This window comes from Chryseobacterium sp. PTM-20240506, from assembly GCF_048296755.1.
Taxonomy (GTDB): Bacteria; Bacteroidota; Bacteroidia; order Flavobacteriales; family Weeksellaceae; genus Chryseobacterium; species Chryseobacterium proteolyticum.
Genome location: NZ_CP182581.1, coordinates 1,611,972 through 1,669,642 on the forward strand (window position 1 = coordinate 1,611,972; position 57,671 = coordinate 1,669,642).

The 57,671-nt window shown below is 37.2% G+C and carries 36 protein-coding genes (2 of these 36 cut by a window edge); 9 read left to right on the forward strand and 27 right to left on the reverse strand.

The genetic code is table 11. The features are described from left to right. The 6 genes from ACNFU2_RS07165 to ribA all read right to left on the reverse strand — a co-directional run. Positions 1-5,958, reverse strand: the 5' portion of a protein-coding gene (locus tag ACNFU2_RS07165) for an amino acid adenylation domain-containing protein (protein ID WP_418124442.1). Its footprint begins 201 nt before the window's first position; 5,958 of the gene's 6,159 nt are visible here — the first part of the coding sequence; the start codon lies at positions 5,956-5,958; its stop codon lies off the left edge, out of view. Between the two features lie 14 nt (positions 5,959-5,972). After that, positions 5,973-10,298: a type I polyketide synthase gene (locus ACNFU2_RS07170; protein WP_273648453.1), complete on the reverse strand. Its 4,326-nt coding sequence runs from the start codon at positions 10,296-10,298 to the stop codon at positions 5,973-5,975. Between the two features lie 8 nt (positions 10,299-10,306). After that, positions 10,307-26,080: an amino acid adenylation domain-containing protein gene (locus ACNFU2_RS07175; RefSeq protein ID WP_418124445.1), complete on the reverse strand. Its 15,774-nt coding sequence runs from the start codon at positions 26,078-26,080 to the stop codon at positions 10,307-10,309. A gap of 188 nt (positions 26,081-26,268) precedes the next feature. Further along, complete coding sequence (gene nusG, locus ACNFU2_RS07180) at positions 26,269-26,667, reverse strand: transcription termination/antitermination protein NusG (RefSeq protein WP_273648455.1); 399 nt, start codon at positions 26,665-26,667, stop codon at positions 26,269-26,271. A gap of 576 nt (positions 26,668-27,243) precedes the next feature. Next, entirely contained in the window at positions 27,244-28,674 is a 1,431-nt protein-coding gene (locus ACNFU2_RS07185) for an SDR family oxidoreductase (protein ID WP_273648456.1), read from the reverse strand. Between the two features lie 48 nt (positions 28,675-28,722). Further along, on the reverse strand, positions 28,723-29,313 hold the full coding sequence (gene ribA / locus ACNFU2_RS07190) for a GTP cyclohydrolase II (protein WP_273648457.1): 591 nt from the start codon (positions 29,311-29,313) through the stop codon (positions 28,723-28,725). Positions 29,314-29,646: 333 nt separating this feature from the next. On the opposite strand from ribA, the gene ACNFU2_RS07195 reads away from it, so the two are divergent. The 5 genes from ACNFU2_RS07195 (at position 29,647) to ACNFU2_RS07215 (ending at position 34,540) form a co-directional block, all read left to right on the forward strand. After that, the gene (locus ACNFU2_RS07195) at positions 29,647-31,125 is read left to right on the forward strand and encodes a cryptochrome/photolyase family protein (RefSeq protein ID WP_273648458.1); all 1,479 of its coding nucleotides are present in this window, start codon (positions 29,647-29,649) and stop codon (positions 31,123-31,125) included. Positions 31,126-31,169: 44 nt separating this feature from the next. Beyond that, positions 31,170-31,406 (forward strand): TIGR03643 family protein, encoded by a 237-nt coding sequence (locus ACNFU2_RS07200; protein ID WP_273648459.1) that lies wholly within the window; start codon positions 31,170-31,172, stop codon positions 31,404-31,406. Between the two features lie 10 nt (positions 31,407-31,416). Further along, positions 31,417-32,115, forward strand: coding sequence for an SDR family NAD(P)-dependent oxidoreductase (locus tag ACNFU2_RS07205; protein ID WP_273651056.1), 699 nt, complete (start codon positions 31,417-31,419; stop codon positions 32,113-32,115). Positions 32,116-32,151: 36 nt separating this feature from the next. Continuing rightward, a complete protein-coding gene (locus ACNFU2_RS07210; protein ID WP_172279111.1) occupies positions 32,152-32,799 on the forward strand; it encodes a MarR family winged helix-turn-helix transcriptional regulator in 648 nt (215 codons plus the stop codon). A 181-nt stretch (positions 32,800-32,980) separates the two neighbouring features. Further along, positions 32,981-34,540, forward strand: a complete 1,560-nt coding sequence (locus ACNFU2_RS07215) for a sigma-54 interaction domain-containing protein (protein WP_306614608.1) — start codon at positions 32,981-32,983, stop codon at positions 34,538-34,540. Here the strand turns inward: ACNFU2_RS07215 and ACNFU2_RS07220 are convergent. The 14 genes from ACNFU2_RS07220 to ACNFU2_RS07285 form a co-directional block, all read right to left on the reverse strand. Continuing rightward, a complete protein-coding gene (locus ACNFU2_RS07220; RefSeq protein WP_306614610.1) occupies positions 34,519-35,160 on the reverse strand; it encodes a TMEM175 family protein in 642 nt (213 codons plus the stop codon). The genes ACNFU2_RS07215 and ACNFU2_RS07220 overlap by 22 nt on opposite strands. 126 nt (positions 35,161-35,286) lie before the next feature. Then, positions 35,287-36,639 carry a sigma-54-dependent transcriptional regulator gene (locus tag ACNFU2_RS07225; protein WP_418124450.1) on the reverse strand — a complete coding sequence of 451 codons (1,353 nt, stop codon included), beginning with the start codon at positions 36,637-36,639 and terminating at the stop codon, positions 35,287-35,289. Between the two features lie 12 nt (positions 36,640-36,651). After that, complete coding sequence (locus tag ACNFU2_RS07230) at positions 36,652-38,919, reverse strand: histidine kinase dimerization/phosphoacceptor domain -containing protein (RefSeq protein ID WP_418124452.1); 2,268 nt, start codon at positions 38,917-38,919, stop codon at positions 36,652-36,654. Between the two features lie 45 nt (positions 38,920-38,964). Further along, positions 38,965-39,630, reverse strand: coding sequence for a YoaK family protein (locus ACNFU2_RS07235; RefSeq protein ID WP_418124454.1), 666 nt, complete (start codon positions 39,628-39,630; stop codon positions 38,965-38,967). A gap of 4 nt (positions 39,631-39,634) precedes the next feature. Further along, entirely contained in the window at positions 39,635-40,108 is a 474-nt protein-coding gene (locus tag ACNFU2_RS07240; RefSeq protein ID WP_273648465.1) for a Dps family protein, read from the reverse strand. Between the two features lies 1 nt (position 40,109). Next, positions 40,110-40,535 carry a DoxX family protein gene (locus ACNFU2_RS07245; RefSeq protein WP_273648466.1) on the reverse strand — a complete coding sequence of 142 codons (426 nt, stop codon included), beginning with the start codon at positions 40,533-40,535 and terminating at the stop codon, positions 40,110-40,112. A 12-nt stretch (positions 40,536-40,547) separates the two neighbouring features. Beyond that, on the reverse strand, positions 40,548-42,437 hold the full coding sequence (locus tag ACNFU2_RS07250) for an amidohydrolase (protein ID WP_273648467.1): 1,890 nt from the start codon (positions 42,435-42,437) through the stop codon (positions 40,548-40,550). A 6-nt stretch (positions 42,438-42,443) separates the two neighbouring features. Next, positions 42,444-43,187, reverse strand: coding sequence for a M17 family peptidase N-terminal domain-containing protein (locus ACNFU2_RS07255; protein ID WP_306614616.1), 744 nt, complete (start codon positions 43,185-43,187; stop codon positions 42,444-42,446). 20 nt (positions 43,188-43,207) lie between these two features. Next, positions 43,208-44,551 (reverse strand): alginate export family protein, encoded by a 1,344-nt coding sequence (locus ACNFU2_RS07260; RefSeq protein ID WP_306614618.1) that lies wholly within the window; start codon positions 44,549-44,551, stop codon positions 43,208-43,210. 64 nt (positions 44,552-44,615) lie between these two features. Further along, entirely contained in the window at positions 44,616-45,248 is a 633-nt protein-coding gene (locus ACNFU2_RS07265; RefSeq protein ID WP_273648470.1) for a hydrolase, read from the reverse strand. Positions 45,249-45,280: 32 nt separating this feature from the next. Then, positions 45,281-46,192 carry an alpha/beta fold hydrolase gene (locus tag ACNFU2_RS07270; protein ID WP_273648471.1) on the reverse strand — a complete coding sequence of 304 codons (912 nt, stop codon included), beginning with the start codon at positions 46,190-46,192 and terminating at the stop codon, positions 45,281-45,283. Positions 46,193-46,319: 127 nt separating this feature from the next. Beyond that, a complete protein-coding gene (locus ACNFU2_RS07275) occupies positions 46,320-46,808 on the reverse strand; it encodes a MaoC family dehydratase (protein ID WP_172279137.1) in 489 nt (162 codons plus the stop codon). 27 nt (positions 46,809-46,835) lie between these two features. Beyond that, on the reverse strand, positions 46,836-47,657 hold the full coding sequence (locus ACNFU2_RS07280; protein ID WP_172279139.1) for an alpha/beta fold hydrolase: 822 nt from the start codon (positions 47,655-47,657) through the stop codon (positions 46,836-46,838). A gap of 260 nt (positions 47,658-47,917) precedes the next feature. After that, complete coding sequence (locus ACNFU2_RS07285) at positions 47,918-48,430, reverse strand: YceI family protein (protein ID WP_273648472.1); 513 nt, start codon at positions 48,428-48,430, stop codon at positions 47,918-47,920. Between the two features lie 197 nt (positions 48,431-48,627). Between ACNFU2_RS07285 and ACNFU2_RS07290 the strand changes: the two genes are divergently transcribed. Continuing rightward, complete coding sequence (locus ACNFU2_RS07290) at positions 48,628-49,218, forward strand: Crp/Fnr family transcriptional regulator (RefSeq protein WP_418124460.1); 591 nt, start codon at positions 48,628-48,630, stop codon at positions 49,216-49,218. A 77-nt stretch (positions 49,219-49,295) separates the two neighbouring features. Here the strand turns inward: ACNFU2_RS07290 and ACNFU2_RS07295 are convergent, their stop codons facing one another. Further along, positions 49,296-49,649 (reverse strand): winged helix-turn-helix transcriptional regulator, encoded by a 354-nt coding sequence (locus ACNFU2_RS07295; protein WP_228456963.1) that lies wholly within the window; start codon positions 49,647-49,649, stop codon positions 49,296-49,298. 144 nt (positions 49,650-49,793) lie between these two features. Here ACNFU2_RS07295 and ACNFU2_RS07300 point away from each other — a divergent pair, with 144 nt between their 5' ends. Beyond that, positions 49,794-50,588 (forward strand): SDR family oxidoreductase, encoded by a 795-nt coding sequence (locus ACNFU2_RS07300; RefSeq protein WP_172279147.1) that lies wholly within the window; start codon positions 49,794-49,796, stop codon positions 50,586-50,588. Positions 50,589-50,608: 20 nt separating this feature from the next. Next, a complete protein-coding gene (locus ACNFU2_RS07305; protein ID WP_418124462.1) occupies positions 50,609-50,926 on the forward strand; it encodes a nuclear transport factor 2 family protein in 318 nt (105 codons plus the stop codon). Between the two features lie 125 nt (positions 50,927-51,051). Here the strand turns inward: ACNFU2_RS07305 and ACNFU2_RS07310 are convergent, their stop codons facing one another. Together ACNFU2_RS07310 and ACNFU2_RS07315 are read right to left on the reverse strand one after the other, a co-directional pair. Continuing rightward, entirely contained in the window at positions 51,052-51,504 is a 453-nt protein-coding gene (locus ACNFU2_RS07310; protein ID WP_172279151.1) for an Hsp20/alpha crystallin family protein, read from the reverse strand. 188 nt (positions 51,505-51,692) lie between these two features. Beyond that, positions 51,693-52,841, reverse strand: coding sequence for a cation:proton antiporter (locus tag ACNFU2_RS07315; protein ID WP_418124465.1), 1,149 nt, complete (start codon positions 52,839-52,841; stop codon positions 51,693-51,695). A 302-nt stretch (positions 52,842-53,143) separates the two neighbouring features. Between ACNFU2_RS07315 and ACNFU2_RS07320 the strand changes: the two genes are divergently transcribed. Further along, on the forward strand, positions 53,144-54,097 hold the full coding sequence (locus ACNFU2_RS07320; protein ID WP_418124467.1) for a beta-1,6-N-acetylglucosaminyltransferase: 954 nt from the start codon (positions 53,144-53,146) through the stop codon (positions 54,095-54,097). 69 nt (positions 54,098-54,166) lie between these two features. On the opposite strand, the gene ACNFU2_RS07325 is transcribed toward ACNFU2_RS07320, so the two are convergent. The 4 genes from ACNFU2_RS07325 to ACNFU2_RS07340 form a co-directional block, all read right to left on the reverse strand. Continuing rightward, on the reverse strand, positions 54,167-54,841 hold the full coding sequence (locus tag ACNFU2_RS07325; protein ID WP_172279157.1) for a MarR family winged helix-turn-helix transcriptional regulator: 675 nt from the start codon (positions 54,839-54,841) through the stop codon (positions 54,167-54,169). Positions 54,842-54,905: 64 nt separating this feature from the next. Next, entirely contained in the window at positions 54,906-55,934 is a 1,029-nt protein-coding gene (gene hemH, locus ACNFU2_RS07330) for a ferrochelatase (protein ID WP_418124470.1), read from the reverse strand. Positions 55,935-55,944: 10 nt separating this feature from the next. Then, positions 55,945-57,228, reverse strand: a complete 1,284-nt coding sequence (locus tag ACNFU2_RS07335; protein WP_172279161.1) for a cryptochrome/photolyase family protein — start codon at positions 57,226-57,228, stop codon at positions 55,945-55,947. A 34-nt stretch (positions 57,229-57,262) separates the two neighbouring features. Next, positions 57,263-57,671, reverse strand: partial view of a lycopene cyclase domain-containing protein gene (locus ACNFU2_RS07340; protein WP_172279163.1) — the 3' portion only. The gene runs 299 nt beyond the window's last position; only the last 409 of its 708 coding nucleotides appear in the window; the start codon falls outside the window, past its right edge; its stop codon occupies positions 57,263-57,265.

Sequence of the window (57,671 nt, forward strand, 5' to 3'; positions counted from 1 at the left end):
AAATACCCTTACAATATTGACCACTGAATAGTCATCAAAAACATTTTTATTATAATCAACCAGGATCCTTAAATCTTCATCTGTAGGAAAAACCTCGAAATTAAAAGGATAAGTTGTCTGCAACTGAAACTTAGATTTTTCAATTTTTATAGAGTCAGGATCTTTATCATTTTCAGGATCAACTGAACGCTCAGCCATTAAGAAATTTTCAAAGATCAGAATATGATTAATGAGATTTCTCTTCAAAGTACTTTTGTTCTGTATTTCCGCTAAATTCAGATAATGATATTTTGTACTTCCTATAGACTCACGGTGCATTTTATCCAAAAGGATCTGCGGGGTTTCGTCTTTATTGATCGCCACACGCACCGGAACGGTATTAATAAACAACCCCACCATACTTTCAATGCCAAGTACTTCTGGCGGCCTTCCTGATACTACTGCTCCGAAAGTCACCTCTTCAAAATCATTATAAGCACTTAAAAGATAAGACCATACTGCCTGTATATAGGTATTTAATGTAATTCCTGAGTTTTTGCAAAACTGCACAATCTCTTTATATACATCTTTGTCTACAAATGAAATATGGGACGACAGATCATACTGGATGGTATCTTCGTGAAATTCTTTTGCAAAAGGAATCAGGGTCGGAGAATCTTTTCCCTGAAGATAATCTTCCCAATAAGCCAGGACTTCATCCTTATCAATATTTTTCAACCACTGGATGTATGAAGAATATTTCTCTACCTCTGGTAATGACAAAATAGTTTCCTGTTGAAGGCTTTGTAAAATGGCAGCAAAGTCATTGATCAGAATACTCAGGCACCATCCGTCCATCACGATGTGATGATGGCTCCAGATAAATTCGTAGTAATCATCCGGTAATTCTACCACAACCAAACGCATCTGGGTTGGTTTATTCAAAATAAAGCCTTGATTTATGTCTTCCTGTTTGATGTTATCCAATCCAATTTCTGATTCCAGGATCAAATGCCTGAAATCTACACGGGCTTTTTTATGAACAATCTGAAGCGGTACTTCTCCATAACGGTTTTCAAAGGAAGTGCGAAGAATCGTGTAACGGTTTAGTAACATTCCAAAAGCCTGTTCTACCAAGGATAGATCCAGATTGACAGACTTGACTCTATATGAGGTCTGGACAAAGTATGCTGAACCTTTAGTGTTCATCAGCCAGTGAAAATATAATCCCTGCTGCATTGGGGAAAGTTCATAAATATCTTCTATTTCATGACCAACACTGATCTCTGTAATGGTATTGAAGGATAATTCTTTGTAAGTAAGGTCTGATGGCGTCAGAATTACAGATGAATCTTCACTCTCTCTCACGATAGCTTCCAGATTTGTCTTATAAGCAGATGAAAGATTCTCTATGGTACCTTCTTTAAATACCTTAGTTGAGTAACGGATGCTGATATTCATTTCTCCGTTCACCGTCATCCCTGATACGTCGAATAAAATATCTGTTGATAAATTGGAAGGATCGACGGAAGAGCCTATATTTTCAGAGCTGTAACGGAATAAAGAAAATTTCTGTGTTGCATCGTCCTTTTTATCTCCTTCTTCATTGAAGTCCCCAAGGTAATTGAATAAAACAGAAGGTATTGATTGTGAATCGATCTCTTTTTTTAGATCACGTAAAATACCATAACCGATTCCTTTGTTTGGAATACTTCGTAAACCTTCTTTTACACTTACCAAAGCAGGCTGACTGTTATCGCTGATATCAAGGTTAAAAGGATATACACTGGTAAACCAACCTATCGTCCGGCTGATGTCAAGTCCTGTGCTCATCACTTCCCTACCATGTCCCTCCATTAATACCTTGGTCTTGCTAACTCCAAACTGATTCTGTAATGCTAATGCCAAACCAGTCAGCAAAACATCATTGATCTCTGCACTGTATTTTCTCCCCGCGCGAGTCTGTAGTAATTTCGTAGCATCAGTACTTAAACTAAAGCCTAAGCTTTTATCTAAAACCTGTTTGCCTTCTACAGGATAATCTGTAGCTAGAGGAGCATAGTTTTCAGATTCTACTCCTTCCCAATACAAACGTTCTTTGGACAGTTCCAAACTTCTGCTGTATTCATCCAAAGCTTTACCCCAACTCTGGAAAGAATCCGTTTTCGATGGCAGGTCAGAAGATAAGCCCTGAACTCCCGATTCGTATAGTTTTCCTAAATCTTCGAGCAAAATTCTCCACGAAACACCATCCATTACCAAATGATGAACAACTAAAATGATACGGTCCCCATCACTCATGGAAACATGACCCACATGGAATAAAACTCCGGACTCTATGTTGATTGTACTCTGAAGGTCCTCTCCTATTTGTTGTAATTGGGATAGCTCTTCTGATTCACTACCACTCTCCCGGATATCAAAATATGCTAAACGGTAATGTACACCATCAATTCCTGAATTATACTGATTCCATTTTCCCTCTTTCTTGCTATATACCATTCTCAGAGCATCATGATGTGACACCAAAGTCTTTAGAGAGGATTCAAGTATCTTTTCGGAAAGTCTTTCCCTGCTTTTTAAGATAACAGACTGGTTGTAATGGTTTTTATTAGTGATCCCTTCACTCTCAAAGAAATATCTCTGGATAGGAGTTAGAATACTTTCTCCTGTAACTTCAGACTGGTCGATTTTAGCAACATCTGTTGTCATATAGCACGCCAGCTCTTCTAATACAGGATATTGTAAGATATGTTCTACTTTTAAACTGTAACCCTGCTGACGAAGTCTGGAAACTATCTGAATGGATTTTATGGAGTCTCCTCCTAAATTATAATAGTTATCACGGATACTGATCGGACTGTGTTTCAAGACCTGCTCACAGACAGAGACTAATACCTTTTCTTCTTTACTGGTAGCTGCAACATATTCTGTGGTAATAAGATCTTCTGAACTTACTTCTGGTAAACTCTTTCTGTCAACCTTTCCATTGCTTGTTAAAGGAATCTGGTCTAGCTCTACATAAAAACCAGGAAGCATGTATTTTGGAAGCTTGCTCTCAAGGTGTCTGGTCAAATCCTGCTTGTCAATCGGGGTATCACTTATATAATACACCACCAAACTCTTATCTTCTTCATGTTCTTTTACTTCTGTGACAACAGATTTAATCGATTCACTGAAGGAAAGTACCTGGTTGTCGATCTCGCCAAGCTCTATCCTATGACCACGGATCTTCACTTGATGGTCAATCCTTCCTAAATATTCTATTGTGCCATCAGCTAACCATCTTCCCAAATCTCCTGTGCGGTACATTTTAGCACCTGGTATGAAAGGATTTTCTACAAATTTTTCTGCTGTTAAGTCTACACGGTTCAGGTAACCTCTAGCCAAACCATCTCCCGAAATGTATAATTCTCCGGTCACCCCTATTGGTACTATACCATTCGCATCATCTAAAACATACATCTGGGTATTATCAATAGGTTTACCGATGGGTATTATTGTATTTTTTATGTCTTTCTTACAATCATAGTAAGTAACATCTATGCATGCTTCTGTAGGTCCGTATAAGTTAACCAATGAAATATTTTCAGGGAACAGTCTGTAAAAAAACTCTTTCTGATAAACAGATAACGCCTCACCACTGGTAAAAACGGTCTTCAGGCTTGTCAGTTTTTGTTTTTCTTCAGGATAGGTATCTATGTGATTCAGGAAAGCGGTAAACATAGACGGAACGAAATGGATAATACTTACGTGGTCCCTTTCTATTGTCTCTATGATAAGAGACGGATCTTTTTCGGCTCCTTGTTCAGGAACAGATAACGTGGCACCATATATACACCACCAAAGAAGCTCCCACACAGAAACATCAAATGTATAAGGTGTTTTCTGAATGAGTACATCTTTATCAGCTAAAGGATAACGCGATTGCATCCACATCAACCGATTGACAAGAGAACCATGCTGTATCATCACTCCCTTTGGATTTCCCGTTGTCCCTGAAGTGTAGATGATATAAGCTAAATGATCCTGTCGTATTACGGACTCTTGATTCTCTTTTGAATATAGGTCTTTACAAGATTCGAACTCCAAAAGAAAAGATTCATTAATATTAACTTTAGCCCGGGTATCGGATAAAATATAATCGGTCCTGTCTTGTGGATAATCCTGAGAGATCGGTACATAAGCTGCACCTGATTTCAATATTCCTAAAATAGATACCAGCATTTTTTCACTGCGGGATAATTGGATACAAATCAGATCGTCTCCTTTGATAGAAAACTTTTCCCGTAAATAATATGCCAGTTGATTTGCTCTTGCATTTAATTCAGAATAACTAAGAGAAACTCCTCCATAGATAACTGCCGTGTGATCGGGAGCTATTAACACCTGTTTTTCAAATAAACTTACAATAGTTTCATCTGAGGGATAATCAACTTTTGTATGGTTGAATGAATCTAAAGCTATTTTTTCCTCAGCACTTATATAATCCAGAGATCGTAAAGGAACATCCGCTGCACTGACAAACTTCTGAAGAACCTGCCTGAAGTGATTTATAAATGAAATAATAGTTCCTTTATCATAAATGTCTGCATTAAACGCTACAATCATTTCTAAAAATGAACCTTTATTTATAAATTCAAAATTGATATCAAAAGCCCTTTTTGTGAATCCAATTTCTTCTATTTCATCGCTGTACACTTCACCTGATTCGTTATCCAGATAGTCCTGGAAAACCACCGTAATATCAAATAAAGGATTCCTCGAAGTATCTTGGGATAAGTGTAAGTCTTCAATTAAAAGATCAAAAGGGTAATCCTGATGCGTAAATGCTTTTGTAAAAGAATCCTTTACCTTTCTGAATGTATCTGTTAAGGTGTCTTTCTGGTCCAGTATATTATTTAATACAATGGTATTTACAAAAAGTCCGGGCATTTCATTAAGGCTTGGATGATTTCTTCCGGAGGTAAAAGTTCCTAATGTAATATCATTTTCTGAAGTATATTTATTTAATAAGACATAAACAGCGCTCAGTAAACTTACATTTAAAGTTCCCATGTTCTGTTTAGCAAAAGCATCAAGCTTTTGGGTAAGTTCTGATGAAATAACTGTTTTTAGCGTGTAGCTGTTGAATGTTTTAACAGAAGGCCTCTTAGCATAAGAAGGTAAATCGATCGTTGAAATTTTCTTTGATAATAGATCTGTCCAATACCGTTGCGCAGCATTGTAATTTCCATTATTAATTCCCGCAAGTTTCCAGTACGTATAGTCCAGATACTGGAGCTTTGGACCACTTATTTCTTCTGAATGCACTATTGCATGGTAATAGCTTAAAATGTTTTGCTTTACAACATTCAGAGATACTCCATCGATAATAATATGATGAAAGATAAAATAGGTGACGATCTTGTCTTTAAGTTCAAAAATTTTACATCTAAGCAAAGGACCTTTACCCAGATCGAAAGCCTGTGAATTCAGATTTTTAACAAGGTCTGCTATGGATCTAATATCAGCGAATTCTCTTTTAAGATCTATAATCTCAACATCAAGTGCGGCATTATTTTCTTCCAAAATGATTTGCCTTACTTCATCCTGGTCATTGAGATGAAATACCGTTCTGAAGATCTCAAAATTTTTGATCAATTGTAAAACAGCAAGCTTCACCACATGCGGATCATAAGAGGAAGGAAATTCAATAGGAAAATTGATATGATATGATTTGGATCCTTCTTCAGTAAGACTTTGCAGCCACAACCTTTTCTGAGCATCTGAAACAGGATGATCTTCTCCGGTAGAGGTATGTTTGGCAATACTGTTAGAATTATGTTTTAAAATATAGGATATGATTTCCTCTTTATAAACTCTAATTCTTTTAATAAGACTTTCTTCAATATCTTCTGTGGTATCAATAACAAGGTTATTATCTTTTACAGATATATGAATATTTTTATCTTTTAATTCTTCTAATAAATTTAACATATAAAGAATAGGATTTATATAATGATGGTCTTTCTATTAGGCTCACTGCTTACTTCTGTTTTTGAAACATAGGATATCATTTCTATATGCAGAGCAAGATCTTTAATAGTAGGTGAAGTATAAAGATCCTGTGGCGCTAGCTCCAGATTGAATTCTTTATTGATATTCTTCAAAATGCTCATCGCTTTTAATGAATCCCCGCCCAATTCGAAGAAATTATCGGTAGTTCCAACCTTTTTAGGTTCAAAAAAGTTATTAAATAGGCTACACAGCTTAATTTCTGTTGCAGAAACAGGGGCCACATATTCAGTACTAGATAGGATGCCTCCCGAAATTTGATCTTCCGGTTTGTTAATCGTTTTGTAATTATAGGTGAGGTATTGATTGGGATTTTTTGCCGATGCAATGATCTGATGATTTTGAACATTGGAAAGTACTGTAGCCTTAAAAATATCGACGAGTTCAGTCTCATTTATTGCACCCTCACTAACTCCATCCAGATTTACACTGACCCAATTCTGAGGTTTGGATTTTCCAATAAAATAATCTATATAAGAATTGGCTACTGAATACGCTCCAAAAGTCTGACCACCAAGGATTGCTGATAAACTGGAACTGATCCATACAAAATCAGGGGTTTTGCCGGAGAATACTTTATACAAATTAATGATTCCCTGTACCTTAGGAGACAACTGATCCTGAATCATTTCCATATCCAGATGCTCTACTAATTTTAAAGAATTACTTGAAGGGTTTCCTGTTAAATTCAGCACACCATGGATTTTTCCATATTCCTGTTCTATGAAAGCTATCGTTGATTCTAAAGATGTCAGATCTGAAATGTCAGAAGTAAAGTAAGACAATTCATTTCCTATTCTGTTTCTGAATCCTTCATCCAGTTGATCAATTAGTTTCCTACCTACAACGACAACTTTAGCTTTGTTTTCTAACAGGTAACCGGTCAAAACTTTTCCGATCTTACCTGAACCTCCAATGACAACGATAACTTTGGAATCGAGCTGAACATCACCTCTATCTTCACTCCATCTTTCATAAAACGGAACATATCTCTGATCTCCTTTATAGGTTACAAGAGGATCAGAAAAGTTGTATTCGATTTCATCAATGATCTTTCCATAAGCAATATCATTCCCTGATGGAATATCTAAAAGAAAACTGAAGATATTTTTATTTTCCTGCGCACAGACATACAGCTGACCAAATGAAGACAGCAATGTGATGTTACTGTTTTTATTGATCTCCATATTATTGAAATCCCCTACCAAAGTAATCTTTGAATTTAATGTAGGATCATTAGAGATTAAGAATTTCCCGATGATATTAAACAACCTGAAAACAGAGACCATGGAACTTAATTGATCATCCTGTATATTCCAGGTGAAAATAATCTGATAATTAGTATTGTCTGAAATATTAATTTTATCCAGATAATCTACAATACTTCCTAGCTCTATCTCCCCATTTGCTTTTAAAAATTCATTTTTTTCTAATTCAATAAAGCCTATCTCCCTGCTTCCTAGTTCGTTAATGATATTTTGCGATACAGCACTATTTTCAGAAAAAATAATAAATGTTGCCTTTTCCTCCTTCTCGCCTTTAGACAATAGGTTGCTCTTCCATTTTTTCTGATAAAAAAGGTCTAAAGACGAACGATTGTTATCTACCGTAAATCTTTTAAAAGGATTGACATGAAAATCCAGTTTATTTTTTTCAAATGCGTAGGTCGGCAATGAAATTTTCTTTCTTTTCTGATTTTGATAATATTTCTTCCAATCTATCTCAATACCCGATTGCCACAAATCACCCAAAGCTTTGTTTAAAAATTGCAGTTCCTCATTTTGACCGGATCTTTGCAATAAGCGAATAATGGTATTATCATTATAGAACTCGTTTTGTTTAATTGCATTGGTTAGTGTAGAAGGTCCTAATTCTATGAATATATAGTCTTTTGGATCCTTAAGAATATTTTTAATTCCTTTTTCAAAAAGAACAGTATTCAACATTTGTTCTTTCCAGTATTGGGGAGATTTAGCTTCGTCCCCTGAAATAAAGTTGGCTGTAAGATTTGATAGATACGGAATCTCAGGTACCGACAACTGAATATCAGAAAATAAATTTTCAAAATCTGCAGCAATACTATTCATCATTCGGGAATGAAATGCATGTGAAGTTTTTAAAAGAGTGGTTGTAATATTGCTTTCATTAAATACATTAATACATTCCTGAATATCTTCTTCTGTTCCAGACAAAACTGTTGTATGATCCGAATTGATCGCTGCTACCGAAATTCTATCCGGGATCTCATTTTTTATCTGTTCAAAAGAGGCATTTACAGCAACCATTTTTCCGGTTGGTACTTTACTCATTAATAAAGCTCTTTCTGCAACCAGCAATAGTCCATCTTCAAAAGAAAGTACTCCAGAAACGCAAGCTGCAACATATTCTCCCAAACTATGACCTATCATTAATGAAGGTTTTATTCCAAGTTCAATAAGAAATTTTGCTAATGCATATTCAATAAGGAATAATAAAGGCTGGGTATATTGAGTTTCATTAATCTTTAACGGATCAGAAGTTTGAGTATTACCATATCCCAGGACCTGAGAATAGTCTGCATTGAATTTATTCTTCAGGATTAAAAGCCCTTCATCTATATACTGTTTAAAATCTTCTTCCTGATGATAAAGATGTTTCCCCATTTTAAAGTACTGAGCTCCCTGGCCTGGAAAAACAAAAACAATATGTTGGGAAGATTTTGCTTTTTGGTAAAAATCTTTTTTAGCTTCTAACTCATTTAATAAATCTTCTCTGTCTTTGAAAACAATTGTATTTCTATAGTCAAACTGAGCTCTGCCTGTATTTAAGGAATAAGAAAGATCTGAAAGATTCATTTCCTGATTTTCGGTGATGAACTTTTTTAGTTTTATAAAATATTGTCTTACCGCTTCCGGTCTTTTGGCAGAATAGGTTATGACATTACTTACCTGTTTGTCTTTATGGTGATCGTCTGAATGATCAGCTACAAAATTTTCTAAAATCGCGTGAGCATTGGTTCCCCCAATTCCAAAACTACTTACTCCCGCAATTAATGGACGATTGTCTTTTGTCTCCCATTGTTTTGCCTGAGTATTAACATAAAATGGACCTTTGCTAAAACTTATTTCTGAGTTAGATTTTATATAATGTAAAGATGGTGGTATGACCTTTTTCTCTAAGGATAAGGCTGTTTTAATAATTCCTGTAATTCCTGCCGCATTACCGGTATGACCAAGGTTTGACTTCACAGCTCCTATGGCACATTTCAAAGATTGGTCATAGTTAAATGACTTATTCAGTGCCTCGATTTCAATAGGATCTCCCAATTTTGTTCCGGTACCATGGGTCTCGATATAAGAAATCTCATCAATAGAAACCTTTGCAAAATTATGGGCTTGCTTTATACAATCAGATTGTCCTGCTATGCTCGGTGCGGTATACCCTACTTTTCTTTTTCCATCATTGTTAACGGCAGTTGCTCTTACAATAGCATAGATATGATCATTATCATTGATAGCATCTTCCAGCCTCTTCAAGACAACTATACCACCGCCTTCTGTACCTACTGTTCCACTTGAATTTTCATCAAACGCCCTGCAATGTCCATCTTTAGAAGAGATCATTCCCTCTTCATACATATATCCTTTTTCATCTTTGGTGTTTAAAGCAATTCCTCCTGCTACCGCCATGGAACACTCTCTTAATAACAAAGCCCTGCATGCAGTATGCATTGCTACCAGCGAACTTGAGCATGCCGTATCCATAAAAATACTTGGCCCTTTTAGATTTAGATTATAAGAAATTAAAGAACTGCAAAAGTTTTTATTGTTGATTTGTGACAAATAAAAAGGATCCACCGTATCTTTTTTATTAATGGTAGTATGGGCAATCCAGTTGAAATTATCCGGAGCAGTAAGATACAAACCTACTTTATCCTGAATTTTTGATGGATCATAACATGAATCTTCAAATGCTTCCCAAACCAATTGATGTAAAATTCTGGTTTGTGGATCCATACTATTGGCTTCATCTTTTGTGTAGCCAAAAAATGTATAATCGAAAGCATCAGAATGATCAATAAATGTCTTTACTTTCACATAATTGGGATCCTGAATAAGCTTGGGTTCTACTCCGCTTTCCAATAATTCCTGATCTGTATAAAACTCAATCAGCTCATTTCCATTGGCGAGCTTTTCCCAGAATGTATGGGGATTATCGCAACCTGAAAACATACAGGCAACACCTATTATGGCTATGTCTCTTTTTAAGGATTCTCTTTGCATAGTAAAATTTAATCGAACAGGTTATCAATAAGGTTATCTACGTGATCCGACAGATTTTGATCTTCTGCTGTCGTTTCTTCAGTGTATGAGTTCATGCTTTGTATGAAGTGTGCTAACTCTGATACACTTGGGTAAGAAAAGAATTTGGCAATTTCTATTTCTAAACCAAAATCTTTACGCAATAGCTGGGAGAGCTTTACAATAGACAATGAATTTAATCCCATATCAAAGAAGTTGTCCTGAATACTGATCTCTTCTTTCTGATAATTCAAAATTTTTGCTAGTAATTCAACCAGTAGTTGCTCCGTTTCCGTTTGAGGTGCTACATATTCGTTCTTGATTAGATCCGAACTTTCCACTTCAGGTAAGCTTTTCCTGTCAATCTTGCCATTGCTGGTTAAAGGAATAAAATCCAGTTCCACATAAAAACCTGGCAGCATATACTGCGGAAGCTTTGTTTCCAGATATTGAGACAAGTCTTGTTTATCAATCGATATGTCTGAAACATAATACACTACCAAACTCTTATTGCCCTGATGTTCTTTAACGGCAGTAACTGCATTTTTGATAGAATCTCCATAAGAAAGTACCTGAGTGTCTATTTCTCCTAGCTCTATCCTATGACCGCGGATCTTAACCTGATGATCAATTCTTCCCAAATATTCGATATTACCGTCTGGTAACCATCTTCCAAGATCACCGGAACGATACATTTTACCGCCTTTTACAAAAGGATTATCAATAAATTTCTCTTCAGTTAAATCTTCAAGGTTAAGGTAACCTCTGGCCAAACCATCACCGGAAACATACATCTCTCCAATCACTCCTACAGGAAGCAAATGACCGTATGGATTCAGAATATAGCAGCCCAACGTTGGGATAGGTTTTCCTATATTAGATAAAGAACGGGTCATGTCTGCAGTGTTAAGCTTTTTATAGGTAACATGGACAGTAGTTTCCGTGATCCCGTACATATTGATCATTTGGATTTCCGGATATTTACGATGCCAATCCTGCAATAGAACAGGATTAAGAGCTTCTCCTCCAAAAATGACATAGCGTAACGACAGTTTCTCGTTATTAAATTCACTGTCAAATTCCAGAAGATTATAAAAAGCAGCAGGAGTTTGATTTAATATCGTGATCTTGTTCTCAATCAGATAGTTTAAGAAGGCTCCGGGATCCTGAGCCGTCTGCTTTGAGATTATATGCAAACTGCCTCCGTAAAGTAAGGCACCATAACATTCCCATACCGAAAAGTCAAAATTATAGGAATGGAATAAAGTCCATGAGTCATTACTGTTAAAATCATACAATGCTTCGTCATTGAACAATAAACGAACTACATTTTTATGTTCAATCATTACCCCTTTTGGATTTCCTGTGGTCCCTGAAGTATAGATAATATAAGCTAAGTGATCTGGTCTGATTACTGTCTCAGGATTCTCTGTGGAATATTTTTCTTTTAAAGAATCAAACTCTAAAAGGAAAGATTCATCAATACTAGCTTTAGCCTGGGTGTCACTCAAAATGTAATTGATCCTTTCCTTTGGATAATCAACATCTATTGGCACGTAAGCTCCTCCCGACTTCAGTATCCCTAATATTGCAACCAGCATATTCTCATTACGAGGTAACTCAATACAAATCAAATCATCTCCCTCTATAGAATATTTCTCACGTAAATAATGAGCTAACTGATTGGATCGGGCATTGAGGTCAGCATAGGTCAGCGAAATATCTTCATAAACAACTGCTGCATGATCCGGAGTCGTTAGTACCTGTTTTTCAAATAAACTTACAATAGTTTCATCAACAGGATAATTAACTTCTGTATTATTGAATGATTCTAAAACTGCCTTTTCTTCAAGGCTTACATAATCCATTGTTTTTAAAGGAGTATCTGCTGCACTTATAAACTGATGAAAAACTTCTCTAAAATGAGACAATAAAGACGTCATTGAAGATGGAGCAAATACGGAAGAATTATAGCGAAACTCAATATGCAGACTGCCATTATCAGGAACCACAACAATGGTAAAAGGATAATTCGTCTGTTCAAAAGAACCTGCTGACTCAGACGATAAGCCTGCATATGAACTTGCTTCTGCATTCCCTTGCTCATTCTTTACATAATTCTCAAAAACAATAATATGATTAATCAGCTCTTTACCTAAAGAGGATAAAGACTGGATCTCTGCCAGACTATTAAAATGATAACGGCTGCTCTGAATAGAGTCCTGATGAAGTTGGCTTAACAGACTACGTGGAGTATCCTCCTCACCAATTCGGGCACATACTGGTATTGTATTGATAAATAACCCCACCATATTCTCAATTCCAGGAATTTCAGCAGGTCTTCCTGAAACCACACTCCCAAAGACTACTTCTTCGGATGCATTATAAGAGCTTAACAAGTAAGACCACACTCCCTGGAAATACGTATTCAACGTAATACCGGAACCCTGACAGAAGTCTTCAATAGCCTCAAAATCATGTTTTCCTATGGTAAGGGTTTCAGTAAGGTAATGGTTGTGGGATGATTCATTGGTATTAATAAAAGGAATTAATGTCGGGGAATCGATTCCCTGGAGATAATTTTTCCAATAGGTTAAAGCTTCTTCTTTATCTACGCTTTCAAGCCATTTAATATATGAAGCGTATTTCTCAGTATCCGGTAATGGAATAGCAATACCATTTTGAAGACTGCCTAATATTGTAGAAAAATCACTGATCAGAATACTAAGGCACCAGCCGTCCATAATGATATGATGATGACTCCAGATGAAGTCGTAATAACCATTAGGTAATTGTACAACCAGCAAACGCATCTGTGTAGGTTCACCCAAATTAAAACCACGATCTATATCACCTTGTCTGATATTGTCTAGTTCAAGTTCTGATTCTAAGATTAAATGCTTAAAGTCAATTCGAGCTTTTTTATGAACAATCTGTAAAGGCACTTCTCCATAACGGTCTTCAAAGGAAGTGCGAAGAATCGTGTAACGGTTTAATAATATCCCAAATGCCTTTTCTACCAAAGATAAGTTAAGCTCAGAAGCTTTAATGCGGTACGAAGTCTGCATAAAATATGCTAATCCTTTAGGATCTACCAGCCAATGATAATACAAGCCCTGCTGCATCGGGGAAAGCTCATAAATATCTTCTATATCATTCCCTTTACTGATCTCCTCAATGGTGCTGAATGATAATCCTTTGTAAGTAAGGTCTGATGGAGTTAGAATCACAGATGAATCTTCACTCTCTTTCACTATAGCTTCCAGGTGAGACTGATAAGCGAATAAAAGTTTTTGTATCGTATTTTCTGTAAATAATTTATCTGAAAAACGGATATTGATACTCATCACTCCGTTCACCGTCATTCCTGAGACATCCAACAAGAGATCTGTAGATAAATTAGCAGAATCTACAGAAGAGCCTATATTTTCGGAACTGTAATCAAATAAGGAGCGCTTCCCTTCAGTTTCAGAATCTCCAATTTCATTAAAATCTCCAAGGTAATTGAACTGTATGGAAGGATTACTTGTTGAAGAAAATGCATCACCCAGATAATTCAAAATACCATAACCAATCCCTTTGTTTGGAATACCTCGTAAACCTTCTTTTACACTTACCAAAGCAGGCTGACTGTTATCGCTGATATCAAGGTTAAAAGGATATACACTGGTAAACCAACCTATCGTCCGGCTGATGTCAAGTCCTGTGTTCATCACTTCCCTACCATGTCCTTCCATTAATACCTTGGTCTTGCTAACCCCAAACTGATTCTGTAAAGCCAATGCCAAACCGGTCAGTAAAACATCATTGATCTCTGCACTGTATTTCCTCCCTGCACGAGTCTGTAATAATTTAGTAGCATCAGTACTTAAACTAAAACCTAAGCTTTTATCTAAAACCTGTTTGCCTTCTACAGGATAATCTGTAACAAGAGCTGTATAGTTTTCAGATTCTACGCCTTCCCAATATAAACGCTCTTTGGATAGTTCCAAACTTCTGCTGTATTCATCCAAGGCTTTACCCCAACTCTGGAAGGAATCCGTTTTAGAGGGCAGAGAATATTGTTGTCCTCTAATTTCTGACTCATATAAATTACCTAAATCTTCCAGCAAAATTCTCCACGAAACACCATCCATTACCAAATGATGAACAACTAAAATGATACGGTCCCCATCACTCATGGAAACATGACCCACATGGAATAAAACTCCAGACTCTATGTTGATTGTACTCTGAAGGTCCTTTCCTATTTGTTGTAATTGGAATAATTCTTCTGATTCACTGCCACTGTCCCGGATATCAAAAGACGCTAAACGGTAATGTACGCCATCAATTCCCGAATTATACTGATTCCATTTCCCGTCTTTATGACTATACATCATTCTTAAAGCATCATGATGCTCTACAAGACATTTTAAGGAAGTTTCTAAAACAGAAGCCGACAGTCTTTCACTGCTTTTTAAAATAACAGACTGATTATAATGATTTTTATTGGTGATCCCTTCACTTTCAAAGAAATACCTCTGGATAGGAGTTAGAATACTTTCTCCTGTAACTTCAGACTGGTCGATTTTAGCAACATCTGTTGTCATATAGCACGCCAGCTCTTCTAATACAGGATACTGTAAAATATGTTCTACCTTCAGACTATAACCCTGCTGACGAAGCCTGGAAACTATCTGAATGGATTTTATGGAGTCTCCTCCTAAATTATAATAGTTATCACGGATACTGATCGGACTGTGTTTCAAGACCTGCTCACAGACAGAGACTAATACCTTTTCTTCTTTACTGGTAGCTGCAACATATTCTGTGGTAATAAGATCTTCTGAACTTACTTCTGGTAAACTCTTTCTGTCAACCTTTCCATTGCTTGTTAAAGGAATCTGGTCAAGTTCCACATAAAAGCCGGGTAACATATATTGTGGAAGCTTGCTCTCCAGATGTCTCGCCAGATCCTGCTTGTCAATCGGGGTATCACTTACATAGTACACCACCAAACTCTTATCTTCTTCATGTTCTTTTACTTCTGTAACAACAGATTTAATCGATTCACTGAAAGAAAGCACCTGGCTGTCGATCTCTCCAAGCTCTATCCTATGACCACGGATCTTTACCTGATGGTCAATCCTTCCCAGATACTCTATTGTACCATCAGCTAGCCATTTTCCTAAATCTCCTGTGCGGTACATCTTCGTACCCGGAATAAATGGATTGTCTACAAACTTCTCTGCGGTAAGCTCTGGATTATTTAAATAACCCTGAGCCAATCCAGCTCCAGAGATATACATCTCCCCGCTTACTCCTGCAGGAACCAAATGTTTATTCTCATCTAAAATATAAATCTGCGTATTGGCGATAGGCTGACCGATAGGTATGGTAGAAGAAGCTAAATCACTCCCCTTTTCAAGTTTATGTACGGTAGCACAGATGCTCGTCTCTGTAGGACCATAAGCATTGTAAAAAGTTCCATACTTCAGATATTCTTTCGTCTTACCAATAATTGCTGATTCTCCTGCGGTTATTAAACCTTTCAATCCCTGAAGTCTCTCAACATTCAGTAAACTGAAAAATGCCGGTGGCAGTGTTACCAGATCAATGGAATGATTGTTTACATACTCTTCAAAGGCATAAACATCTTTTCTCACTGAATCACTCAAAATATGAAGACTCTTACCACTTAGCAACGTCATAAAAATCTCTGAAATAGAAGCATCAAATGAAAAAGAAGCAAACTGAGCAACATTCTCATAAGAGGAAACTTCAAAGAATTCTTTCTGGAATAACATTGTATTCAAAATACCGCCATGAGTATTCAAAACTCCTTTTGGTTCTCCCGTAGAACCGGAAGTGTATATGATGTATGCAATATCATCTCTTTCTAAAACTTCTGATGTAAACCCTGAGGCATCTTCTTCTGTAAATTCTAAATCTATAGAAAAAGATTCACCAGAATAGAAATCAAGGTCAAAGAAATAGTAAGATTCGGTGATCAGTAAAGATAAATCAGAAGTCATCACTTCTTTCCTGGATTCTGGAAGATTCGCATCTATAGGTACATAAACTGCTCCTAGTTTCAATATCCCAAGAATAGAAACGATCTGATTTTCTCCACGATTAAGCATTACTCCTACATAATCGCCTTTCTTGATTCCATAAGCACTTTGAAGCTGAAGAGCAAGGCTGGATGCTTTTTCATTCAATTCGATATAGCTTAAGCTAAGATCATCAAAAACAACAGCAATATTGTCAGGAGTAACATTCACCTGATCTTCAAATAAACTAAGAATTGTTGTACCTGCAGGATAAGCAACTTCTGTAGCGTTAAGCTCATTGATCAGGAACTCTCGTTCAGAGAAACTTAGATAATCTAATTCCGAAAGAGGAGTATCAATGTACGTTTTAAATTGGTTAAGAGCATTTTTCAAATGAGAAACCAGAATCTTGATAAAAGAAGAATATACTGATGCATTGTATTCAAAATCCATATTTAAATGATCCTCATATGGTTCTGCGACTAATGTAAAGTTATAGTTGGATTGATCAAAAACTTTTACTTTTTCAAAGTTTTCATTCGGTTCATTCTTTACGTAGTTTTCAAATATAATAATGTTGCTTAGCAAATCTTTCCCTAAAGAAGATAAGGATTGAATTTCCGCCAAACTGTTGAAATGATATCCTGTATTCTGTATAGAATTCTGATGTACTTTTTTCAAAAGGCTACGCGGTGTATCATCTTTGTTAACCAAAATCCTTACAGGGATGGTATTGATAAACAATCCGACCATACGTTCTACGTCCTCAATTTCTGCCGGTCTTCCTGACACAACAGCTCCGAATATGATTTCTTCTGAGGAATTGTATTTACTTAAAAGATAAGACCACACACCCTGTATATAAGTATTGAGAGTAATTCCAAGTTTCTGACACAGCTGATCAATTTCTTTAAATTCATCTCCCACCACACTAAATTTTTCGGTAACAAAATGAGGAGGTTCTTCTTTGGAGTTCTTTTCAAAAGGTATAAGCGTTGGAGCATTAATTCCTTCTAAATAGTTTTTCCAATGCAACATTGCCGAATCTTTATCAATCCCGCTTAGCCATTTAAGATAAGCAGAATATTTCTGAGGTTCTGGTAAATTGGCTTCCAGACTTTGTTTAAGCGAGTCTAATATTGCAGAGAAATCGTTGATCAGGATACTCAGACACCATCCATCCATAATGATATGGTGATAACTCCAAATAAACTCATATGTATCATTTGATAATTCTACTATTATCAAACGTAATTGTGTAGGTTGATTCAGAGCAAAACCACGGATAATATCATTTTCTTTAATAATCTCCAGATCGTTTTCCAGGGAATCTTTAGATCCTATTGTATGATATTTAAAGTCAACTTGTGCTTTTTTGTGAACGATCTGCAAAGGAACTTCTCCATAACGATTATCAAAAGAAGTCCGTAAAACCGTATAGCGATTGACAAGGATTCCAAATGCCTTTTCTACTTCTGACAGATCAAAATCCTCGGATTTTGTCCTGTACGAAGTCTGCATGAAATACGTGGCTCCTTTGGGTTCCACAAGCCAATGGTAATACAAGCCCTGCTGCATTGGCGAAAGCTCATAAATATCTTCAATATCCCCTTTCTTATTGATCTCCTGAATCGTATTGAATGACAATCCTTTATAAGTAAGATCTGATGGTGTTAAAATCACCTCTGAGCCTTCACTCTCACCAATCATTTTCTCCAATTGATTCTGATAGCTATCCATCAGTTTCTGAACCGTAGCTTCAGTAAAGAGATCTCCTGAATAACGGATCGTGATAGTCATGGCACCACTCATCGTGATTCCTGAAACATCCAATAGAATATCGGTTCCTAGGTTTTCTTCAGATACCGGATTCCCGATAAACTCTGAGCTATAATTAAATGCTGATCCTATTGTATCATCAAAATCTCCAAGATAATTGAACTGAATAGTAGGACTTCCTGTTGAAGAAAATGAATCCCCTAAATAATTTAATACTCCGTAACCAATCCCTTTATGAGGAATACCTCTCAAATTTTCTTTGACACTCACCAAAGCCGGCTGACTCTCATTGCTGATGTCTAACGAAAAAGGATACACACTGGTGAACCATCCTACTGTTCTGCTGATATCAAGGTCAGTACTCATCACCTCTCTACCATGACCTTCCATCAGCACCTTGGTCTTGTTAATACCAAACTGATCCTGTAAGGATAAGGCCAATCCCGTCAATAAAACATCATTAATCTCTGCACTGTATTTCTTACCTGCACGCGTCTGTAATAATTTCGTAGACAATTCATTTAAGGAAAAGCTGATGCTGCTATCTAAAATATGTTTGCCTTTTGCAGGGTAATCGGTTGGAATAACCGGATAAATCTCTGATTCTATACCTTCCCAATACAAACGCTCTTGGGATAAAGAAGAACTATTGCTATACTTCTCCAATGCTGCTCCCCAACTCTGGAAAGAATCTGTTTTGGAAGGAAGTTCATAAGATACTCCTTTCATTCCCGATTCATATAAGCTTCCTAAATCTTCAAGCAAAATCCTCCAGGAAACTCCGTCAACCACAAGGTGGTGAATAACCAATATGATTCGGTCACCATCACTCATCGAAACATGTCCTATATGGAATAATATTCCGGATTCTATATTGACGGCGCTTTGGAGACGATCTCCTATTTTTTGTAAAGAACTCTGCTCGTTTTCAAAAGAGCCTTCTTCTCTGATATCAAAATATTCAAAATGATAATGATGACCTTCTGATCCTGCATTATATTGATTCCACTCACCTTCTTTCTGGCTATACACCATTCTTAAGGCATCATGGTGTTCTACAAGACGTTTGATCGAAGATTCCAAGACAGAACCTGATAGTCTTTCATTGCTCTTTAAAATAACAGACTGATTATAATGATTTTTATTGGTGATCCCTTCACTTTCAAAGAAATACCTCTGGATAGGAGTTAGAATACTTTCTCCTGTAACTTCAGACTGGTCGATTTTAGCAACATCTGTTGTCATATAGCACGCCAACTCTTCTAAAACAGGATATTGTAAAATATGTTCTACTTTTAAGCTATAGCCACGCTGACGTAATCTGGATACGATCTGGATTGACTTAATCGAATCGCCTCCAAGGTTATAATAATTATCACGGATACTGACAGGACTGTATTTTAAAACCTGCTCACAGACTTCTACCAATGCTTTTTCTTCCGTTGTTACTGGAGCCACATATTCAGTCTTGATTAAATCTGAAGTGCTTACTTCTGGCAAACTCTTTCTGTCGATCTTTCCGTTACTGGTCAGTGGAATATGCGCTAACTCAACGTAAAAACCAGGTAGCATATATTGGGGAAGCTTACTCTCTAAATAATAAGCTAGTTCTTGCTTGTCAATAACAGAATCACTGACATAATACACCACTAGCTTTTTGTCTCCTTCATGTTCTTTGACTTCCGTAACTACAGATTTAATTGATTCACTGAAAGAAAGCACCTGATGATCAATCTCTCCAAGCTCTATTCTATGCCCACGGATCTTTACCTGATCGTCAATCCTTCCCAGATACTCTATTGTACCATCTGGCAACCATCTTCCCAAATCTCCAGTACGGTACATTTTTGTACCTTCAACAAACGGATTGTCTATAAACTTCTCTTCTGTCAGATCTTCACGATTTAAATAACCTCTTGCTAAACCCGCTCCCGCTATATACAATTCTCCATGAATTCCAACTGGTAACAGATGACCATATTCATCCAATATATAAATCTGTGTATTCGAAATTGGACCTCCGATCGTGTTAACAGATAGCTCAACTTTCCGGGCAATACAGCCTACGGTTGCCTCTGTTGGGCCGTACTCATCATAGATCTCAATATCTTTATTGATAGCGTGAATAATCTGAATATGCTCATTATAAAGCTTTTCTCCTCCTAAAATAATTTTTCGGATACCCGTATTATTGATTTCTACATTCTTTAATAATGAAATATGAGAAGGCGTTAATTTTAAAATATCTATATCTGGATTTTCAAACGCATTCATAAGAACAGCTAAAATGTCTACTTCATTCTCTCCCAACCATAAAGAGCTTCCTCTCGTCAGAGAACAGAATAGTGCAGTAACTGAAAGATCAAAGGATATTGAAGTGAATAATCCCCAGTTGCCTCGGTCTCCACCATTAAAATAATATCCATTACTCCAGGAAACATAGTTCATCAAACTAGAATGGCTGATACAAACTCCTTTAGGGTTTCCTGTTGTACCCGACGTATAAATAACATAAGCCAGATCTGAACGATGAATCTCTGTAGAAAGATTTTCTATTGAATAATTTTCTTTCAATGAATCAAACTCTTTCCAGAAAGACTCATCTATACACAATTTAGACTGTGTATCTTTCACAATAAAATCTTTTCTTTCCTGAGGGTAATTCACATCAATCGGAACATACGCTCCTCCTGATTTTAGAATTCCAAGAATCGAAACAATCATCTTTTCATTACGTGGCAGTTCAATACAAACCAAGTCATTAGATCTGATATTGTAATGATTTCTCAGGTAATGAGCTAGACGGTTAGATTCTGCATTTAAATCATTGTAGCTAAGCTTTACATCATCATATATTAATGCTACACTATTCGCACAGCTATTAACCTGTTCTTCAAACAATTTTACAACAGTCTTTTCAGAAGAATATGAAGTTTCTGCACCATTGAAGTCTTCCAATAATTCCTTTACTTCCGGATTACTTAAATAGCTGAAGTTTTTGATTGCCTGATCAGGAAAAGCTGCAAACTGTCCCAATATATTCTTAAAATGCCCGGCTAAAGATGTTATTAAAGATTTATAAAATACAGATGAATTGTATTTAAAATCTATTGATAAGCTATTTTTTCCCGGAACGGCAATAATATTAAAATCATAATTCGTCTGTTCAAAAGTATCTGCTTTTTGATCAGCCATTCCCATGATCGAAAGATGATTATTAACATCTCGCTTTGCATAGTTCTCAAAAACGATAATATTGTTGATCAACTCTTTTCCTAATGAAGATAGAGACTGGATATCGGATAAACCGGTAAAATGGTATCCGGTACCCTGAATAGAATCGTGATGTAATTTTTCGAGTAAATTTCTTGGTGTTTCATCTTTACTTACATTCACACATACAGGAATAGTATTGATAAAGAGTCCGACCATATGCTCAACCTCTTCAATATCTGCAGGTCTTCCTGAAACCACACTCCCAAAAACTACTTCTTCAGATGCATTATAACAACTTAACAAATAAGACCAAACTCCCTGGACATATGTATTGAGAGTGATTCCCAGATTTTTACAAAGATTGCTAATACCAGCGAATTCCTCATTTTCTACTTTTATTATTTCGGTAATAAAGTGAGGATCCTTTTCTGATGTACTCTTTTTAAAAGGAATAAGTGTTGGAGAAACCACCCCTTTGAGATAATTTTCCCAGTAACTTAAGGCTTCTTCTTTATTTACTGTTTTCAGCCAGTTGATATAAGACGAATATTTTTTAGATTCCGGCAAATTAATCTCCACATCTTGTTTCAGGGAGTTCAAAATAACAGCGAAATCATTGATAAGGATACTTAAACACCACCCATCCATGATAATATGGTGATGACTCCAAATGAATTCATATTCTCCATTAGGAAGCGTGATAACCGTCAGGCGCATTTGGGTAGGTACACCCAGGCCAAATCCTTGGGCTATATCCTCTTCTTTTATAGTATCTAATTCAAGCTCTGATTCTAAGATTAAATGCTTAAAGTCAACTTGTGCTTTTTTGTGAACGATTTGCAAAGGAACTTCTCCATAACGATTATCAAAAGAAGTCCGTAAAACCGTATAGCGATTGACAAGGATTCCAAATGCCTTTTCTACTTCTGACAGATCAAGACCCTCGGATTTTGTCCTGTACGAAGTCTGCATGAAATACGTGGCTCCTTTGGGTTCCACAAGCCAATGGTAATACAAGCCCTGCTGCATTGGCGAAAGCTCATAAATATCTTCAATATCCCCTTTCTTATTGATCTCCTGAATCGTATTGAATGACAATCCTTTATAAGTAAGATCTGATGGTGTTAAAATCACCTCTGAGCCTTCACTCTCGCCAATCATTTTCTCCAATTGATTCTGATAGCTATCCATCAGTTTCTGAACCGTAGCTTCAATAAAGAGATCTCCTGAATAACGGATCGTGATAGTCATGGCACCACTCATCGTGATTCCTGAAACATCCAATAGAATATCGGTTCCTAGGTTTTCTTCAGATACCGGATTCCCGATAAACTCTGAGCTATAATTAAATGCTGATCCTATTGTATCATCAAAATTTCCAAGATAATTGAACTGAATAGTAGGACTTCCTGTTGAAGAAAATGAATCCCCTAAATAATTTAATACTCCGTAACCAATCCCTTTATGAGGAATACCTCTCAAATTTTCTTTGACACTCACCAAAGCCGGCTGACTCTCATTGCTGATGTCTAACGAAAAAGGATACACACTGGTGAACCATCCTACTGTTCTGCTGATATCAAGGTCAGTACTCATCACCTCTCTACCATGACCTTCCATCAGCACCTTGGTCTTGTTAATACCAAACTGATCCTGTAAGGATAAGGCCAATCCCGTCAATAAAACATCATTAATCTCTGCACTGTATTTCTTACCTGCACGCGTCTGTAATAATTTCGTAGACAATTCATTTAAGGAAAAGCTGATGCTGCTATCTAAAATATGTTTGCCTTTTGCAGGGTAATCGGTTGGAATAACCGGATAAATCTCTGATTCTATACCTTCCCAATACAAACGCTCTTGGGATAAAGAAGAACTATTGCTATACTTCTCCAATGCTGCTCCCCAACTCTGGAAAGAATCTGTTTTGGAAGGAAGTTCATAAGATACTCCTTTCATTCCCGATTCATATAAGCTTCCTAAATCTTCAAGCAAAATCCTCCAGGAAACTCCGTCAACCACAAGGTGGTGAATAACCAATATGATTCGGTCACCATCACTCATCGAAACATGTCCTATATGGAATAATATTCCGGATTCTATATTGACGGCGCTTTGGAGACGATCTCCTATTTTTTGTAAAGAACTCTGCTCGTTTTCAAAAGAGCCTTCTTCTCTGATATCAAAATATTCAAAATGATAATGATGACCTTCTGATCCTGCATTATATTGATTCCACTCACCTTCTTTCTGGCTATACACCATTCTTAAGGCATCATGGTGTTCTACAAGACGTTTGATCGAAGATTCCAAGACAGAACCTGATAGTCTTTCATTGCTCTTTAAAATAACAGACTGATTATAATGATTTTTATTGGTGATCCCTTCACTTTCAAAGAAATACCTCTGGATAGGAGTTAGAATACTTTCTCCTGTAACTTCAGACTGGTCGATTTTAGCAACATCTGTTGTCATATAGCACGCCAACTCTTCTAAAACAGGATATTGTAAAATATGTTCTACTTTTAAGCTATAGCCACGCTGACGTAATCTGGATACGATCTGGATTGACTTAATCGAATCGCCTCCAAGGTTATAATAATTATCACGGATACTGACAGGACTGTATTTTAAAACCTGCTCACAGACTTCTACCAATGCTTTTTCTTCCGTTGTTACTGGAGCCACATATTCAGTCTTGATTAAATCTGAAGTGCTTACTTCTGGCAAACTCTTTCTGTCGATCTTTCCGTTACTGGTCAGTGGAATATGCGCTAACTCAACGTAAAAACCAGGTAGCATATATTGGGGAAGCTTACTCTCTAAATAATAAGCTAGTTCTTGCTTGTCAATAACAGAATCACTGACATAATACACCACTAGCTTTTTGTCTCCTTCATGTTCTTTGACTTCCGTAACTACAGATTTAATTGATTCACTGAAAGAAAGCACCTGATGATCAATCTCTCCAAGCTCTATTCTATGCCCACGGATCTTTACCTGATCGTCAATCCTTCCCAGATACTCTATTGTACCATCTGGCAACCATCTTCCCAAATCTCCGGTACGGTACATTTTTGTACCTTCAACAAACGGATTGTCTATAAACTTCTCTTCTGTCAGATCTTCACGGTTTAAATAACCTCTTGCTAAACCTGCTCCCGCGATATACAATTCTCCATGAACTCCAACTGGTAACAAATGTCCATATTCATCCAATATATAAATCTGTGTATTCGAAATAGACTTTCCAATATTTACATTTGGATCATTGACAATGGAAACAGATGACCATACTGCACACTCTGTAGGACCATATTCATTATACAGAATAGCATCGCTATGTTTTTGATGATTTAATACTAAATTTTTACTTAATTCCTCTCCTGCAACAATGACATGTTTCAGCGTATTTTCTCCTGAAATGTTTTCATTGAGATAAGGAAGCAAACTGGAGTAATAATTGGGAACACATAATATTCCCTCAATTTTATTTTTTATAATCCGATGCGAAATATATTCAACATCTTTAATATTCATATTGCTTTCAATAAATAATCTTCCGCCACTGCACAGTGTTCCAAAGATTACGGCTACCGAAGAGTCAAAAGAGAAAGAAGGGACAAGTAACATACTTTCAATATCATAGAAAGCAATTCTGTTGATCGTAGAATGAAATACATTCTGATGCTCAATCATTACCCCTTTAGGTTTTCCGGTAGTTCCTGATGTATAAATAACGTATGCCAGATGATTTCCTTTTATTGCACAACCACAGCTTTCCGCTGAATATGCATGTTTAACTTCATTAAACTTGGCCAGGAATACTTCATCTATATTCACTTTAGCTTTAGTATCAGATAGAATGTAGTCAATCCGTTCTTTTGGATAATCTCTATCGATAGGAACGTATGCTCCTCCAGATTTTAATATACCCAGTATGGATATGATCATCATTTCATTCCGGGGAAGTTGAATACAGATCAGGTCATCAGCCTTTATATCATATTGATTTTTAATATAATGAGCCAACCTATTGGATTCCATATCAAGATCAGCATAACTCAATGCTACATCTCCATAGATTACTGCAAGCCCGTCGGGATTTTTCCTTACCTGAGAATCAAATAAATCAATAATTGTCTGATCAGAAGGGTAATCAGTTGTCAAGTTAAACCTGCTAAGCATTTCTACTCCCTCCTCTTCTGAAACAAGGGCATAATCGGTGAGACTTGTATCTAGTAATTGATCATAATTGGAAAGAATATGCACTAAACTCTTCAATAAATTCTCAATTAAATATCCTCTATAAATATCTTTATAACAAATACTTAAAACAACCTTTTCTTCAGATTCGTTATACAAAAGAGAAAGATTATCCTGTACGGATTCAGATCCCTTCCCATACTGAATCGAAAAATTAGAGTATTTCGTTAAATCAAGATCATTGTTATTGTAATCAGAATGAGAAACAGCTTCTTTAATATTGCTGGCAAAACTCTTCAAAAGGTCTTTAAATGTTATCTCTGTATTTTTCTCAACATCCAATAATATTTTATTTTTTAATGGAATATGATCAGATGCAAACACCTTAATAACACCTTGAAAATCTTCACAATATCTATCAAGTAAAAAAGAAAAAACAGATGAAAGAATGGTTAATTTGGATAAAGAACTGTTTTTTGAAATTTTCAGAAAACTATCCAGATCACACTTCAAAATCTCGATTTCCAAAGATGCAGTGTTATCTTCAGATAAGACAACAATTTCTTTATTTTTTGTCTTATTTAGCCAAAAAATATTTGATAAAGAGGATGTGTTTAGCATTATATTAAATGATAAGGTTGGATTTCAGCGATCAGACTTTGTTGTAAAGAATCTATTCTTACACAAATCTTTTGATTGTTATTTATTATAGAATTTTACATGGATAAGACTCGAAAGGGCCGGATATTATAACTTTCTTTTTCTTCTATATTCAGTTCATGTATCCCTTTACACTCATAATAATGGTTCAGACATACTTTAATGCGATTTATTTCTTCATCTAAAATCCGGACTAATTTGCCTCCAGATCTGATAAATAATACAATCTCATCCATTATAAATGCTTTGAAATAATCTTTTATTATTTCCAGATAAATAAAGACATACAAATTAAAAAGAGGCTTTTCTACTTTCTTTTTACGGTCACTCCATTGTGACATTATTATATTGAGAGATAGATATATCGTGAAATCTCGCTCAGCTAAATTCTGAGCTATTTTTCTTTGGAGATGGGATTTGGTATAGATTACATACCAACCTTTGATAAAGTTCATAATGTTAAGCAATCACGGTTATTACAGCTTCGCCACTTAAGTCACAGTTTCTTGTGACAAAAGAGATATTAAAGAACTAAAAAAAAGAGAGATTATTAAAGAGACTTTAGATGATAATATTTTTAATCTTTGATTTTTCCGATTCTTAGTGTTTAGTTTTTCTGAGTTGCTAATGTAAAAAAAAAACATTTAAATTATGTCACTAAATTTTGAATTTAACAAAAAATTAATTTCTCATTAGCAGACAACACCTCTTATTATTCACTTTTTTACAGTAAGTTAGGTAAAATAGTTAAAATATTAATGTACAATATATCAACAAGTAATGAAATGAACAATCGAAAATTCGCCCCTAAATTAAATCAAAAACTAGTGACATAATAAGATTTAAGTAGACTTTATAAATTTCAACAAATTAACAAGATTAACAAAAAATTATTTGATAACAATCTCATCAAGGCCACAAGACCTCATGCGAAGATTACATTCTTCGATGCCGTTTTTCAATTTTAAAATTCGTTACTGTAATGACAGATTAAGCGACAATATTCATTTTGAGTTGATAACTTAAAAAAGTCACTTTTTTGCTAATCTCCTTACCATACCTTTAAAAATAATCCCATGAAATGGTAAAACAGAATACCAGTATAATCTCCCGGTCAGTCCATGCGGCCGGAAAACCGCTTTTTGCCAAAGCTTTCCTTTATAAGTTTTAAACATGAGCCATGCCTCACCGGGAAGTTTCATTTCTGCGAAGAGAATAAGTTTTCCTTCTTCTTTGTTTGCATATAAAACACGCCAAAAATCCAAAGCATCACCTTCGTGAAGTTGATCGGGATGTGTTCTCCCACGCCGCAATCCCGGTCCGCCAATCAATAGATCCAAAAACCCCCGTATTTTCCATAGGCTTTGCCCGTACCAACCGTTTGTTCCTCCTAAAGAAAAAACCCGGTTCAGACATTTTTCACGATCATCGTATTCTGCAGTTCTTAGATCCGTAAAGCATCCATATTTTGGGACATCAAGATAATTTTTCAGATTGGAATCACTTCTGCTGCTGATAAAGCTATCCTTCCAGCTTGATATAATTTCCTTATCCTGAATTTTAGCGAGAGTTCTTCTTAAGGCTGTATCATATGAAAATGGCTGAACACCCGTAATCTGTTTTATTTCCAGTAAGCTTTCTGGTCTGCATACCACCTCAATTTTCATACTTCCAACCAGTGCGGAAGCCAAATTATAGGATGTCGAAGTAATAAAATACAACCAATACGAGGACAGTTTGGGTGTCATTACGGGAACTGTAAAAATCTTTCTTTTCAGCCCTCTGATTTTAGCAAATTCCAAGAGCATTTCTTTATAAGTCAAAACATTATCACAACCTATATCAAAATTTCTGCGATAGGCCTTTTCTTTAAATAATGTAAAAATCAGAAAATCAAGAACATTGGCAATTCCTATCGGCTGACATTTTGTGTGAAGCCACCTTGGAGCGATCATTATGGGTAATTTTTCTACCAGATCTCTTATAATTTCAAAAGAAGCACTTCCTGATCCAATAATAATTCCGGCTCTTAAGACCGTGGCAGGAATTTTACATTGCATAAGAATCTTTTCAACCTCAAACCGGGAACTTAAATGTTGGGATAATTCTTTTTCGTTGACCAGACCCGAAAGATAAATGATGTGTTTGCATTCCGTGTTCTCAATAAAATTGGAAAAGTTAACAGCGCATTCTTTTTCTTTTTCAGCATAATCATTGCTATTGCTCATCGAATGCATAAGATAATACGCTCCTGAAATATCTTTCGGAATATTTTCCAGGGTTTCAGGTTTTAAAAAATCTACTTCCACTACTTCCACCTGACTATCGTTAATATCGACACTTTTGGAAAAACGATTTTTATCTCTGCAACAACAGATAACCCGATAACCCTGAGCAGCGATAACGTCGATCATTCTTTTTCCGATGTATCCGGTTGCGCCGGTGAGCAGAATTTTTTTCATAGGATTAGGCTTTGGTGGTTTGACAATGTTTGCCGGTGAAAGAAAAAATTATACCTTTTCTAAAAGATGTCCGAAATAATCTTTCTTTTTTGCCAGGTAACTTTCATTGACCTCATTCGACTCTATTTCCAGCGGAATTCTATTCTTTAGCTTAATTCCACTGTTATCAAGAGATTTCAGCTTTTCAGGATTGTTGGTCAGCAGATTAATTTCATTTACTTTTAAAATCTTCAGCACTTCTATCGCGATATCAAAATTTCTGCCATCAGCCGGTAATCCCAGTTTCAGATTAGCTTCTACCGTGTCAAAGCCTTTTTCCTGAAGTGCATAAGCTCTCAATTTGTTGATGATTCCGATATTCCGACCTTCCTGACGCAGATAAATAATCATTCCGCCGTTCTCATGCACATATTTCATAGCAGCATCCAGCTGTTGCCCGCACTCGCATTTTTTAGAATGAAAAACTTCGCCGGTGATACACTCCGAATGAAAACGCACATTCACCGCAGTACTAAAATCTGTATTTTCCGCCACCCAAACCAGATTCGGATTCCAATCATCTTCGAACTCTGAAAATGCATAAACAGTAAACATTCCAAAATCAGTTGGAATATTCGATTGCGCTTGTATTGTCAACATAATTTAAAAATTAAAAAATCATATAGTACAAATTTATACTTTATTTTAAATAAAAATAAAATTATTTACTAAATTTGTAGATAAATACATTTTCTTATGCAGGAAAATCCAATATCACACAGGAAAAAAAACTGAATTATATATTGAATACCAAAAAGTTATAATAAATGAAAGAGAAGTCCCGGATCAATGTTTCACTAATTACAACCTTTCGAAATTAATTTTTTTGACAAGGTGAAATAAAATAAAATTGAGCACTGATAAATAACAACCGGCCTTTTAATCCAGAGAACAGGCAAAACTTTACAACCCTAAGCAAGAATTCAGACGATTATGGCTAAAATAATAAAACATACCGCTCAACTGATTTTTCCGCATCAGCTTTTTGAGGATACTGATTACCTTATCCAAGATCAGCCGGTATTTTTGATAGAGGAATTCTTATTTTTCAGGCAATATGCGTTTCATAAACAGAAGATAGCTTTTCATCGTGCGACAATGAAGTTCTATGAACATACATTGAAAAAATCCGGTTTTGAGGTTGAATATATCGAAAGTTCATCAAAATACTCAGACATCAGAAACTTAATTCTGAAACTGGAAAACGACCATTTTAAAACTATAAAAACGACAGATGTTTGTGATAATTGGCTGGAAAAAAGATTAAGACAAACCAAATTAGATCTTGAAATTCATGACAGCTCTCTTTTTTTGAATACCAAAGAAGAGCTGAAAGATTACTTTGAAGGGAAGAAATCATACCATCAGACTGATTTTTACAAGCAGCAGAGAATCACCCGGAATATCCTGATGAAGGCAGGAAAACCGCTGGGAGGAAAATGGACCTATGATACGGAAAACCGAAGAAAATATCCTAAAAATAAAAAAGCACCTTTCATATATTTCCCGACAAACAATCAATATTATGAGGAGGCGAAAGAATATACCGAAAAACATTTTTCAAAAAATTACGGAATTCTTACAGATGAACAGCTTTATCCTACAACTTTCAAAGAAGCTGAAAAATGGCTTGAGCAATTCCTGGAAATGCGTTTTCCGGAATTTGGCATTTATGAAGACAGCATCGTGGAGAAAGAAAATTTTCTGCATCACAGTGTTCTTTCTCCATTAATGAATGTAGGACTTTTAACTGCGGAAAATGTTTTGGAAAAAGCCATTTCCTTTGCAAAGGAAAATGATATTCCGGTAAACTCACTGGAAGGTTTTGTTAGACAAATTTTAGGATGGAGAGAATTTGTCCGGGGTGTTTATCTTTATCAGGGTGTGCATCAGCGGAATAAAAATTACTGGAAACACAAGCAAAAACTTCCGGCATCTTTTTATACCGCTAAAACGGGAATCCAGCCAGTTGACAGCTCAATTCAGAAAATTCTAAAAACCGGCTATGCACACCACATCGAAAGGCTGATGATTTTTGCCAATTTAATGAACCTCTGCCAATTCGATCCTGATGAAGTATATCAGTGGTTTATGGAAATGTTCATTGATTCTTATGACTGGGTAATGGTTCCGAATGTATATGGAATGAGCACCTTTTCGGATGGTGGCAAAATGAGTACGAAACCCTACATCAGTGGCAGCAATTACATCAAAAAAATGAGCGATTATCCTAACGGAGAATGGGCAGAACAATGGGATGCACTTTTCTGGAACTTCATCAATGATAACAAGGATTTTTTCGCCAAAAATCCAAGGTTGGGAATGATGTTGAGAACGCTTGAAAAAATGCCGGAAGAGCAACGGAAACAGCATATAAAAAGAGCAAAAGAATTTATTGAAAATCTGAAATAATAAATAAAAATTTCAACATACGGGAAAGGGACCGGATTATCGAGATGGCCTGGGAAGACCGTACTCCATTTGAAGCTATAGCATTTCAGTTTGGGATCAGAGAATCTGAAGTGATTGAAATAATGCGTGCTGAATTAAAAGAATCGAGTTTTAAACTTTGGAGAACGAGGGTGAATTCCGGCGTGAGTCAAAAACATTTAAAAAAGCGAAATGAAGATATCATTCGCTTTAAATGCAGTAGACAAAGAACCATTAGCAACAATAAAATTTCTAAAAGATAATAGAGTAATCATGAAAAATATTGTCATCGTCGGATGTGGAAAAGGAATTGGACATGCAACAGCAGAAATCCTTTCCGAACAAAATAAAATCATAGGAATTTCAAGAACAATAAATCCCGGGGTAAATCATGCTAATATAACATTCCATCAAATGGATATTCTTTCCGGAAATTTAGATGAAATTACTTTTCCTGAAGTTGTAGACGGACTGGTATACTCTCCCGGAAGCATTAATCTGAAACCGTTTAACAGGCTTACCATAGATGAGTTCAAGAATGATTTTGAAATTAATGTGATAGGAGCAGTGAAAGTTATTCAAAAGCTTTTACCGAATCTTAAAAAATCTGAAAGTGCCTCTATTGTACTTTTCAGTTCTGTAGCGGCAAAACTGGGAATGCCGTTTCACTCTTCAATTGCTGCCAGCAAAAACGCTGTGGAAGGTCTTACCAAAAGTTTAGCGGCTGAATTTTCGGCACATAAAATCAGGGTAAATGCCATTGCCCCTTCTTTGACAGATACTGAGCTCGCCTCAAGCCTCTTATCAACTCCTGAAAAAAAGGAAGCATCCGCTAAAAGGCATCCTCTGCAAAGAATTGGAAATGCCGAAGAAATCGCGGAAATGACAGCTTTTTTAATTTCCGATAAATCTTCCTGGATTACGGGCCAGATTTTTGGAATCGACGGTGGAATGGGAAGTGTGAAACTTTAACGTAAAAAAGATATATTTTTAGATTAAATTTGTGCCATGAATACCGATTTTTTCATTGATTTGCTTCATCAGGTAAAAGAATTTGAAAACTCCGAAGCTTGTAAACCTCATTCTACCACTGAGGATTTCCGTCTTTGGCTCAATGATCAGAAATACAGAAAAGAAAGCCCTACAAAGCTTTTTAAAAATGAAGAGCATCAGGTTGCTTTTACCGAAAATGAAATCTGCAAACAGGTTCTGCTTTTGGCAAGATATTCCAAGCAACTTATTAGAAAGGGGCTGAATGACTTTCCTGAATTAGCCAATGAAGAATTCACCTATCTGTATAGACTGAAAGACGAACCAAACCTGACTAAAATTCAGCTCATTGAAAGAAACGGACATGAGAAACAGACGGGGACTCAAATTATCAAGCGTTTATTGGAATACGGTTTAATTGAAGAAAAAAACGACAGCGAAGACAAAAGAAGCAAACGTCTGAACATCACTAAAAAAGGAGAAGATTATTTCCACCGTTCTGTTAAAAAAGTAAATATCACTTCAAGAATTCTTGCCGGAAAGCTTGAAAATAATGAAAAAAATGAATTTCTGGAATTACTCAGAAAGCTTAATGATTTTCATTCTAATCTTTACTTTCAATATAAAAATTCTAATATTGACGAGATTACTGAAGCATTCGACTAGATCCAGAATTACGTGAAGTTTAAACCATGATCTCCTTAAATCGTCTATTCCCGGACCGACACCGGTTGTAAAGGCTAAACCACCAAATAAAGATTCTCTCTTCGAGGTTGCTTTTTTGTTTCTTTAAATGAGATCTTTTTCTCAATTTTCCTATCTTTAAATTTTCAAGTAAGAATTTTCTATGAGCAAGCCTTCTGATCCTAATGCAGAAATGATGAAACGCCTGCAGGACATGCAGAAAGAACAGCTTATCATTGCCCGTTTAGCCAAAGACTTTTCTACCGTTTTAAACAAAAAACAACTTCTTTCTGTTCTCAATACCTCTTTCAAAACTGAACTGGGCTTTAATGATTGTATGATTGTCAGGGATTACAGAGGGATTATTGAAATGCTCATCAGTGGGATTGAAAATCAAAATTACACTATAGATCATGCACTTGATACGTATTTAAAAAAATGCTTTGATTCCGCGGAACCCCTGTTTTTTGATCTTAAAGAATTGTCATCACTTCCTTCCTGTTTTACCGAAGTTAGAAATTCGGGAATGCGAATGGCTGTGGGATTAGGTCTGCCTGCTGTTAATGAAAATAAAAATGTGCTTTTCCTTTTCTACAGAAATTTTATCTCAAGAGATGCTATTCCGGAAAGGATTTTAAACGGCGTTTCTACCCAGGTTTCCATTACTCTTCATAATATTGATGTTCAGGAACAATTGAAAGCGTTTCAAAGAAATATCCAGAACTTTCCTAAAGAAACTGAAGAAGAAAAGAAAAGTGAGTATGGCTTTCATGGAATTGTAGGACAAAGTGAAGTAATGCAGACTATTTTTGAACAGATCTCGCAGGCAGCTCCATCACAATCCAATGTCATCATCTTTGGAGAAACGGGTACAGGAAAGGAGCTTATAGCAAAGGCTATTCATAAACTTTCAGAATTTTCGGGAAAGAAGATGGTCAGGATAAACTGTGCGGCCATTCCTGCCAATCTGATAGAATCCGAACTTTTCGGGCACGAAAAAGGAAGCTTTACCGGAGCAACCGAACAGCGGAAAGGAAAGTTTGAACAGGCGCACAACAGCACCATTTTTCTGGATGAAATAGGTGAACTTCCCCTGGAATTGCAAGCCATACTTCTGAGGGTTCTTCAGGAAAAAGAAATCGAAAGGATCGGGGGAAACAAAAGAATAAAAGTGAATGTAAGGATCATTACGGCCACCAACAGGAATCTTGAAAAAGAAGTCGCGGAAGGACGGTTCAGAAGTGATCTTTTTTACAGGCTGAATGTATTTCCTATCCATCTTCCTGCCTTGCGGGAAAGAAAAGAGGATATTCCTTTACTGGCAAACTACTTCCTTAAGAAACTCTATCCTAAGACAGGTAAAAAGATTACCGGTTTTTCTCAGAACGTGGCAAAAATGATGATTGCCAATCCATGGCTCGGTAATATCCGTGAACTAGAAAATATGGTTGAAAGAAGCATGCTGACGGCAAAAGGAAATATGATCAGGGAAATGGATTTTCCGAAAGTTATTAACTCTCAAAATACGGATCAGGATTTCCGGATCAAAACGCTCCAGGAATTCGAAAAGGAATATATTCTAAAAATAATCAAAAAATGTAACGGCCGTATTTTTGGTGAAACAGGTGCTGCAAAGCTGCTGGGATTACCGCCAACCACGCTGATTTCCAAAATGCAGAAACTCGGAATAGAAAAAAAACACTATTTCAAGGGATCTGAATAATGTTTGTCAAGCTCCATTTCTATTTTCCCGGAAGACAAAGCCCAGAAAATCCAAAGGCCTAAAATGATCAGCAGCGACAAGACCGGGATCCAGAACGACAGGATTAATGCAATCACATAAATCGGAAGCCCGTAAAAGTAATTATTATGGATCTTTTTTATAGCAGCATCGGTAATACCGGGACGCAAAAGTTTTTTATTCTGGGTGGCCAGAAACCATAATAAATTATAAGCAAGATTGATCAGAACAAAAATACCGGTATAAATTGCCACAACAACAGAGGAAGCTTCACCGTCAAAATACCTTGCCAGCAAAGCGGTAGGATAAGAAACTGCTGAAACCAGAAAAAGGATCAGTCCATTCGCAAACATAATTGCGGAATTCCGACTATAGATCTGTTTGAAGATCTTATGATGGTTTACCCACATGATGAAAATGCTGAAAAATGAAAGGATAAATGCCAGAAATGCCGGCCATTGATTCTTCAGAAAGACCAGCAGATCGTTCTCGTTCTGTATTGAATGCTCTTCAGGGAAATGAAGATCCAATACCAAAAGCGTAACGGCTATTGCAAAAATGCCATCACTGAATCCTTCTATTCTGAGTGTTTCTTTTTCCATAATTACCTGATTGATTTATTATTTGATACTCTGCGTAAAGGCATAATGATTTTGTCCTCAATTATTTGAAGAATTATGATTAAAAAAATGAATGAAAATATGGTCTCCGGTTAGCTTTGCCCGGGATTATTTATAGCCTTTGTCAATTCCTAATTTTTTCATTTTGGAATATAAAGTCTGAGCTTGTATTTTCAGCAGCTCTGCAGCACCGCCAGGTCCGGAAACTTTTCCGTTAGAAGTCTGAAGCGCACTTATAATATGATCTCTTTCCATATCTTCCAATGATTTCAGCTGGCCTGGCATTTCAGAAGATTTTTCAATGATTTTGGGCAGATCAAAGCTTTCTATTTCTGCGGTTTTGGCCAACAGAACACTTCGTTCGATCAAATGCTCCAGCTCACGAATGTTTCCCGGCCAGTGATAATTCAGCAACTGTTCTAATGCTTTTTCACTGATAGAAGTGATATTTCTTCTCGAAGCAGCGGCATATTTATTCAGGAAAAAATGGGCCAGCAATACGATATCTTCCTTTCTTTCTCTCAGCGGAGGCAGTTCTATAGGGAAAACATTCAAACGGTAATACAGATCCAGCCTGAATCTTCCTTCCGCCACTTCTTTTTCCAGGGAGCGGTTGGTCGCTGCAACAATTCTTACATTTACTTTAACTGTATTATGTCCACCAAGCCGTTCAATTTCCTTTTCCTGTAAAACTCTCAGTAATTTAATTTGTGAATCCAGTGGCAGCTCTCCTATTTCATCCAGGAAGACGGTTCCTCCGTTGGCTTGTTCAAATTTTCCGATCCTCAATGTATTGGCTCCGGTAAAGCTTCCTTTTTCATGTCCGAAGAGCTCGGATTCGATAAGCGCATGCGGCAGTGCGGCACAGTTGACTACAACAATAGGATGAGCGCTGCGGTCTGAAAGCTCATGAACGGAATGAGCCACTTTTTCCTTACCCGTTCCGCTTTCCCCGACCACCAGAACAGAGGTATCTGTAGGAGCGACTATTCTTATTTTTTCAACAACATCCTGAAGTACCTTACTTTTCCCGATAATTCCTTCAATCACTTCACGATTTCCGTTATCTGTACACAGTTCACAGCCTCTTTCCATATCATAACGGTATCTGGCAATGTCAAGCATAACAATCATATCACGCTCCCGGAAAGGTTTTACCATAAATCCGTAGGGCTGCGTTTCTTTCACTGCTTCCAGGGTAGACTGGTTGGTATTGGCTGAAATATAAAGAAAAGGCAGATTCATTTCACGCAGTTCCCAGGCAAGATCGATTCCTGTGAGGTCTCCTTTTAAGATGATATCAAGAAGTACCCAATCCGGCTTGCTGTCTGCAATCAGTTTTCTGGCCTGAACCACCGAAGATGCGATTCCTGTGATCTGGTAACCGGCTTTCATCAGCATCAGCTTCAGATCATTGGCTACAATAAATTCATCTTCTACAATTAATATTTTTTCTTTCATGATAGTCAGCCTTTAGTTGGAAGGAGTTATTTCTGTATTTCTTCTGAATGTAATTGTAATTTTTAATCCACTTTTATTTTCGAGATGGAAGGTCCCGTCTAACTGGTCAGTAAGCCCCCGCATCAGGTTCATTCCCAGAGATTCCGTTTCTTCAATATTGAAATCATTGGGAAGCCCTACTCCATTATCTGATATAATCAGTTCACAAAGATGGTCATCCGTATTTTTGAATGAGACGGAAACTTCACCTTTCCGGTCATCCGGAAACGCGTATTTTACCGTATTATTGACTGCTTCATTAACAATTAATCCCATAGGAACCGCCTGGGCGACGTCAAGTAACACTTTATCAGTATCCACTGTGAAATTAATTTTTTTGTCATATGAATAACATTCTTTGATATAAGTGATCAACTCATAAATATACCATGACATATCAATCATCGAAAGATTATCGGACTGATAAAGTTTCTGATGGATAATGGACATAGCATGCATTCTGTGCTGGCTGTTCTGGATGGCCATCAGGGCATCTTCATTATCCAGGTAAGCAGACTGCGTATTCAGCAGGCTGATCACAATCTGCAGATTGTTTTTGACCCTATGATGGATCTCTTTTAAGAGCCATTCTTTTTCGGCAAGTAATTTTTTCAGCTGTTCGTTCTGTTCATCAATCTGCTTACGTTTCAGTTCCAGGTTTTTATTGGCATTGCTTTTTAATCTTGATCGGTTATACAACAAGGCAGCAAAAAGGATCAGTGCGAGAATACTTCCAATGAAAACATATCTGATAAAGGTATCATTCGCAATCTTAATATCCTGTAGTTTTGCTTTCTGGGTCAGCAGCTGAATGTTTTTATCTTTCTGTTCTGTCTCAAACTGAATTTTAAGGCTGTTGATCTGCTTGCTTTTTTCGCCGTTAAAAACAGAATCTGAAAGTTTCTTGTACAGCTGATAATGCTGTATGGCATCCAGGTATTTTCCCTGTACAGAATCTGCTTTGAACCACATTAAATGGTTTTCCGAACGAAGCATATCATTTCCGTTATTTTTAGCTATCGAATCAAAAAGCCTCGCTTCGCGGTACATTTTATCAAAGTTACGGGTCTGGTAATGATAAAAAACAAAGCTTCGCAGCAATGAAGCCTGCTGATTGTTCTTTTCTGCATTTTCACCGTAATAGGCGACCAGTTTTTTGTAGTAGGCTTCGGCTTTATTAAACTGCTTTAAAATGGTATAGGTGCTGAACAGGATATAATTTTCTGACATTTCAAAATCCTGGTCTACGATAGGGTAACGTTCTCTATATTCTTCTATCATGGTAATAGCCTGCTTAAACTTTTTCTGCCTGATCAGCATCGTAGAAATATTATTGGCAACGGTTCTGATGTAGCTGTTATCTTTATTTTTTTTAGCAGTAGCTAAGGATTTTTCCCAATATCTCATGGCATCGTCGTTCTGGCGGAGATAGTAATACACCATTCCGATATTGCTGTAAATAGAACACATCTGCAAAGAATAATCATTTACGCTTTCTGCTGTTTTTTCTGCCAGAAGACCATAACGGAGTGCTTCCCCATAATCCGCCTTCTGAATTTCAACCTGGGAAATAAGGTTATAAACACTCTGTAATTCTCTGAATTTCACCGACTGATAAACAGAAAGGGATTGCCTGAGCAAACCGAGCGCTTTATCAGGATTTTCTTTGATATAATATAGTTCTCCAAGATCTTTTAAAACGCCTGCCTGATTCAGTTTTGATCCTGAATTTTTAAAAAGTTCCAATGCTTTTTCTTTCAATCTAATTTTAGTATCAAAATACTCGGGTTTATTGTCATACATATACGATAACTCGTTATATGCCTCTCCGGTCTGTTCCTTAAATTGATGGGTTTCAAAATAAGCAAGTGCTTCTTTCATTTTGGATAAAGCAATGTTTTTACTGCCTCTTTCTTTATCTAGTTTAGCATCCAGAAATATGAGCTTTCCGGCAGACATCGGATCTCCGGATTTTATATTCAGTGCTTTTGCCTGTCTGTTCAGAATAGCGGCACTGTCGAGATCAGCCTTCAACTCTCCTTTTTTACTAATATAATAGTTACTCAGCCGCAACAATAAAGTGGTTTTCTGAGTAGTATTGGGGGAAGAGGAAATCTGTTTTCTCAACAGTGCAGGATTTTCTTGGATTTGTGCTTTTATACTCCATGAAAACATAAAAACCAATGAAAAATATACTACCTTAAATAGATTTTTTGATAAAAAATAAAGCCTGAAATTCATTTTTTAAAGGTAATATTTTATACCGTATTTTGCCATAGTCCCGTACTAGTTTTTACGGTGATAAAAATAGCAGATGATCATGGCCAGCCCCGGTAAAATCAATGTTTCGAGTCCAAATTGTTTTCCCGCATATGCTCCTAAAAAACAGCCTATCAGAAATCCAAGTATGGTAACCAACTGCTTCTTCAGGCTTGCCCAGGCTTCAGGGTGTTGAAAGCCACTTGACAGAAGCGTTCCAAAATCCAGGGAAGCCTGGGTTACATTTCCTGTCATCATGGTAGTAGGACCATGGGTTTCCTTTGCATAGAGTTTCCCGAAAGCATTCTGAAGCCCCATCGCAAAAACGGTCATTATAGCCACAGTATACATCATAACTTCTGAAAACGTTCCGTAGTAACTGAGAACGGCAACAATAATTCCGGCTAAAAAAAGCAATGTTCCTTCCCAGAATAGCAGCGTGTAATGATTGATAACTTTCCCGGCAATCTTCCCTCCTGCCATAACCGCGAGAATAAAGACCGGAAAAGTAAGCAGCTTTACCCAGGCATGAATATCCGATCCCTTCACAAACTGATAGGCAAATACAATAAAGTTCCCTGTAACATGTGCCGAAAAAAGGGCATCTGCCGCTACAAATGTCACGGTATCACAGTATCCGGCAATCATGGTTAACAATAAGGTGACAAAACCGATATTATGTTTTACTTCCATTTTTCTATTTTAAATGTGAACGGAGCATCCAGGCCATTTTCTCATGGGCTTCCAGTAATCCTGTAATGTAGTCGCTTGTCCCTGAATCACGGAATTCCACAGCGAAGTTTTCAATATTTTCACGAAGATGAATGATGATACTTTCGTGGTCGGAAAGAAGCGCTCTGATGTAAGTTAGGCTGTCGTTCGATTCAAGATGGTGCTCAGACAAATGGGTTAATTCAAGATATTCCCTTAAAGTAGCCGGTGCATAATGTCCCAGCGTCCTGATTCTTTCAGCCAGATCATCAATGATGTCGTCCAGCTGCCCGTATTGTGCTTCAAAAAACAGGTGTTTATTGTAAAAATCCGGTCCTTCGACATTCCAATGTGCTTTTCTAGTTTTGGTATACAATACAAATTCGTCTGCTAAAGTGGTAACCAGTACCTCAGCAACTTTTGCTAAATTTTCGTTTTTAATTCCGATTGAAGTTTTCATTTTATAAAATATTTAATAAGTAATAATCAAGTGAATATCTTCCTGCACCCAATGCAAGAATCAGTAACAGGGAAAGGGTGTACATAAAAGGAACATCCCGCACTTCCAATGAATCCTTTCTATGAACCACAAAATATCCGATAGCCGTCACGCCGATTGTCGGTAAAACCGCAAGCCTGGTTCCCAGTCCTAAAATAATCAGAAACGGAACTACCAGATCAGCAAATGAAGCAACTATGGCATTGAGTTGATCAGGCAATCCCAGAGGGTTTGGAATGACTTCCCTTTGCCCGTTTTCCAGTCTGAATTTCTTTAAGCCATGCACTCTGAACAATTGAATCGCAAGGAGTACCCGGAAAACCAAGAATGAAGCATCATTACATGGTGAACCTAAATCCGATGAAAGGATCTGTTTTAAAATTTCCATATGTATTGATAGTTAAAAAGCAAAGCACGAACAGCCTAGAGCTCCCCAGAATGTGTGGTAATTATTAACGGGCACATTGCTCATTCTTGCCTGGTTATGGTTATGATGGTGAATATCGCAGCTTCCTGCACAGCTGTGAATTTGTGAGGTCAGCGGGGCTTTTAAATCCTGTTTCGCATTTTTCTCAATTTCTTTCTGAAAATGTCCGCCTGCAGGGTAATATCCGTTGTAAAGATTGGTGGGAGACCAGTCCGGAAGCACAGGAATAGATGGTGGTGCATAAGATGAGAATGTTCCTTTGGCATAGACTATTTTCCCGTCTACAATGGTCATTTCCGCTTCAATATTTTTGATATCTTCATCATCAACCGTAAAATAATCCTGATCAAGAACTGCCAGATCGGCAAACATTCCTACCCTGATATCACCTTTTTTCTGCTGTTCCTGAGAAAACCATGCGCTGCCTTTTGTGTACAGTTCCAATGCGGTTGATCTGTCCAGCTTTGATTCATGATACAATTGAAGTCCGCCAACAGTTTTACCTGCGGTCAGCCAATACATGGAAACCCACGGATTGTAGCTGCTTACCCTTGTGGCATCTGAGCCTCCACCTACAGGAACTCCCATTTCCAGCATTTTTTTTACGGGTGGTGTACTTTCTGCGGCGCCGGAACCATAACGGTCTGCAAAATATTCTCCCTGATAAGCCATTCTGCTCTGGATGGCGATTCCTCCGCCAAGCATTTTTACACGTTCTATATTTTTTTCATCAATGGTTTCTGCATGATCAAAAATCCATGGAAGACCATTAAAAGGAATATCCCGGTTTACTTTTTCAAAAACATTTAAAAAACGGGTGATGCTTTCATTATAGGTTGCATGAAGTCTGAATGGCCAGCGGTTTTCTACCAGTAAACGGACTACTTTTTCGAGATCTGCTTCCATGTTTTCAGGCAGGTCAGGTCTTGGCTGAAGAAAATCTTCAAAATCGGCTGCAGAAAATACCAGCATCTCTCCTGCCCCGTTGTGACGGTACATATCGTCCCCCTGATATAATTTTACCGTGTCGATCCAATCGCTGAAATCTTCAAATTCATGCTTAGGTTTCTGGGTAAAAAGATTATAGGCGATCCTTACGGTAAGCTGTTTTTTCTCATTCAGTTCGTTCACCACCTGATAATCATCCGGAAAATTCTGGAATCCTCCGCCGGCATCAATGACACTGGTAATTCCGAAGCGGTTCAGTTCTGTCATAAAATGCCTTGTGGAATTCAGCTGGTGTTCGTAAGAAAGCTTCGGGCCTTTTGCCAGTGTTGAGTATAAGATCATGGCATTGGGTGTGGCAATAATCAACCCTGTGGGTTCACCGTTAGCATCTCTTTCAATATGTCCGCCTGCCGGAGCCGGAGTATCTTTGGTAAATCCTACTGCTTTTAATGCAGCTCTGTTCATCAATGCCCTGTCGTATAAATGCAGAATAAAAACTGGTGTTTCGGGGGCGATAGCATTAATCTCTTCCAGGGTTGGCATCCTTCTTTCTGCAAATTGGAATTCGGACCATCCTCCTACGACACGAACCCATTGCGGAGAAGGCGTACGGTCTACCTGGTCTTTTAACATTCTGAGCGCGTCGGCCAGTGACGGAACCCCGTCCCATCTTAATTCCAGGTTGTAATTCAATCCGCCACGAATCAGGTGAATGTGAGAATCATTGATTCCCGGTACTACTCTTTTCTTTCTGAGATCAATAAGTTCTGTAGATTCATCTACAAACTGGTCTGCCAGTCCGTAATTTCCAACCGCGATAATTTTCCCGTCTTTAATGGCCACTGCAGAAACGTCCGGAGTTTCTTTATTGAAAGTGTGTATTTTTCCGTTGTATATGATAAGATCTGCTTTCATCTTTAATTATTTGGTGTTCAACTTTGAAATAGCTTCCTGAATTCCTCCTCCGGCAACGGTGAAAAAAGACGGTCCGGCCAGCAGAATCAGTTTTTTTAGCTTCATTGTATCGGATAAATGCTGAGCTTTTAAATAAGACTGTGTACGGTAGGCATCAAAAGCGCCCAAAACCACATTTTCTGCCACTAAGGCGGTTGGAGAATCAATTCCGGCATCTTTGATATCACTGGCAAAGGATACGGTATGTACCTGTAGTTTCAAAGCTTCTCTCATGGCAACACCTCCTACTTCTTTCATCAGTTCGGCATCGAAAGAGTTTCTGTTACCCAAGCCTATCAACAGCAATTTTCCGGAGGCAAGGCTTCCTTTCGGAGGATTAATTAATAAGGTTTCTAAAGCGTGTCCCTTGAACTGTCCTTTTTTACGGACTTCTGTAATAATTCCTTTTAATGCTTCATCCAGATGAACCATGCCGTTCAGTTCTTTGGGAAGCGCAGGAGGATTGAAAATATCTCCTTCCGTATACTCGAAAACACAGGCGATCTGTAAATCTGCTTTGGCCGCAGATGGCCCCTGTACCATACCTATGACAGAAATCCCGTCAACAGTTCCCCATGTTTTTGAGGTCCCGATAGCTGTTTTTCCTGCAACAGCCTGTGCTGAAACGAATTGGGTTCCCGCAGTTGCCAACACCAATACTGTAAAGATTGTTTTTGACCAATTGATGTATTTTGAAATTGAATTTTGCATAATAAATGATTTAGTAATGATTAAAATTTGAATCCCAGCCTTATATTCCAGAAAACACCGCTTTTTGCATCCTGAATGATATCTTCGATAAAAGGTCCTTTGTGGAAATACTGAAGTCCGCTCACCAAAGAAAAATGTTTGTTGAAATTATAGGTAAAGCTGGTTAAATAAGCCGTTCCGATATACCTTTTATCTGAGCTGCTTCCGGGACGGTTCAATGCTCCGCTTGGCCGGTAAACTCCGTCGTTCAGGGAATATCGCCAGTTGAAGACAACATCCATCTGCATTTTGAGTTTGGAAGTCAGATCAAGGGTCATATACGGATGAATATCAATTAAATTGACAGGACCCACCTGCGGACTGAAGCCGAAATACCCTCCTTTTGGATATAAAGGATTAAATGTACCGAGCTTTCCATCGTTTTTAGAATGATCTCCTGATATATAATCGTTTCTCAGATTGATGCTTGGGCTGAATCTAACGTTTTCAAAGAGATATCCTACATCCACAGAGCCCGTCCAGGCACTGATATTGTCGTTTCCAAAACGTCCGAACTGATAGGCCGCTTCCAGGTTATAGATAAATCCGCCGCCATATTTCCAGAGCCTTCCGCCAATTGTGTGACGCTTTTCTCTGGCTGTTCCGGCTTCAAAAACAGATTCATCTCTACGGATTCCGAGGTAATATAGATCCAGATTTCCGGTTTCAGGAATAATAATTTTGGAATAAAGTCCCCAAAGGTTAAGCTGCTTTGAAATGGTATTATCAAAAACGCCGGTCTTGATAGAGTCTGCCATCATCGCAAAAGCATCTACGGAAATATTTTTATAGGAATACATGATTTTGGCTCCTGTAAAAGACAACCTTGCATTCGGCCCTTCCCTCACAGAAATTAATCTTCCGGAACCGTAGTCCAGCTCCTGTCTTCCCAGTCTCACTATCAGCTTCTGATCTTCCATATTCACCAAACCTGCATCCAGAAAGAGGTTCTGAATATTCATCTGGTCTTCATCAATGCCTCTTGAACCGTTTTTTCTTCCGTTTTGCAAAGCACTTCTGATCTGTGAAAATATTCTGAAGTTTTTCCCGAAATGCCAGTCTGCATGAAGATCATAGCGTTGGAGAAAAAAGTCGTTGTGTCCTATGTTAAGCCTTCCCCAATCTTCGTTGTTGAAATCCACATATTCATACCTTGCCTCACCACCCAATGAGAGATAGATATCTTTCTTTTCATTGAGAGGGAGATATTTAATTTTATCATAAAAGCTTTTGGTGGAATCTTTCAGATATTCATAATTTTCATCATACCGCAGAAGTTTAAAGCTCTGGGAGGAGAAAGTTTCAGAACATAAAAGAACTGTCATGATAAAAGCTTTTAAAAACAGTATTGAAGGTGCAGATTTCAACATTGAAAATGGTATATGGATTTTAGTGATTCAGCATATGGTGAGCATAGTGGATTCCCAATCCGTAAGAAGCACCATATTTTTTCATAAGGTCAGTTACAGGACCATATGTTTCCTGACGTGCCCAGTCTCTCTGAAGTTCCAGGATATACTGAATGGAAGTCATAGGCTTTACTCCTGAATGGATCATTCTCTGTACAGCTCTTTCGTGTGCCTCATCGCTTACATCGCCACAGGCATCGGTAATGACGTACACGTCATAGCCTTCCTCAAGTGCAGATAATGCCGGCCCCACAATACAAACGCCTGTCCATAATCCTGCGAGAACCAGTTTTTGCTTCTTGGTTCCTGTAATGGCTTTATAAGCGGCTTCATCTTCCCATGTATTCATCGTTGTTCTGTCTATATAGCCTGAGGTTGCCATAGGATATGCTTCCTCGATTTCCGGGAAAACAGGACCTGAAAAGCTTTGTTCTGCAACTGTAGTAATGATGGTCGGAACATTGAATATTTTGGATGCCCCACACAGTACTGCTACATTGTTACGCAGTTCGTTCATAGAGATACTTTTGGTTGCAAATGCCATTTGTCCTTCAAAATCAATCAGTACCAGTGCATGATTTTCAGGAGAAAGTAGTTTTGATGATGGTTTCATAAAGTTTATTTAGATGTTATTGAGTTTGAATTTTATTGCTTAAGAAATTTTAATAATTCTTCATTGAATTTGTCTTTTTCTTCGAGGAACAGTGCATGTCCGCTGTTTTCAAAAGGAATAAGCTTAGATCCTTTAATAGCTTTGTTCATTTGCTCTGCTAAAGCATAAGCCACTATCCTGTCCTGTTTTGCCTGCATGATAAGGGTCGGAATCTTGATTTTCGGTAAATCTCCACGAAGATCTTCGTCTCTTAAAGCGATTAAAGCCTGCTCCATTGCATAAGCAGATGACTGCATTTCAATCCCTCCCAGCCAGGTACCTACCCCTGGTGAAACAGAAGTTGCGGATAAAACAAATCTTTCACCTATCGTATTCAGTAATCCCGGTCTGTCTACGCTTACAAGGTCTATCCATTTGGTAATATCTTCTTTTGTAAATAGCGGATAAGGATAATCAGGTTTTTTGGTATGAACAGGTGCCGCAGCAGCGAATAATGCCAATTTACTGACATGAGCACTGTTGTATTTCGCCACGTAATGCAAAGCAATCGCACCACCCATAGAATGGCCGCCCAACGTAGCATCTTTGATATCCAATTTGTCTAAAACAGTTTTGATATCAGAAGCAAACTGGTCATAATCATATTTTCCATAAGGCTTGTCCGACTGTCCGAACCCTCTCAGAGTGATTCCTATAACCCGATAACCCGCTTTAATTAAAGGAAGATACTGGTACTCCCATGAAGCATCACTTACCGGATAACCGTGGATTAAAACAACCGGCTTACCTTCTCCAAGGTCGGAAACATGAAGCCTTACATTAGGTTCCACTTCGATATATTCTGCTCTGGCTTTCGTAGATTTTGCCGTATTTTGTGTATTAATATTGGTAAGGAATACCGCTGACAATAAAACGGCAGTACCAAAAATTGTTTTTAGTTTCATAATGATGATATTTTTAATGGCTGATTTTTGACAGATTTATTGTAAACATGTCAAAGTGGTATTGAATCAGCTGCCTTCCCTAAAAGGATCTCCATTTAAAAAGAAGACAGCAGATTTGAAAAAGAAATTATCTTTTTAGTAAATATTTATGCTGCCCTTCCAGAACGAGTTCAGATTTTTGGTTATAGACTCTCACTTTTGTGGTCACTATACCTCTGTCTTCCTGTGGCGTTAAATCGGTGATTTCCAACGAAGAATACAACGTATCTCCTGAATGTACCTCTTTCAAAAAATGGCATGATAATTCTAAAAAAGCAATAAAAACACTTCCGAAGTAATGAGGCAAAAGAGTCGCGCCCGGTGCGGTAAAAGCCAATACCTGCAAACCGTGAACTACCGGAGCTTCATGGCCATATCTTTTTGCATATTCCACATCGTAATGAATCGGATGATTATCACAGGAAACCGTTTGAAAAGCTGAAGCATGTGCATCAGTAAGAGTTCTGCTTGGCGCCCTGAACAATTCACCTACTTTCAGTTCGTCAAACGTACGGGCAGGAACAATAGCAAAATCTTCAGGATTGAATTCCGCTTCGTGAGTTTTTGAGTTTTCCATATATTTTGGATTTGAATGGAATGATAATTATTCAGCAATAAATTCCAAAAGGTCTTTATTAATGGTTTGATGCTCTGTAGTGGGCATTCCGTGAGGGAACCCCGGATATGTGATCAGTTTTCCGTTCTTTAGTAATTTAATTGATTTTAATGCCGCATTGGCAATAGGGACGATTTGGTCATCCTCACCATGCATCACCAAAACAGGAATATCCACAGCTTTTAAATCTTCGGTTAAATCTGTTTCTGAAAAAGCTTTGATCCCGTCATAATGAGCAACAATTCCTCCCATCAATCCTTGTCTCCACCAGTTTCTCTGAACTCCGTCCTTTACACTCGCTCCTTCTCTGTTATAGCCATAGAAAGGGAAAGTAAGATCATAATAAAACTGGTTTCTGTTGTTCATCGTCTGTTCTCTGATATCATCAAAAACTGACATCGGAACACCGTCAGGATTATTTTCACTCTTAACCATTACCGGCGGAATGGCACTGATCAGAACCGCTTTCTTAGCTCTTCCGTTTGCATATTTGTTAACATAACGGATCACTTCTCCACCTCCTGTTGAATGCCCGATGTGTACAACATCTTTCAGATCTAAAAATTCAACCAGTTCTGCAGCATCAGAAGCGTATTGTTCAATAGTATGATTGTAGATATTCTGGCTGGAGCGTCCGTGGCCTCTTCTGTCGTGGGTAACCACTCTGTAGCCTTTCTGTAAAAAGAAAATTACCTGTGCATCCCAGTCATCAGATGATAATGGCCACCCGTGGTGAAACATCAAGACAGGTCCTTGTCCCTGATCTTTGTAAAAAATTTCTGTTCCGTCTTTTAATGTTAATGTGCTCATTGTTGTATTATTTTTTGAATTAAACTTATGAGCATAATGCCAAAAAATAACCCAAAACAACAAAACACCTGATTTACAGAATATTATTTAAAATATCATAATAAAAAAAACTACGATATTTCGTAGTTTTATGATTGCATTATTTAGTTTTGTATAAAGAAAGTTCAATGGAAATAAATTCCATTAAAATTCCGATCATAAATAAACAAAAGCCTTTGAGGTTCCAAAGGCTTGTCTATTGTTTGCTATTTGATGTTTTCTTATTGCTGTTTTACAAACTGTAAATCGCCCGCAAGTTTCACCTGATCGCTTACCATTACTCCTCCGCCCTCAAGCGCAGCATGCCAGGTAAGTCCGAAATCTTTTCTATTGATTTTGCCTTCAAAAGAAAATCCTGCTCTTGTATTTCCGTATGGATCTGCTTTAATTCCGTTGAAATCCACATCAAGAGTAATTGGTTTTGTAATGTGGTTAATGGTAAGATCACCCTTTACTTCATTGCTTAATGCAGAAGCTTCAAAAGTGATTACAGGATGTACTTCAACATTAAAAAAGTCTGCCGATTTCAGGTGATTGTCTCTGTCGGTATTGTATGTAGATATAGAATCTGTCTGAATAGTTGCTACTGTTTTTACATTGGTAAAAGTATCGTCTTCTGCTTCAAGCTGCACATCAAAATTGGTGAAATTTCCTTTGACATTTGAAATCATCATATGTCTTACCTTGAAAGTTATTTCACTGTGTGTCGGGTCTAGGTTCCATTTTGTAGCCATTGTAATTATATTTTAAAGGTTATTTATATCGCAAATTTACAGGCATCCAAGTCTGGAAGTTGTTGATATTTGATAATAAATATTTTGCATCAAAATGATTCAATGATTTATTTTGATAACGGATTTGATAATAACTTTTAATGACCAGATAATTTTCATTAAATTCGTAAATCAAGAAATCAGTTCAGGACCTAACTATGAATATCAATCAGGACAGTTTTTTAATTCTTTTCAGTTATATCGAAGCTCACAGCTCATCCACATTAAGTTCTGATGACAAAAAATTTATACGAGAGTTATTTGTTTACAAAAAAATTGAAAAAAAACTGTTTTTTCTAAAGCAGGGAGAAATTTGCAAATACTGTGGTTTCATCATTAAGGGAGCAATGAAACAATATTCTGTGGACGACTCTGGAAAGGAAAATGTCATCAACCTTTATCTGGAAAACTGGTGGGTAGCTGATCGAGAAAGTCTATTAGGCTCAAAACCGTCCATTTATACTATTGAAGCCTATGAGGATACTGAGATGTTGATGATTTCAAAAGAAGACATTAACGAAATGACAAAAATTCCGGCTTTAAATGAATTGACAAAACGATTGGATATGAACCACGGCATAGCGATGCAAAATCGCATCAATAATGCAATAAGCCTTTCCGCAGCAGAACGTTATCATAATCTTTTTAAAACTCATCCTGCATTTTTACAAAGATTTCCACAACATCTTATTGCATCGTATTTGGGAATTACAAAAGAAACTTTAAGCCGTATCCGTAAACAGAAATAGATTTGAGAAAAATTTAATAAGAATCACCAATTAAATAGTTAACGTTGTTTTGAGCGTTAATAATTAAATCAAGCAAGCTATGAATGTTTATCATGCTCTCCCATTCTTGACAGAATCACTCTTCTCAGTCTATCTTCATTCTCGTCGCCCCAACCGCCTAATACAGAAATTACAGGAATTAGTGTCTTACCAAAATCTGTGAGTGAATATTCAACTTTGGGAGGGACCTGAGCATAGATTTTTTTAGTGACAAGTTCATGCTCTTCAAGTTCCTTTAATTGAATATTTAATACACGCCTTGATGCATCCGGAATTTTACGCTGTAATTCACTTGGACGCAGATGTCCCTGATAGATAAACCATAGCAGGCGGATTTTCCACTTGCCATAAAGGACTTCACCAATAAGGTCAAGGCCACAGTTCAAATTCAAAGGTATTTTTCTTTCATGCATATACAAATGTAGCCCAATGTACCAAATTGTACAATAGGGGAATAAATTATCCCTATGCAATTCGATTTTCCGTTATTGCCTAAAATAGTGATACTTCGGAAATTTGTATCAAAGAATTAGACAATGGAAAATCAATTTAATTACAACAATGAACTTCAAGGTAAAATTGCCTTGGTAACAGGAGGAACAAAAGGGGCCGGACAAGCCATAGCAGAGAGATTGCTACAAGCCGGTGCAAAGGTTATTATTACAGCGAGAAACAAGCCTGAAAAAGAAAATGAAAACCTGCATTTTATTTCGGCCGATTTAAGTACAGCTCAAGGAACACAAAATGTCATCAGCGAAGTGCTGTCTACTTATGGCAGACTCGACATTCTTGTGAACAACCTTGGTTCTTCATCAACACCTGCGGGAGGTTTCATTGCACTAAACGATGAAGATTGGGAATCAACTCTTCGAGCCAATCTGCTTGCTCCGGTGAGACTGGACAGAGGGTTTTTACCACAAATGATAGAGCGCAAAAGCGGTGTTATTATTCATATTGCTTCAATCCAGGGTAAACTGCCATTGTATGATTCTACTTTGCCGTATGCAGCTGCAAAGGCAGCATTGATCAATTACAGTAAAAGTTTGTCAAATGAAGTAACCCCCAAAGGTGTCCGCGTGCTGACTGTTTCACCGGGATGGATCAATACAACGGCATCCACAGCGTGGCTGGGTGAGATTGCAAGAAATGCAAATAGTACAGAAGAAGAAGCCATGCAAAGTGTTATGGATGCATTGGGTGGAATACCTTACGGCAGACCCGCAGAACCGGGAGAAGTTGCTGAATTAGTAGGTTTCCTAGTTTCACCAAGAGCCAGCTATTTAACCGGAACTGAATTTGTAATCGATGGTGGCACAGTGCCAACAGTTTAATCATCTTAAAAAAATAAAAAATGAACCTACCAAAAGTTATCACAGATTTAATCGAAGCCCAAAACAATTTTGACAGTATTGCTTATGCCAATTGTTTTAATGAAAATGCAGAAGTATTTGATGAAGGCAAAACTCATAACGGAAAAACTGAAATTGAAAAATGGATTGATAAAGCCAACAAAGATTACAATGCTACTATGAAGCCTTTAGACTATAATGAAAATGAAAATATTTTATCGGCAGAAGTTTTAGGAGACTTTCCTGGCAGCCCTATTGTTTTGAAGTATCATTTTCAATTGTCTGACGGACATATTCAATCATTGAAAGTAACCGGTTAATATAATAACCGATACAATTAATTAAAGCTGGAGATTTCACTTCAGCTTTTTGGTTTATAAATACTGCTATTCATTCTCTTTTAATAAAAAATGGCTACCATGGGTAGCCATTTTTCTAAATATTTTTATGATATTTCAATCCTTCTTGGTGGCTTCTGCTTTGCATCTTCCTTCTTAGGAATAGTAAGCATAAGCAATCCGTTTTCATATTTCGCGTTAATGTTATCCTGGTCAACAACATTCTTCGGAAGTTCAAAACTACGCTGGAAGGACTGATAACTGAACTCTCTTCGGGTGAAGTTCTCTTCTTTTGTTTCACTACTGTCCTGTTTCATGGATGAAATGGTCAGCAGGTTACCATCAAGGCTGATATCAAAATCATTCTTATCCATTCCGGGTGCAGCAACCTGAACCTCATACGCATCTCCGTTTTCCTTTATATTTACCGATGGTACGGTTGTACTGGTAGATGAGTAATTGTTATTACCCCAGTTAAAAAGTTCACGACTAAAAAAATCATCAAAGATGTTTGAAATGCCTAAATTGCTGTTTCCGTTTCTTTTCATTAGATTATTCATAGTAATCTCTTTTTAAATAAGTTTAACAATTATTTAATAACACATCAGCTGGCCAGCTGTACCTAAAAACCAGCAAAAAAAATACCACCGGATAAATGGTGATATTTTTTCAGAATTTCTGTCAAAATTTCATTTTTGTGACACAAAATGAGTCCTGATTGTAATCCCATATCTCTCATTCCTTATTTTTAACTGCGTACAGATTTGCGAATCTTAACAAATGCACCGCAACTGATCCAAAAGGTGGATAATAATAGAGACAAGCAGGTAATACCTAATCCGGCTTTATACAGATCATATCCTACCATATCGGATTTATAGGCAATAGATAGTGCCAGGATCCCAAATTCCCCGGTCTGAGAAAGCAATGCTCCACCATAAAAACTGTCTTTCCAGCTGAAGTTCAGAATCCGAAAGAAAACGGATGACATAATACTATTGCTTATTAAAACGACCAAGGTACCGATACCAATCAGCATATAATTGGATAAAAGATAATTAATATCCAGTCTTAGACCAATGGATACGAAAAAAAGTGAAATAAAGAAAACCTTGAAGGGCAACAAAGAGTTTTCAAGCCAGTGGAATGCCTGTATTTTTCCAACCAGAACTCCTGCTATAAAACTTCCCAATGCGGCACTCAGACCAATGGTTTCCGCAATAAGACCAAAGCCAAGACAGATAAAAAGGCCAAAAAAAACCTGCAGATCATGGTCATTTTCAAGAAAAGTACTTGAAATTCTGATCTCCCTTAAATTTCTGACCTTCCTGAATATTAAAAAAATACCGATGCATAAAGCTAAAGGAAGCACAAAGTTAAAGATGTTGAATTCTTCACCACTCCAGAACTTTAGCAGGGTCAGTACCGGAGCAAGAAGAAGGTCCTGCAATAACAGGATATTGAGTATAATTATTCCAAAGGCGGTATTTAACGTTCCATGCCTCTTCATAAAATCGACAACAACTGCTGTACTGTTGAACATAAAAAGGATGGCAATCAGGAGAATACTTTTATAGTCCAGGTGAAGTATCCTTCCGAGGAGATAGGCAAATACAAAGCTCAGCAACACTTTAATACTCTGCGCCATCACAGGCTTAATAATAAGACTTCTTTTATTCGGAATATTGATTTCAATTCCGATGAAGAACATCAGCAACAATATCCCGATCTCTCCAATAACTTCTATTTCATCTGGTTTATCTACAATTCTGAAAACATAGGGTCCCAACAATACCCCGGCAATAATATAAGCGATAAGATAGGGCTGCTTAAGTTTTTTCAGCAAAAACATCAGACCTAAAATTGTCATACACAAAACACATACTGTCCAAAGCATATCTCTATAACTATTAGGGTTTAAATATTTCAATCTTTAGATTCAAACAAGTAAAATCCGTTTAAACGGCAGTGTAAAGGTAGCTGGCCGGCTATGTGGAAAGTCAACAAAAAAAATACCAGTCGATATGCTGTGATATTTTTTCTGAAATACTGTCAAAATTTCATGGTTCCTGGTTGCTAAGATTTATTGAGGGAGGCATTCAATATACATTAATTAACTGATTATCAAAAATATATTCGTACCTTACACCCATAAATCTAATTGTTTGCATAGAGCGGATAATTTTATAATTCCAGCATATGCAAACCACCGCAGTACAACCGCATCCCTTATCCCACAAATCAGATAGTAACCCGTCTTCTCAGATCCGAATTGCTTATTTTATCATGGTACACCACAAGCCGGAAATATTTAAGGCAATGTTTGAAAAAATCTACACCCGTGATCAGTTTTACCTGGTTCATATAGACCGGAAAGCCAAAGAAGAGTTTACCGAGGAAATCCAGCAGTATCTGGTACATTTTCCCAACGTTTATATTCTGGAAAGCATAAATATCGTAGCTGGCGGATTCAGTATGATTCAGGCAGAACTTAATGCCATGGAATACTTACTTAATGTGAACGCAGAATGGGATTATTTTGTCAACCTAAGCGGAGAAGATTATCCGCTTAAATCACAAAATATTATCCGTCAGTTTCTCACAGTAAATAATGGCAGGAACTATCTTTTTTATTATGATCAGAAGTTTTACAGACCTGCTACGCTTCAGAGGATACAGAACCACTTCACGGAACTCACCCATAAAATCTCTTCAATGATTTATAAAAGGGCATTCATGGACGGTGTTACTCCTTATATCGGCGGAAAATGGTTTATGTTCACCCGAGAAACATGTTCCTTTTTAACCAATAACAAGCGGGTAATGGATTTTGAGGATTATTATTTACATACGCTCTTACCTGCAGAATCATTTTTTCAGACCGTGCTCATGAATACGGTTTTTAAAGATATTATTGTAAATGATGATAAAAGGGCATCTATTGAAAAATCTTTTTTTAACAGGGATCAATCCCAAAATCATCTTATCGGATTATTAAAAACTACTAACCAGCTTTTTATCCGAAAGTTAAATCATGAGATCCATCAAAATATTCTTAAATATATTGATGAAACTTACCACCTTCCACTAACTGAAGTGAACGAGGTGGAAAGAGAACTAAAAAGGGATGAGCATAACGATAAATGGTCATAATAGAGTTATTAAAACTTACCAAGTAAGTGATATTGATCTTCTATCCCCTGATAATCTGGTAAAAAGCTATTAATCTTTCAATATATACTCTTCATATACTGTATTGATCAGCTGATCGGAATGGATGTTCCGTGAAAAAATGGGATAATGAAAGCGATCCAGCTTATTGAGAATACGTATAAGTTCCATCTTTTCGTTGTAATTAAGGTTTCCTGCCACAATATTCGTGGCCTGGCGGATCTTTTCCATTTGTTTTTCTAAAACCGATAATCCCCTTTCCGTGATACGGATCAATTTGCTGCGTTTATCGACCTCGGATTCCGTCTGCTCTATAAGTCCCTGGCGCAGTAATCTTGCAATAATAAGCATACCTACCGGTTTATCATGAATATTTTTCTTGATAAGAGCCATCTTCGTCATTTCTCCGAACGCCTTTAAATTAATTAAATAGATAAAATCTTCCTGGGTGGAAAATTCAGAATCAAGAATAGCAGATTTTGAATAGGTTTTTGCATACCGATTCAGATGAACGAGCAGTGTACTGATAGCACTTTCCGGCGTCCTTCCGTTCTCTTTACCCTCCCAATAGGGCTCCTCTAAAGGATTTGATCTCATATTTCCCTGAGCAGAAATCCACGCTTTAAAGCCCTGGATATTGTCCGGATATAAATCAGGATTGGAACGGACCTCCGTTTCAAAATCCTGTAACAGATCTATACAATCTTTAATAAGCGTGTAATTCATTTTAATTAAATAGTTTACAAATATACCAAATTCCTCATACAAGTCTATAGCTTACCATTATGAGCTAGACCAAATAAAATTGATTCAGCTGCTCTTCGCAAAGTGTCCGGATGACTTCAATCCATCGGTCTTCATCATTCAGGCAAGGTATATAATTGAAATTTTCACCACCTGCTTCCAGAAAGAGTTCTTTTCCCTCAACTGAAATTTCTTCCAGGGTTTCAAGGCAATCTGAAACAAATGCAGGACAAACAATAGCAAGATTTTTAATTCCTTTTCCGGGAATCGTTTTTAATGTATGATCTGTATAAGGTTCAATCCATTTGTCTTTTCCTAATCGGGACTGAAAAGAGACAATCACTTTATCTTTAGGTAATCCCAGTTTTTTGATCACCTGCTCGGTGGTATTAAAACACTGATGGCGGTAACAAAACGAATGGCTGGGAAGAGTATCTTTATAACAGCAATCATTCATATTACAGGTCTTCGTTGGATCCGTTTTGTAAATATGTCTTTCCGGAACCCCATGATAAGAGAACAACAAGGCATCAAAATTTTCAGGAAGTTTCTCCCGGATACTTTCTGCCAGACAATTGATATACAGTTCCCGATGATAAAAAGGCTGAATGTAATTGATCTTTATATGGGGAAATTTTTTATTTCTTATTTCTTCAGCTTTTTCAATCACAGTTTCGGTAGTACTCATCGCATATTGGGGATAAAGCGGAAGTAAAACAATTTCTGTAACTCCCTTTTCAGCCAGGTTCCTGATGCCTGTTTCAATGCTGGGTTCAGCATACCGCATTCCTATTTCAACGGGAACATCCACGAGCTTTTGCAGCTTTTGCCGTATCTTTTTTGTTATAACAATAAGGGGTGAGCCTTCATCTGTCCAGACGGTTTTATAAGCTTCTGCTGATTTCGCAGGCCGGGTATTTAAAATAATTCCACGAACCAGAAGTGCCCGGAAAATCCACCTGTAATCAATCACTTTTTCATCCATCAGGAATTCATCCAGATATTCTTTTACATCCTCTACCGCCGTTGATCTTGGTGAACCAAGATTGATTAATAAAATTCCTTTTTTTGCCATGTCTTTTTCTTTATTCTGCTAATGCTTCCTTATAAGTTTTTAATGCTCTTTCTCTGGCTTTTGCATGTTCTACAATCGGTTCTTCCTTGTAATCTGCGGGAAGCCATTTTGTGATATATTTAGTGTCTTTATCAAATTTTTTAGTCTGCTCATATGGATTAAATATCCTGAAGTAAGGTGCGGCATCACAACCGCAACCTGCAGCCCATTGCCAGTTCCCGTTATTGGCTGCGAGATCATAGTCTAATAATTTTTCAGCAAAATAGGCTTCTCCCCATCGCCAATCAATGAGCAGATGCTTGGTAAGAAAACTTGCAGTGATCATTCTTACCCTGTTATGCATAAATCCGGTTTGATTGAGCTCTCTCATTCCGGCATCCACAATAGGATATCCTGTTTTACCTTTACACCAAGCCTTAAACTCTTTTTCATCATTCCTCCACTTAATATCTTCATATTTCTTTTTAAAACAATGATGGACAACATCTGGAAAATGATACAGAATCTGCATGAAAAATTCCCTCCAGATAAGCTCATTAAGCCAGACTTCATTATGCTTAACAGCGTACCGTATACATTTCCTTACCGAAATGGTACCGAAACGCAGCGCGATCCCAAGGTGTGTCGTATGATCCATAGCTGGAAAATCCCTGTATTTTCCGTAAGAATCTATTATATTCTTTTTCAGCTCAGGTTCTTTAAATTCAAGATCTGTTTTCTTAAATCCGATTTTTTTCAGTGAGATGATCTCCGAAGGCCCGTTATAATCTGCAAACTGATCCAATTGTATGGTAAAAGTTTCTACGTTTTTCAAATTTGCCTTCCATTTCTTAGAATACGGAGTAAAAACGGTATAAGGAGAAAGGTCATCCTTCACAATATCATTACCCTCAAACAGTACCTGATCTTTAAAATCTTTAAAATCAATATGACTTTTCAGCAGCAGATCAGCTACCCGTTGGTCCCTTTGTATGGCTGAAGGTTCATAATCCCTGTTGCAAAAAACCGTATCAATAGTAAAATCCTCCGTTAGTTTTTTAAAGGCATCGACGGGACTACCATAATAAACCGTAAGTCCGCTGTTGTATTTTTGCAAAGTCTGATGCATCCGTTGCAAAGCCTGATGAATATAATCTACTCGTTTATCATTTTTATCCGGAAGACGGTCCAGGATCTCAGTATCAAAGATAAAAACAGGAACAACCTTTAACCCTGAGGTAAGGGCATGATGAAGCCCAACATTATCTTCCAGCCTAAGGTCTCTTCTGAACCAAAAAATATTTACTTTCTCCATGAGGTATCTTTTACAATTAAAGTATAGTATTTGTTTAATAGCTGGGAATTTTCTGTTCTTTACTTTCAGTCAGTTTTTTAAAGAAATAAATAATAAGCAAAAACTGGCTGTAACCATACACAGCATCTTCGACAGGAATGGTCCCCATTCTGATCCCCATAAACTCATCAGCGTTATAATTCACCACCGGAGATTGAATCAAAGAACCGGTAAGTATTCCATTTACAGCAAAGAATCCCGGCATTAAGACCAGATACACAAAGCTTGCTTTCCCTATCCATTCTTTTTTACCTATAAAATGGAGATAACAAAGGGTGAAAATCGTAACAATGATCGTTACCAGGGTATATATTCTGTCATAAAAAAGAAGTCCTGTAACACTGAGGATAATAACGGCAGCAAATACGATCAGGTTATTGAAAGCATTGGCCCAGTCCAGATTA

Coding starts and splice junctions, on each gene's coding strand:
- ACNFU2_RS07335 (WP_172279161.1), bottom strand. CDS start 57,228: ATGGAGAAAGTAAATATTTTTTGGTTCAGAAGAGACCTTAGGCTGGAA.
- ACNFU2_RS07170 (WP_273648453.1), bottom strand. CDS start 10,298: ATGCAAAGAGAATCCTTAAAAAGAGACATAGCCATAATAGGTGTTGCC.
- ACNFU2_RS07230 (WP_418124452.1), bottom strand. CDS start 38,919: ATGAATTTCAGGCTTTATTTTTTATCAAAAAATCTATTTAAGGTAGTA.
- ACNFU2_RS07225 (WP_418124450.1), bottom strand. CDS start 36,639: ATGAAAGAAAAAATATTAATTGTAGAAGATGAATTTATTGTAGCCAAT.
- nusG (WP_273648455.1), bottom strand. CDS start 26,667: ATGAACTTTATCAAAGGTTGGTATGTAATCTATACCAAATCCCATCTC.
- ACNFU2_RS07185 (WP_273648456.1), bottom strand. CDS start 28,674: ATGAAAAAAATTCTGCTCACCGGCGCAACCGGATACATCGGAAAAAGA.
- ribA (WP_273648457.1), bottom strand. CDS start 29,313: ATGTTGACAATACAAGCGCAATCGAATATTCCAACTGATTTTGGAATG.
- ACNFU2_RS07195 (WP_273648458.1), top strand. CDS start 29,647: ATGGCTAAAATAATAAAACATACCGCTCAACTGATTTTTCCGCATCAG.
- ACNFU2_RS07255 (WP_306614616.1), bottom strand. CDS start 43,187: ATGCAAAATTCAATTTCAAAATACATCAATTGGTCAAAAACAATCTTT.
- ACNFU2_RS07285 (WP_273648472.1), bottom strand. CDS start 48,430: ATGGCTACAAAATGGAACCTAGACCCGACACACAGTGAAATAACTTTC.
- ACNFU2_RS07210 (WP_172279111.1), top strand. CDS start 32,152: ATGAATACCGATTTTTTCATTGATTTGCTTCATCAGGTAAAAGAATTT.
- ACNFU2_RS07305 (WP_418124462.1), top strand. CDS start 50,609: ATGAACCTACCAAAAGTTATCACAGATTTAATCGAAGCCCAAAACAAT.
- ACNFU2_RS07260 (WP_306614618.1), bottom strand. CDS start 44,551: ATGACAGTTCTTTTATGTTCTGAAACTTTCTCCTCCCAGAGCTTTAAA.
- ACNFU2_RS07250 (WP_273648467.1), bottom strand. CDS start 42,437: ATGAAAGCAGATCTTATCATATACAACGGAAAAATACACACTTTCAAT.
- ACNFU2_RS07265 (WP_273648470.1), bottom strand. CDS start 45,248: ATGAAACCATCATCAAAACTACTTTCTCCTGAAAATCATGCACTGGTA.
- ACNFU2_RS07290 (WP_418124460.1), top strand. CDS start 48,628: ATGAATATCAATCAGGACAGTTTTTTAATTCTTTTCAGTTATATCGAA.
- hemH (WP_418124470.1), bottom strand. CDS start 55,934: ATGGCAAAAAAAGGAATTTTATTAATCAATCTTGGTTCACCAAGATCA.
- ACNFU2_RS07205 (WP_273651056.1), top strand. CDS start 31,417: ATGAAAAATATTGTCATCGTCGGATGTGGAAAAGGAATTGGACATGCA.
- ACNFU2_RS07235 (WP_418124454.1), bottom strand. CDS start 39,630: ATGGAAGTAAAACATAATATCGGTTTTGTCACCTTATTGTTAACCATG.
- ACNFU2_RS07200 (WP_273648459.1), top strand. CDS start 31,170: ATGGCCTGGGAAGACCGTACTCCATTTGAAGCTATAGCATTTCAGTTT.
- ACNFU2_RS07300 (WP_172279147.1), top strand. CDS start 49,794: ATGGAAAATCAATTTAATTACAACAATGAACTTCAAGGTAAAATTGCC.
- ACNFU2_RS07270 (WP_273648471.1), bottom strand. CDS start 46,192: ATGAAACTAAAAACAATTTTTGGTACTGCCGTTTTATTGTCAGCGGTA.
- ACNFU2_RS07240 (WP_273648465.1), bottom strand. CDS start 40,108: ATGAAAACTTCAATCGGAATTAAAAACGAAAATTTAGCAAAAGTTGCT.
- ACNFU2_RS07325 (WP_172279157.1), bottom strand. CDS start 54,841: ATGAATTACACGCTTATTAAAGATTGTATAGATCTGTTACAGGATTTT.
- ACNFU2_RS07220 (WP_306614610.1), bottom strand. CDS start 35,160: ATGGAAAAAGAAACACTCAGAATAGAAGGATTCAGTGATGGCATTTTT.
- ACNFU2_RS07320 (WP_418124467.1), top strand. CDS start 53,144: ATGCAAACCACCGCAGTACAACCGCATCCCTTATCCCACAAATCAGAT.
- ACNFU2_RS07315 (WP_418124465.1), bottom strand. CDS start 52,841: ATGCTTTGGACAGTATGTGTTTTGTGTATGACAATTTTAGGTCTGATG.
- ACNFU2_RS07280 (WP_172279139.1), bottom strand. CDS start 47,657: ATGAGCACATTAACATTAAAAGACGGAACAGAAATTTTTTACAAAGAT.
- ACNFU2_RS07275 (WP_172279137.1), bottom strand. CDS start 46,808: ATGGAAAACTCAAAAACTCACGAAGCGGAATTCAATCCTGAAGATTTT.
- ACNFU2_RS07310 (WP_172279151.1), bottom strand. CDS start 51,504: ATGAATAATCTAATGAAAAGAAACGGAAACAGCAATTTAGGCATTTCA.
- ACNFU2_RS07215 (WP_306614608.1), top strand. CDS start 32,981: ATGAGCAAGCCTTCTGATCCTAATGCAGAAATGATGAAACGCCTGCAG.
- ACNFU2_RS07245 (WP_273648466.1), bottom strand. CDS start 40,535: ATGGAAATTTTAAAACAGATCCTTTCATCGGATTTAGGTTCACCATGT.